This window comes from Polynucleobacter sp. 31A-FELB (assembly GCF_018882405.1).
Classification (GTDB): domain Bacteria; phylum Pseudomonadota; class Gammaproteobacteria; order Burkholderiales; family Burkholderiaceae; genus Polynucleobacter.
Map to the genome: position 1 here is coordinate 1 of NZ_JACVOO010000010.1, position 56,337 is coordinate 56,337.

Annotated in this window: 63 protein-coding genes (1 of these 63 only partly in view); 27 read left to right on the plus strand and 36 right to left on the minus strand. The window is 47.1% G+C overall.

What is annotated here, in order from left to right; genetic code table 11:
* Nucleotides 1-165 precede the first annotated feature (165 nt).
* Entirely contained in the window at nt 166-693 is a 528-nt protein-coding gene (locus tag ICN30_RS07250; RefSeq protein ID WP_216274426.1) for a phasin family protein, read from the minus strand.
* A 116-nt stretch (nt 694-809) separates the two neighbouring features.
* Here ICN30_RS07250 and ICN30_RS07255 point away from each other — a divergent pair, with 116 nt between their 5' ends.
* A complete protein-coding gene (locus ICN30_RS07255; protein WP_216274428.1) occupies nt 810-1,199 on the plus strand; it encodes a group II truncated hemoglobin in 390 nt (129 codons plus the stop codon).
* Between the two features lie 27 nt (nt 1,200-1,226).
* Here ICN30_RS07255 and ICN30_RS07260 read toward each other — a convergent pair whose 3' ends face one another.
* Genes ICN30_RS07260 through ICN30_RS07270 form a run of 3 tightly spaced genes read right to left on the minus strand, consistent with a single transcriptional unit; the run spans nt 1,227 to nt 3,858 of the window.
* Entirely contained in the window at nt 1,227-2,444 is a 1,218-nt protein-coding gene (locus ICN30_RS07260) for an aminoacetone oxidase family FAD-binding enzyme (protein ID WP_216274430.1), read from the minus strand.
* 3 nt (nt 2,445-2,447) lie between these two features.
* Nucleotides 2,448-2,963: a hypothetical protein gene (locus ICN30_RS07265; RefSeq protein WP_216274432.1), complete on the minus strand. Its 516-nt coding sequence runs from the start codon at nt 2,961-2,963 to the stop codon at nt 2,448-2,450.
* Nucleotides 2,964-3,000: 37 nt separating this feature from the next.
* Nucleotides 3,001-3,858, minus strand: a complete 858-nt coding sequence (locus tag ICN30_RS07270; RefSeq protein WP_216274434.1) for an LOG family protein — start codon at nt 3,856-3,858, stop codon at nt 3,001-3,003.
* A gap of 207 nt (nt 3,859-4,065) precedes the next feature.
* On the opposite strand from ICN30_RS07270, the gene ICN30_RS07275 reads away from it, so the two are divergent.
* Together ICN30_RS07275 and ICN30_RS07280 are read left to right on the plus strand one after the other, a co-directional pair.
* A complete protein-coding gene (locus tag ICN30_RS07275) occupies nt 4,066-4,266 on the plus strand; it encodes a hypothetical protein (protein WP_216180804.1) in 201 nt (66 codons plus the stop codon).
* Nucleotides 4,267-4,339: 73 nt separating this feature from the next.
* Entirely contained in the window at nt 4,340-5,071 is a 732-nt protein-coding gene (locus tag ICN30_RS07280) for an ABC transporter substrate-binding protein (protein WP_216274436.1), read from the plus strand.
* A gap of 3 nt (nt 5,072-5,074) precedes the next feature.
* Here the strand turns inward: ICN30_RS07280 and ICN30_RS07285 are convergent, their stop codons facing one another.
* Complete coding sequence (locus ICN30_RS07285) at nt 5,075-6,490, minus strand: MBL fold metallo-hydrolase RNA specificity domain-containing protein (RefSeq protein ID WP_216274437.1); 1,416 nt, start codon at nt 6,488-6,490, stop codon at nt 5,075-5,077.
* A gap of 62 nt (nt 6,491-6,552) precedes the next feature.
* On the opposite strand from ICN30_RS07285, the gene ICN30_RS07290 reads away from it, so the two are divergent.
* The gene (locus ICN30_RS07290) at nt 6,553-7,434 is read left to right on the plus strand and encodes an NAD(P)H-hydrate dehydratase (protein ID WP_216274439.1); all 882 of its coding nucleotides are present in this window, start codon (nt 6,553-6,555) and stop codon (nt 7,432-7,434) included.
* A 6-nt stretch (nt 7,435-7,440) separates the two neighbouring features.
* Complete coding sequence (locus ICN30_RS07295; protein WP_216274440.1) at nt 7,441-8,421, plus strand: DMT family transporter; 981 nt, start codon at nt 7,441-7,443, stop codon at nt 8,419-8,421.
* 11 nt (nt 8,422-8,432) lie between these two features.
* On the opposite strand, the gene ICN30_RS07300 is transcribed toward ICN30_RS07295, so the two are convergent.
* Nucleotides 8,433-8,717 (minus strand): protein tyrosine phosphatase, encoded by a 285-nt coding sequence (locus ICN30_RS07300; RefSeq protein ID WP_216274441.1) that lies wholly within the window; start codon nt 8,715-8,717, stop codon nt 8,433-8,435.
* Nucleotides 8,718-8,798: 81 nt separating this feature from the next.
* On the opposite strand from ICN30_RS07300, the gene ICN30_RS07305 reads away from it, so the two are divergent.
* Nucleotides 8,799-9,449: an FABP family protein gene (locus tag ICN30_RS07305; RefSeq protein WP_216274442.1), complete on the plus strand. Its 651-nt coding sequence runs from the start codon at nt 8,799-8,801 to the stop codon at nt 9,447-9,449.
* A gap of 43 nt (nt 9,450-9,492) precedes the next feature.
* Here ICN30_RS07305 and ICN30_RS07310 read toward each other — a convergent pair whose 3' ends face one another.
* A complete protein-coding gene (locus tag ICN30_RS07310; protein ID WP_216180781.1) occupies nt 9,493-10,641 on the minus strand; it encodes an aminotransferase class V-fold PLP-dependent enzyme in 1,149 nt (382 codons plus the stop codon).
* A gap of 104 nt (nt 10,642-10,745) precedes the next feature.
* Nucleotides 10,746-11,654 (minus strand): DMT family transporter, encoded by a 909-nt coding sequence (locus ICN30_RS07315; RefSeq protein ID WP_216274443.1) that lies wholly within the window; start codon nt 11,652-11,654, stop codon nt 10,746-10,748.
* A gap of 148 nt (nt 11,655-11,802) precedes the next feature.
* Between ICN30_RS07315 and ICN30_RS07320 the strand changes: the two genes are divergently transcribed.
* From ICN30_RS07320 to ICN30_RS07335, 4 genes are all read left to right on the plus strand, one after another.
* Nucleotides 11,803-12,948 (plus strand): L-lactate dehydrogenase, encoded by a 1,146-nt coding sequence (locus ICN30_RS07320; protein WP_216180775.1) that lies wholly within the window; start codon nt 11,803-11,805, stop codon nt 12,946-12,948.
* 88 nt (nt 12,949-13,036) lie between these two features.
* A complete protein-coding gene (locus ICN30_RS07325) occupies nt 13,037-13,750 on the plus strand; it encodes a hypothetical protein (RefSeq protein WP_216863409.1) in 714 nt (237 codons plus the stop codon).
* Complete coding sequence (locus tag ICN30_RS07330) at nt 13,747-13,938, plus strand: hypothetical protein (protein WP_216274444.1); 192 nt, start codon at nt 13,747-13,749, stop codon at nt 13,936-13,938. The genes ICN30_RS07325 and ICN30_RS07330 overlap by 4 nt, the downstream gene beginning before the upstream one ends.
* A 21-nt stretch (nt 13,939-13,959) precedes the next feature.
* Nucleotides 13,960-14,136, plus strand: coding sequence for a hypothetical protein (locus tag ICN30_RS07335; RefSeq protein ID WP_216180771.1), 177 nt, complete (start codon nt 13,960-13,962; stop codon nt 14,134-14,136).
* A 44-nt stretch (nt 14,137-14,180) separates the two neighbouring features.
* Here the strand turns inward: ICN30_RS07335 and ICN30_RS07340 are convergent, their stop codons facing one another.
* Both ICN30_RS07340 and ICN30_RS07345 read right to left on the minus strand, forming a co-directional pair.
* Nucleotides 14,181-15,281 carry an alkene reductase gene (locus tag ICN30_RS07340; protein WP_216274445.1) on the minus strand — a complete coding sequence of 367 codons (1,101 nt, stop codon included), beginning with the start codon at nt 15,279-15,281 and terminating at the stop codon, nt 14,181-14,183.
* 77 nt (nt 15,282-15,358) lie between these two features.
* Nucleotides 15,359-16,306, minus strand: a complete 948-nt coding sequence (locus ICN30_RS07345) for a hydrogen peroxide-inducible genes activator (protein ID WP_216274447.1) — start codon at nt 16,304-16,306, stop codon at nt 15,359-15,361.
* A gap of 167 nt (nt 16,307-16,473) precedes the next feature.
* Between ICN30_RS07345 and ICN30_RS07350 the strand changes: the two genes are divergently transcribed.
* Both ICN30_RS07350 and ICN30_RS07355 read left to right on the plus strand, forming a co-directional pair.
* Complete coding sequence (locus ICN30_RS07350; RefSeq protein WP_216180761.1) at nt 16,474-16,641, plus strand: rubredoxin; 168 nt, start codon at nt 16,474-16,476, stop codon at nt 16,639-16,641.
* A 72-nt stretch (nt 16,642-16,713) separates the two neighbouring features.
* Nucleotides 16,714-17,883, plus strand: coding sequence for an NAD(P)/FAD-dependent oxidoreductase (locus ICN30_RS07355; protein WP_216274449.1), 1,170 nt, complete (start codon nt 16,714-16,716; stop codon nt 17,881-17,883).
* A 102-nt stretch (nt 17,884-17,985) separates the two neighbouring features.
* Here the strand turns inward: ICN30_RS07355 and ICN30_RS07360 are convergent, their stop codons facing one another.
* The 7 genes from ICN30_RS07360 to ICN30_RS07390 all read right to left on the minus strand — a co-directional run bounded on the left by ICN30_RS07360 (nt 17,986) and on the right by ICN30_RS07390 (nt 24,558).
* Nucleotides 17,986-18,576, minus strand: coding sequence for a urate hydroxylase PuuD (locus ICN30_RS07360; protein WP_216274450.1), 591 nt, complete (start codon nt 18,574-18,576; stop codon nt 17,986-17,988).
* A gap of 34 nt (nt 18,577-18,610) precedes the next feature.
* Nucleotides 18,611-19,189 (minus strand): superoxide dismutase, encoded by a 579-nt coding sequence (gene sodB, locus ICN30_RS07365; protein ID WP_216274453.1) that lies wholly within the window; start codon nt 19,187-19,189, stop codon nt 18,611-18,613.
* 128 nt (nt 19,190-19,317) lie between these two features.
* On the minus strand, nt 19,318-20,094 hold the full coding sequence (locus ICN30_RS07370) for a 3-hydroxybutyrate dehydrogenase (RefSeq protein ID WP_216274454.1): 777 nt from the start codon (nt 20,092-20,094) through the stop codon (nt 19,318-19,320).
* A 127-nt stretch (nt 20,095-20,221) separates the two neighbouring features.
* The gene (locus ICN30_RS07375; RefSeq protein ID WP_216274456.1) at nt 20,222-22,618 is read right to left on the minus strand and encodes a xanthine dehydrogenase family protein molybdopterin-binding subunit; all 2,397 of its coding nucleotides are present in this window, start codon (nt 22,616-22,618) and stop codon (nt 20,222-20,224) included.
* A 20-nt stretch (nt 22,619-22,638) separates the two neighbouring features.
* Nucleotides 22,639-23,148 (minus strand): (2Fe-2S)-binding protein, encoded by a 510-nt coding sequence (locus ICN30_RS07380; protein WP_216274458.1) that lies wholly within the window; start codon nt 23,146-23,148, stop codon nt 22,639-22,641.
* A 38-nt stretch (nt 23,149-23,186) separates the two neighbouring features.
* Nucleotides 23,187-24,041, minus strand: coding sequence for a xanthine dehydrogenase family protein subunit M (locus ICN30_RS07385; protein WP_216274460.1), 855 nt, complete (start codon nt 24,039-24,041; stop codon nt 23,187-23,189).
* 40 nt (nt 24,042-24,081) lie between these two features.
* Nucleotides 24,082-24,558, minus strand: a complete 477-nt coding sequence (locus ICN30_RS07390) for a CoxG family protein (RefSeq protein ID WP_216274462.1) — start codon at nt 24,556-24,558, stop codon at nt 24,082-24,084.
* 105 nt (nt 24,559-24,663) lie between these two features.
* Between ICN30_RS07390 and ICN30_RS07395 the strand changes: the two genes are divergently transcribed.
* The 8 genes from ICN30_RS07395 to ICN30_RS07430 all read left to right on the plus strand — a co-directional run bounded on the left by ICN30_RS07395 (nt 24,664) and on the right by ICN30_RS07430 (nt 31,836).
* A complete protein-coding gene (locus ICN30_RS07395) occupies nt 24,664-25,374 on the plus strand; it encodes a TetR/AcrR family transcriptional regulator (RefSeq protein WP_255533158.1) in 711 nt (236 codons plus the stop codon).
* Between the two features lies 1 nt (nt 25,375).
* Nucleotides 25,376-25,837: a VOC family protein gene (locus tag ICN30_RS07400; protein ID WP_015421343.1), complete on the plus strand. Its 462-nt coding sequence runs from the start codon at nt 25,376-25,378 to the stop codon at nt 25,835-25,837.
* Between the two features lie 2 nt (nt 25,838-25,839).
* Nucleotides 25,840-27,078: an FAD binding domain-containing protein gene (locus ICN30_RS07405; RefSeq protein ID WP_216274464.1), complete on the plus strand. Its 1,239-nt coding sequence runs from the start codon at nt 25,840-25,842 to the stop codon at nt 27,076-27,078.
* Nucleotides 27,079-27,179: 101 nt separating this feature from the next.
* A complete protein-coding gene (locus tag ICN30_RS07410; protein WP_255533159.1) occupies nt 27,180-28,415 on the plus strand; it encodes an ABC transporter substrate-binding protein in 1,236 nt (411 codons plus the stop codon).
* Nucleotides 28,416-28,533: 118 nt separating this feature from the next.
* On the plus strand, nt 28,534-29,388 hold the full coding sequence (locus tag ICN30_RS07415) for a branched-chain amino acid ABC transporter permease (RefSeq protein WP_255533160.1): 855 nt from the start codon (nt 28,534-28,536) through the stop codon (nt 29,386-29,388).
* A gap of 15 nt (nt 29,389-29,403) precedes the next feature.
* Entirely contained in the window at nt 29,404-30,363 is a 960-nt protein-coding gene (locus ICN30_RS07420) for a branched-chain amino acid ABC transporter permease (protein ID WP_216274468.1), read from the plus strand.
* Entirely contained in the window at nt 30,363-31,118 is a 756-nt protein-coding gene (locus ICN30_RS07425; protein WP_015421348.1) for an ABC transporter ATP-binding protein, read from the plus strand. Before ICN30_RS07420 ends, ICN30_RS07425 begins: the two co-directional genes overlap by 1 nt.
* A 13-nt stretch (nt 31,119-31,131) precedes the next feature.
* Complete coding sequence (locus ICN30_RS07430; protein WP_216274469.1) at nt 31,132-31,836, plus strand: ABC transporter ATP-binding protein; 705 nt, start codon at nt 31,132-31,134, stop codon at nt 31,834-31,836.
* A 17-nt stretch (nt 31,837-31,853) separates the two neighbouring features.
* Here the strand turns inward: ICN30_RS07430 and ICN30_RS07435 are convergent, their stop codons facing one another.
* On the minus strand, nt 31,854-32,357 hold the full coding sequence (locus ICN30_RS07435; RefSeq protein WP_216274470.1) for a YqaA family protein: 504 nt from the start codon (nt 32,355-32,357) through the stop codon (nt 31,854-31,856).
* A 187-nt stretch (nt 32,358-32,544) separates the two neighbouring features.
* On the opposite strand from ICN30_RS07435, the gene ICN30_RS07440 reads away from it, so the two are divergent.
* Entirely contained in the window at nt 32,545-33,714 is a 1,170-nt protein-coding gene (locus tag ICN30_RS07440; protein WP_216229884.1) for an acyl-CoA dehydrogenase family protein, read from the plus strand.
* 42 nt (nt 33,715-33,756) lie between these two features.
* A complete protein-coding gene (locus tag ICN30_RS07445) occupies nt 33,757-34,941 on the plus strand; it encodes a CaiB/BaiF CoA-transferase family protein (RefSeq protein ID WP_216274471.1) in 1,185 nt (394 codons plus the stop codon).
* Here ICN30_RS07445 and cls read toward each other — a convergent pair.
* From cls to ICN30_RS07460, 3 genes are read right to left on the minus strand one after another with little or no spacing between them, the layout of a single operon-like run.
* Nucleotides 34,938-36,413, minus strand: a complete 1,476-nt coding sequence (cls, locus tag ICN30_RS07450) for a cardiolipin synthase (protein WP_216274472.1) — start codon at nt 36,411-36,413, stop codon at nt 34,938-34,940. The two genes, ICN30_RS07445 and cls, sit on opposite strands and share 4 nt — an antisense overlap.
* Nucleotides 36,410-37,162 (minus strand): endonuclease/exonuclease/phosphatase family protein, encoded by a 753-nt coding sequence (locus ICN30_RS07455; RefSeq protein WP_216274473.1) that lies wholly within the window; start codon nt 37,160-37,162, stop codon nt 36,410-36,412. The genes cls and ICN30_RS07455 overlap by 4 nt, the downstream gene beginning before the upstream one ends.
* Nucleotides 37,162-37,362: a hypothetical protein gene (locus ICN30_RS07460; protein WP_215333433.1), complete on the minus strand. Its 201-nt coding sequence runs from the start codon at nt 37,360-37,362 to the stop codon at nt 37,162-37,164. The genes ICN30_RS07455 and ICN30_RS07460 overlap by 1 nt, the downstream gene beginning before the upstream one ends.
* A 65-nt stretch (nt 37,363-37,427) precedes the next feature.
* On the opposite strand from ICN30_RS07460, the gene ICN30_RS07465 reads away from it, so the two are divergent.
* Entirely contained in the window at nt 37,428-38,123 is a 696-nt protein-coding gene (locus ICN30_RS07465; RefSeq protein WP_216274474.1) for an ABC transporter permease, read from the plus strand.
* Complete coding sequence (locus ICN30_RS07470; RefSeq protein WP_216274476.1) at nt 38,116-38,826, plus strand: ATP-binding cassette domain-containing protein; 711 nt, start codon at nt 38,116-38,118, stop codon at nt 38,824-38,826. Before ICN30_RS07465 ends, ICN30_RS07470 begins: the two co-directional genes overlap by 8 nt.
* On the opposite strand, the gene ICN30_RS07475 is transcribed toward ICN30_RS07470, so the two are convergent.
* The 14 genes from ICN30_RS07475 to ICN30_RS07540 all read right to left on the minus strand — a co-directional run bounded on the left by ICN30_RS07475 (nt 38,827) and on the right by ICN30_RS07540 (nt 51,544).
* Nucleotides 38,827-39,111 carry a hypothetical protein gene (locus ICN30_RS07475; protein WP_216274478.1) on the minus strand — a complete coding sequence of 95 codons (285 nt, stop codon included), beginning with the start codon at nt 39,109-39,111 and terminating at the stop codon, nt 38,827-38,829.
* A 10-nt stretch (nt 39,112-39,121) separates the two neighbouring features.
* Nucleotides 39,122-40,177, minus strand: coding sequence for a formate dehydrogenase subunit gamma (locus ICN30_RS07480; RefSeq protein WP_216274481.1), 1,056 nt, complete (start codon nt 40,175-40,177; stop codon nt 39,122-39,124).
* Nucleotides 40,178-40,224: 47 nt separating this feature from the next.
* The gene (locus ICN30_RS07485) at nt 40,225-40,461 is read right to left on the minus strand and encodes a hypothetical protein (protein ID WP_216274483.1); all 237 of its coding nucleotides are present in this window, start codon (nt 40,459-40,461) and stop codon (nt 40,225-40,227) included.
* Entirely contained in the window at nt 40,458-41,117 is a 660-nt protein-coding gene (gene fdh3B / locus ICN30_RS07490) for a formate dehydrogenase FDH3 subunit beta (protein WP_015421360.1), read from the minus strand. The genes ICN30_RS07485 and fdh3B overlap by 4 nt, the downstream gene beginning before the upstream one ends.
* Nucleotides 41,118-41,144: 27 nt before the next feature.
* Complete coding sequence (locus ICN30_RS07495; RefSeq protein WP_216274485.1) at nt 41,145-44,129, minus strand: formate dehydrogenase subunit alpha; 2,985 nt, start codon at nt 44,127-44,129, stop codon at nt 41,145-41,147.
* A 62-nt stretch (nt 44,130-44,191) separates the two neighbouring features.
* Complete coding sequence (locus ICN30_RS07500) at nt 44,192-44,413, minus strand: formate dehydrogenase (protein ID WP_216274487.1); 222 nt, start codon at nt 44,411-44,413, stop codon at nt 44,192-44,194.
* A 116-nt stretch (nt 44,414-44,529) separates the two neighbouring features.
* Nucleotides 44,530-45,174: a molecular chaperone gene (locus ICN30_RS07505; protein WP_216274488.1), complete on the minus strand. Its 645-nt coding sequence runs from the start codon at nt 45,172-45,174 to the stop codon at nt 44,530-44,532.
* Nucleotides 45,171-47,261: a 4Fe-4S binding protein gene (locus tag ICN30_RS07510; RefSeq protein ID WP_216274491.1), complete on the minus strand. Its 2,091-nt coding sequence runs from the start codon at nt 47,259-47,261 to the stop codon at nt 45,171-45,173. The genes ICN30_RS07505 and ICN30_RS07510 overlap by 4 nt, the downstream gene beginning before the upstream one ends.
* 10 nt (nt 47,262-47,271) lie before the next feature.
* On the minus strand, nt 47,272-47,832 hold the full coding sequence (locus tag ICN30_RS07515) for a DUF3306 domain-containing protein (RefSeq protein ID WP_216274493.1): 561 nt from the start codon (nt 47,830-47,832) through the stop codon (nt 47,272-47,274).
* Nucleotides 47,832-48,353, minus strand: coding sequence for a DUF3305 domain-containing protein (locus tag ICN30_RS07520; RefSeq protein ID WP_370626613.1), 522 nt, complete (start codon nt 48,351-48,353; stop codon nt 47,832-47,834). Before ICN30_RS07520 ends, ICN30_RS07515 begins: the two co-directional genes overlap by 1 nt.
* Nucleotides 48,354-48,377: 24 nt before the next feature.
* Entirely contained in the window at nt 48,378-49,472 is a 1,095-nt protein-coding gene (gene apbC, locus ICN30_RS07525; protein ID WP_216863410.1) for an iron-sulfur cluster carrier protein ApbC, read from the minus strand.
* 140 nt (nt 49,473-49,612) lie between these two features.
* Entirely contained in the window at nt 49,613-50,623 is a 1,011-nt protein-coding gene (locus tag ICN30_RS07530) for an inorganic phosphate transporter (protein ID WP_216274497.1), read from the minus strand.
* Between the two features lie 11 nt (nt 50,624-50,634).
* A complete protein-coding gene (locus ICN30_RS07535; RefSeq protein ID WP_216180691.1) occupies nt 50,635-51,282 on the minus strand; it encodes a DUF47 domain-containing protein in 648 nt (215 codons plus the stop codon).
* 67 nt (nt 51,283-51,349) lie between these two features.
* A complete protein-coding gene (locus ICN30_RS07540; RefSeq protein ID WP_215333449.1) occupies nt 51,350-51,544 on the minus strand; it encodes a heavy-metal-associated domain-containing protein in 195 nt (64 codons plus the stop codon).
* 73 nt (nt 51,545-51,617) lie between these two features.
* Between ICN30_RS07540 and ICN30_RS07545 the strand changes: the two genes are divergently transcribed.
* Entirely contained in the window at nt 51,618-53,906 is a 2,289-nt protein-coding gene (locus ICN30_RS07545) for a cation-translocating P-type ATPase (RefSeq protein ID WP_216274499.1), read from the plus strand.
* A 1-nt stretch (nt 53,907) separates the two neighbouring features.
* Here the strand turns inward: ICN30_RS07545 and ICN30_RS07550 are convergent, their stop codons facing one another.
* Nucleotides 53,908-54,714 carry a DUF3047 domain-containing protein gene (locus ICN30_RS07550; RefSeq protein WP_216274502.1) on the minus strand — a complete coding sequence of 269 codons (807 nt, stop codon included), beginning with the start codon at nt 54,712-54,714 and terminating at the stop codon, nt 53,908-53,910.
* Nucleotides 54,715-54,761: 47 nt separating this feature from the next.
* Between ICN30_RS07550 and ICN30_RS07555 the strand changes: the two genes are divergently transcribed.
* Nucleotides 54,762-56,258 carry a glycosyltransferase family 39 protein gene (locus tag ICN30_RS07555; protein WP_216274504.1) on the plus strand — a complete coding sequence of 499 codons (1,497 nt, stop codon included), beginning with the start codon at nt 54,762-54,764 and terminating at the stop codon, nt 56,256-56,258.
* A gap of 48 nt (nt 56,259-56,306) precedes the next feature.
* A protein-coding gene (locus ICN30_RS07560) for a lysylphosphatidylglycerol synthase transmembrane domain-containing protein (protein WP_216274506.1) crosses the window boundary here: on the plus strand, nt 56,307-56,337 show its 5' portion. 1,013 nt of this gene lie beyond the right edge of the window; only the first 31 of its 1,044 coding nucleotides appear in the window; the start codon lies at nt 56,307-56,309; its stop codon lies beyond the right edge, outside the window.

Sequence of the window (56,337 nt, forward strand, 5' to 3'; positions counted from 1 at the left end):
ACTTGATGCAATGCAAAAGCAATCTGCTCTTCTGTGAACTTTGACCTCTTCATGGCGCACCCCTCCTTAGGGATAATATCGCCGATTTTTTCTAATTTAGGGTGTCCAATTTATTGGGAGGAGGTCAATTGGGGTGGCTTTTTACTGGCTTGGTGAGGAGCCTAATTACTTAGACTTCTTCTTTGTTTCAGATGATTGCCTAAGATGCTCTTCTATGTTTTTCTCAGCAGCATCGGCCACCTGATTAACAATTTTTCGACCCTCTTTAAACATCTTTTGCCCTGCGGTCGACATGTCATGAACTACCTTAGATAACTTATCAGCATGGCCTGGAATTTTGTCTTCAACATCTTCAAGCCAGCTCACTAATGAGCTACGTACTTTTTCTAGATGTTTTTCAGTACCATCAGCTGCATCATCGCCAATATCTTTTAGAACGGACTTCACTTTCTTTTGATATACGGTTGCGCGCTTTGCAGCTTCTTTAGTTGCAGATTCTTGCAACTCTTTAAGCTTAGCAAGATCATTCTTGGCTGCAGACTTAGCGCTCTCCATCGCATTTTTCATGCCCCACTGCATTTCTTCTAGATGGTGTGCGCTCAGATCTTTAGCAGCATCCAGCAATTTATGGGAGTACGCAAATAACTCTTTTGCCTTTTCTTGTTGCCATGCTTGTATATCTTTTTTATCCATTACCACTCTCCTTTAGGTGTATTAGGGGTTTCAGTAACCAGTAAAGCTATTCTTCCACTCTATACCCAAAATCGAGACTTGCCAATTCCCTGCTTTATAGGCATTAAAATTAGGGCATGAGTGAACGAAAAAACCCTTACGAGATTATTGGTGGCGCTGAAAAGGTTGAAGAATTGGTCGACCGTTTCTATGATTTGATGGCGCTAGAAGAGCCCTTCGCAGAATTGCGAGCCATGCATTCGGAAGATCTCACGAGCTCAAGAGATAAGCTCAAACTCTTTTTATCAGGATGGTTGGGAGGCCCAGACGTTTACTCCCCCAAATATGGTCACCCAATGTTGCGGGCCAGACATCTACCATTCAAGATTGGTCTTAAGGAACGAAATCAATGGTTAGCCTGCATGTATCGCGCGATGGAAGATTGCGGTATTGATGGCCAGATCGGCGCTCAGCTAGAAGAGTCTTTCTTCAATACCGCTGACTGGATGAGAAACCAGCCAAACTAATAGATTGCTGGGATTTTTAAGAAATCCTTAAAGGGATTGGGCACAAGCAAAGCCACTAGCCCAGGCCCACTGGAAGTTGTGACCTCCAAGGTGCCCAGTGACATCAAGACACTCACCAATGAAATACAGGCCAGGATGATTTCGAGCCATCATGGTTTGCCCATCTAGATCTTTGGTATCAACTCCACCCAACATCACCTCAGCCTTTTTCCAGCCCAGCGTTCCTGCGGGCTTTACCGACCAATTAGTGATGAGCTCTTTGAGCGCCTGACGATCCTTTTTAGAAACCTCGGCCCACTTTTTGCCTAAGAGATTTTTCTGCTCAGCAAATGCTTTTGCCAAGCGTAGTGGCATCACTGAAGCTAAGATATTTTCAGTGAGTTTGAGGCGGTTATCCTCGTTATCGAATAACTCATCACAGGTGAAGCGCCCATTGGCTTCGACGGCACCAAGCCAATCAATGTGTATTGCCTCACCCTCGGCCCAATAGCTACTCGCCTGCAAGACTGCGGGGCCTGAAAGGCCTTTGTGCGTTAGGAGTAGATCTTCATTAAAGCGACAAGCGCCATAGCGATGCCCCTTTGATCCTGAAGCAATACGAACTGGCAAACTGAGACCCGACAACTCAATCAGATTATCGAACTCACCTGAAGTAAATGACAGCGGCACCAATGCAGGACGTGGATCAACTATCTTCAATCCAAATTGCTTGGCGATATCCAAGGAATAAGCTGTTGCACCAATTGCAGGAACCGGTAAGCCGCCTGTTGCCATCACGATAGACTTGGATCTTTCGATGCCAGTATTGGTCTTCACGATCCATGTGCCAGCTTCATTGGATATCGACTCCACCGTAACCGGATGACGAATATCAACGCGTCCCTTAGCGCACTCCCCCAGTAACATCTCAATGATCTGCTTGGCAGAGTCATCACAAAATAACTGCCCTTGATGTTTCTCGTGATAGGCAATGCGATAAGACTGGACCAGCTTAATGAACTCATTTGCGGGATAGCGAGCTAAAGCACTTTTTACAAAGTTCGGATTTAGGGAGAGAAAATTTGCTGGACTGCTGTGTAGATTGGTGAAGTTACATCGACCTCCGCCACTGATGCGAATTTTTTCACACAAGACGTCGGCATGGTCCAGTACTAATACTTTTTTACCCAACTGGCCAGCAACGCCAGCGCAAAATAGCCCAGCTGCACCGCCACCGATGACGATGGCATCCCAAGATTTAGTCATGACTCACTTGTAGCGTTCAATAACTTCAGATGGCAGCTTGAGTTTTTGCATATGCAAACGGGTGTAGGCTTGACGGAAATTCTTAGTCATGGAGATCATGACGGATGCAGTCCAAGCAAAAGCAAACATTCCGGAGAAGGCAATAATGACTGCCAACATCTTCCAACCATTTGGCAGGAGGTCGTCCATAAAGCCCATCGCCGTATAGGTGCTGCCACTAAACAAAATGCTCTCACCTAAATTAGGCAAGAGATTAAATGCTCTCAATGAGATTCCCCAAAGAACGATCTCAAAGAGATGGATCAAAAATAAACACAGTACGCTGACATAAAAAACGAAAGCCACCGAAGAGTACTTATGCTCTGAAAGATACAGAAATGACTTCACCTCGTAGCGCTTTGCAATTTGAAGCAAGGCAACTCCATGCACTAGCATCACAACTAAAAGCATGGCAATACCGAACAAATAGGCCGGCAGATCCAGTTCGGAGGTCAGGTGTACGGTATTGGAGATAGTCATAGTGTCTGAGTACCTATTTTACAGTTCTCATGCGCATTTAGGCCAACTGATACCAGTCGCGAATCACCGCCCAAGCCTCAGGCGCAGTCTCCACAAAGTGGATTAAATCCATATCCACTTGATCTATTACCCCATACTCCAACATCCGCTTGAAGCTAACAACCTCTTGCCAAAATGTCTTTCCAACCAAAATGATCGGAAAACGCTCTACCTTTTTGGTTTGCATCAAGGTTAAAACCTCAAACAACTCATCAAAAGAGCCAAAGCCCCCTGGATAGGCAACAATCGCCCTCGCCCTGAGCATGAAATGCATTTTGCGAATAGCGAAATAGTGGAAGCGAAAACTCAAACCAGGCGTGAGATAGGGGTTGGGGTGCTGCTCTCGAGGCAAGCTGATATTAAAACCAATACTCTGATCCCCCGCTTCAAACGCACCACGATTTGCAGCCTCCATAATTCCGGGGCCACCGCCCGTAGCAATATGCAATTTATTTCGATCTTCAGATTGGGTGGCGTTATAGCCCGCAACGATTGCCCCGAATTCTCTTGCGGAATCGTAGTACTTGCAGTGAAGCAATGCTTGCTGAGCCTCGGCTATGGCTTCCCCTGTTTTTGCATTCTTTTCTAACTCTTGCGCTTTTTCAGAGCTCACAAAGCGAGTGGACCCAAAGACGGTAATCGTGTGCTCAATGCCACGCTCATGCAAGAGTATTTCTGGCTTCAATAACTCCAGCTGAAAACGCAGACCTAAAGTTTCACGGCGAGCTAAAAAAGCCTGATCATCAAAAGCAAATCGATAGGAGTCTTCAGAAGTATCTTCCGCCAGTTGGCTTTTCTGCAGATTCAGAAAATCAGTAATGGTTTGGGAGTTATTTACGGGGAGTCTTGGACTCATATTTGCGCCTTTATTCCAAGCTTTAAAATGGTCTGCCTTGAATCCTGGTCATTATCACTGAGCCAATGAGGCTGAGGGAGATCACCTCTAAATCAGTATTACTACCTAGAATATTGCATTAATTTGGCATCTAGGGCTTATTCGGATTTACCGCCAGCGCTTCAGGAGTTAATATTAGAGGATATTAACCAAACCGAAGGAAAAGCAATGAGCAACCGTTCAATCATCATCATGGTACTAGTATTAGTTGGTGCCACAGCCTATTTACTCCTCAAAGGCGACGGCGACATTGATATGGGTGGCGAGAAGCATGGTGCTGAAGCAGCACACATGGAAGAAGCTAAGAAAGATGCTCCTGCAGCTCCAGTTGCACCTGCAGCAGCTCCAGCAGCTGACGCTAAGAAATAATCTCTTCTCGAGAAAAATAAGCCGCGGTTCGCCGCGGTTTTTTTATAACTATTTTTAGTCACCCCCCCCTCCAATGAATAAACTCGATCCTTCATTACTCAGCTCTTTTGCCCCAACTGGCAGCTTGCGAGTTGGCATCAATTTAGGCAACCCCCTGTTGGCCAGCTTAGATGGAGATACCCCCAAAGGTATTACTGTCGACATAGCAAATCACATTGCTAGCAAATTAGAGCTCCCAATTACTTTTACCTGCTATCAAATGGCGGGCGCCACGGTTGATGCCGTTAAGGCAGGAGATGTGGATTTGGTATTTGTGGCAATTGACCCCGTTCGTGGAGCAGACATCAGTTACACCCCTGCATATATCCAGATTGAAGGCGCCTATATGGTGAAAGACTCTTCTCCGCTGACCAAGAATGAAGATGTTGATGTTGCTGGTAATGAGATTGTTGTTGGCAAAGGCAGCGCTTACGATCTTTACCTTACTCGTGAAATCAAACAAGCCAGCCTGCTACGTTCCGCCAATTCCCAAGCAGTGGTGGATGACTTTATGTCCGGGTCTGGAAACGTTGCCGCCGGAGTGAAGCAGCAATTAGAGAGTGATGCGCAACGTTATGAAGGCTTACGTATGCTTCCAGGTAGATTTATGGTGATCAATCAGGCCATTGGCACGCCTAAGGCGCGGGTCGATTTTGAAAAAATAACCGCCTACCTCAGTAGCGTGATTCAGGAGCTAAAAAATTCTGGGCTTATTGCCGAGGCAATGCTCCGTCACAAGGTTCAGGGCGCTAAAGTAGCTGATTAAATATCAGCAAGTGTAAGAATGTAAGCGCTCTGGAATAATGACATTCTTCCACTCCAACTCTTCCCGGATTGATTGGGCTAAAACGGCAGAAGCCTCGGGCTCTCCATGAACTACAAACACGGATTGCGGTGCTGATTTAAAACCTCGCAACCAATCCAATAGTCCAGCCTGATCAGCATGGGCGGATAAGCCACCAATTGTATGAATCGAAGCGCGAACCGCAACCTCTTCACCAAAGAGGCGCACCTTAGCCGCCTTATCCACCAAGCGACGACCTAAGCTGCCATAGGCCTGAAATCCAGTAATCACAATTGCATTTTGCGCGTGCGGCAAATTATTCTGCAAATGATGAACAATGCGGCCTGCGTCACACATACCGCTCGCTGAAATAATAATTGCCCCGCCCTTGATCTTGTTCAAGGCCTTAGATTCTTCTACGTCTGCTATGAACCTCAGATCTACTGCACCTGGGTTCTTTTTAAACCATTCAAAGGTTGACTGTGACTCTTTATCCAACTGCGAAAAGAAATGCTGAGTCAAATGAGTAGCGGCGGTCGCCATTGGAGAGTCAACCCAAATACTGAGATGAGGCAATAAATTGCGCCTCACCAAATCAATCAGTAGAAACAAAATCTCTTGAGTACGACCCACAGCAAATGCGGGGATCACAATATTGCCATGTGCACTCAAGGTGCTAGTGATGACATCAATGAATTCAGACTCGGTATCTGCCAAAGTTTTATGCAGCCGATCACCATAGGTTGACTCCACTACTACTACATCAGCCTGCTCGATCCTAGTGGGATCGGGCATCAATAGCTTCCCCTTCATGCCAATATCCCCAGAAAAAACACAGCGCTTTGTCTTGGCATGATCTTCGGTAACATCGATCACGGCAATTGCTGATCCCAGAATATGCCCCGCATTCTGAAACTCGAGATTAATGCCTCGGCTCAGTTCTAGCGTTTTTCCATAAGGAAGTATTTCGCATTGCCCAAGAGCAAGCTCCGCCTCCTCCATAGAGTACAAAGCCACCGGTAGCTCACCGCGCCACTTACCAGCCTTTTGTCTACGCTCTGCCCGCTCTACATCAGAGCGCTGCAAATGCGCGCTGTCGGGGAGCATAATTTTTAGCAGCTCAAATGTCGCATCAGTGCAATAAATGGGGCCCGTAAAACCTTGAGCACAGAGTCTGGGTAATAAGCCGCTGTGATCAATGTGTGCATGCGTTAGCACGACGAAATCAATTTCTTTAGGGGAAAACGGTAAAGGCTCGAGATTCTTTGCGGTTGCCTCGCGCCCACCCTGAAACATGCCAAAGTCCACCATGAAGCGAATTTCACGCCCACCCACAAGAGCCTCAACAGAATGCCTTGAACCGGTAACCTCGCCTGCTGCACCAAGAAATTGTATTTTCATTGTTAAAGGATACTCCCGATAAAATCCATTGTTAAGCCACTCATTAGAGCGATACTATTCAAATGAATCCCCCTACCGAACTGAGATCTCTCGAGCTGATCACTCGTCTTAAACGAGCACCCTCAGAACATAAAGGGAATGCTGGCAAGGTGCTACTGATTGGCGGTGCACCTGGCATGGCTGGCGCCCTGATGTTGTCTGGCAGCGCTGCACTTCACTTAGGAGCCGGCTGGACTATTCTGGAAATGCTCGACCCTACAGCCGCTCATGCTATGCCAGAACAGGCCGAGCTCATGGTTCGCTTGGCCAGCTTTAATGCCCAAGAACAATTAGAAGCTACCGCACCCGATGTAATTGCAATTGGACCTGGCTTAGGTTTTTCTGCGCTGGCTCGGGATTGGTTGATAGCTTCTTTACGCTACCCAAAAGTTCCGCTAGTCATCGATGCTGATGCGCTCAATCTCATTGCCGATACCCCCGAGTATCTGGATCTACTGAAAGAACGCAATCAGGCGCTTCCGGGCATGAGTATTTTGACTCCACATCCTGGTGAAGCCGCACATCTTCTGAATACGACAGCTTCGGATATCCAGGCAAACCGACTTGGAGCCCTATCTGAATTAGTCAGACTCACCAACTCCATTGTGGTTCTCAAAGGCCAACATACGCTGATTGCCTCTCCTACTCATTTAGCAGTGCAATGCGCGGAAGGTAATCCCGGTATGGCCGTCGGTGGAATGGGCGATGTGTTAACCGGCACGATTGCAGCGATCGCCGCCCAAGGGCTGCATCACAATCTCAATCTGTGGGAGGCTGGCTGCATTGGGGTTCAACTCCATGCATCAGCAGCGGATAGTTTGGTAGCTAAGGACATTGGTCCGATTGGACTTACTCCATCAGAGGTCATTTTGGAAATGCGGAGTCTTCTGAATAAGCTGTTATAAAACAGCATGCAATCAGCCAGCGGAATTCTGCAACATCGTCGTTATGTCTACGGTCTCTTTATGGCCGGCTTGGGCTCAGTTCTATTTTCCGGAAAAGCGATTCTGATCAAGCTCGCATTTGGCTATGGCGCAAATGCGGAGACCTTAATTGCCTTGCGGATGCTGATGGCCCTCCCTCTTTTCTGGGGAATTTATTGGTGGCAAGCACGCAGACAAGCCATGAGTCCGCTAACTTGGCGAGATCAGGTGAAGATATTTGCCTTGGGATTTATGGGCTACTTTCTTTCCAGTTACCTAGACTTTCTGGGGCTGCAATATATTTCCGTTGGCTTAGAACGCATTGTTCTTTATCTCACTCCAACTATCGTCTTGTTGATTTCTTATTTTGTATTAAATAAATCTATTAGTCGCTTGCAATGGTATGCGCTTGTTGTTGGATATCTTGGTGTGATTGTGGTCTTCATTCAGGATGCCAGCTCGACGGGTTCTTTGGCTGTGCTCGGCATGTTGCTGGTCTTTGCCAGCGCATGTTCATATGCAATCTACATGATTGGTTCCGGAGAAATGGTGAAGCGCGTAGGTAGCGTGCGCTTAGTGGTCTACGCTAGTTCCGCATCTGCGCTTCTGAGCGTCATTCAAATTCTGATTTACGATCCCGCGGCTGTATTTGTACAGGTACATCAGATCTATTGGCTCAGCCTACTCAATGCCAGTCTGTGCACCGTCATTCCGATGCTGTTAATCATGATTGCGATCAATCGCATCGGCTCACCCCTCGTTGCGCAAGCCGGAATACTGGGCCCCGTCTCAACGCTATTTATGGGCTGGATTGTGTTGTCCGAACCAATCACCTGGATTCAGGTGGGCGGGATGAGTTTGGTGATGGGGGCGATGTGGCTGCTGGTACGCAACAATGCGCCAGAAAAGCAAAAGGGGCTGAATTCCACAAAGCCCTTAGACCTTGAGGGATCCGACCCCCTAACTTAATTACCGCGAATTTATTGTTGCGGAGCTGCTGCAGGCTCTTGTGCGGCTTTAGTTTTTTTCTTTGATTTTTTCTTAGCCTTCTTCTCTGCTTTTTTATCTTTCTTAGTCTGCTTCTTAGACTTCTTAGCAGCCTTCTCTGGCTGGGCAGCAGGTGCTGGAGTAGTAGGCGCCACTGCTGGAGCTGCCGCTGGCGCAGGAGCTGGTGCTGGATCAGCCGCCATCACTGTCAACGGTGATAAACCAATAGAGGCGGAAATGAGTGTGGCCAAAGTAAGTTTTGCAAAGCGAGTATTCATTTGAGACTCCATAAGGTTTGTGGATAATTTGATAATACTCAATTATTTGCCATTAATGCTTCATTTAACCAAGGCTTCCTCATGAACTCTTTTCCCGCCGATATCTATACAGAGCCCCAGGGATACTCAATCAATACCCTAGAAAACCTAGGACCCCTTACCCGCCTTGCTGGGATCTGGGAAGGTCAACGGGGCTTGGACATTAAGCCTAAGGCTGAAGGTCCAAAGAAGCAGGTTTATACCGAGCGTATTGAGATGCAGCCAATTGATCCGCAAACCAATGGGCCGCAGTTGTTTTATGGCTTGCGCTATCACCTCCACATCACCAAGCCTGATCAAGTCAAAACCTATCATGATCAAGTTGGCTATTGGCTTTGGGAGCCTGCGACTGGATCCATAGTTCACACCCTCACGATTCCTCGCGGCATGATCACGATGGCAACAGGCAAAGCCTCTACCAGCGCAACCCAGTTTGAGTGCGTTGCCAAAATTGATGATCCAACTGCCGGGATCTCTTCAAGCCCATTTTTGGACTACGCATTTAAAACCATTGAGTACCGCATCATGGTGACCATTTTGGAAGATGGCACTTGGTCTTACGAGCAAGACACGGTCATGATGATCAAAGGTCAGGATGAGCCCTTCCATCATCTGGATACGAATGTACTTACTAAGGTTGGTGAAGCCACTCCCAACCCTTTGGCGCTAGAGGCAATGAAAAAGCCGTCCTAAGACGGCTTTCTTATTACTCTTTTTTCTTACTCTTTTTTGCCACTTAAGCTGGCTGCGCTTCAGTCTCAGTAATCTTTTCTAGAGCTGCTGCAAGATGACCAACAGTACGGTCAACATGAGCCAACTTCTCTAGACCAAATAAACCAATTCGGAAAGTGCGGAAGTCTGGGCGCTCGTCACACTGCAATGGCACACCAGCAGCAGTCTGCAAACCCAGCGCAATAAATTTCTTGCCTGATTGAATTTCTGGATCCTTGGTATAGCTCACTACTACGCCAGGAGACTGAAAGCCTTTTGCTGAAACTGAGTGATAGCCATTCGATACCAATAAGGCGCGAACCTTGTCACCCAACTCTTGTTGCTTCGCTTTCAGTGCGGCAAAACCCAAAGCCTGAGTTTCTTTCATTACATTGCGCAAGATTTTGAGTGCGTCTGTTGGCATGGTGGTGTGATACACGTGACCACCCTTTTCATACGCTTCCATAATTTGGAGCCACTTCTTAAGGTCCATTGAGAAGCTGCTGCTTTGTGTAGACTCAATACGCTCGCGTGCTCTGTCGCCCATGGCAATCAAGGCACAGCAAGGTGAGCTACTCCAGCCTTTTTGAGGCGCCGTAATCACCACGTCAACATTGCAAGCCTTCATATCTACCCACATTGCACCTGAAGCGATGCAATCCAGGACAAACAAACCATTGACTGAACGAACTGCTTCGCCAACCGCTTTGAGATAGTCATCCGGCAAAATAATTCCGGCAGACGTTTCTACGTGAGGAGCGAAAACAACTGCTGGCTTTTCTTTCTTAATGAAGGCTACCACTTCTTCAATCGGCGCCGGAGCAAAAACACCCTGCGCAGTATCTTCCAATTGCTTCCCTTTGAGAACAGTAATGTCCTGGGTAATATTGGCTAGATCAAAAATCTGAGTCCAACGATAGCTAAACCAACCGTTGCGCAATACAAGGCACTTTTCATTATTGGCAAATTGGCGGGCAACTGCTTCCATACCGAAAGTGCCGCTTCCCGGAACGATGACTGCCGAGCTAGCGTTATAAGCATCCTTCAGGACACTAGAGATATCCACCATGACTTTTTTGAATTCTTCAGACATATGGTTGAGCGAGCGGTCTGTATAAACAACCGAAAACTCTAATAAACCGTCTGGATCAACATTCGGGAGTAAGCCTGGCATAGTAATTTCCTAGTAAATCGAGTGATTAGCCCTAAATGATACTGATTTAGCGCTGTTTGGGTACTCACCCTCTGAAAACGGGCTTTTTGAGCAAATGAGATGGGTTAGCTACTTCTTTTAGCCGTAGAGGAGACCAGTATTCCGATAACAATCAGGGCAAAAGCCAGGCCATGAAAAAGCTGGGGTGGATCACCCAAAATAGCTGCCGAGAGTAATGCGGTGAACAAAGGAATGAGATTGGCAAAGAATGCCGCTACGGTTGGACCTGCACCATTAACCCCCAAGCCCCAGCATCGATAAGCAATTAATGATGGTCCGATTGCTACAAAAACAATCAATGCCCCAGTCCAGTAATTGAGATCAATAAAGGCATGTCCCGTGGCAATCTCAGCACCTTCAAATAACATCGTCCACATAAAACCAATTAAGACCTGAGCCATCAAAAACTCAGCCCATGGCCATTGACGTTCAGTACTCTCCCCTGGGCGACTAATCATCCAGCTATAGAAAGCCCAAAGAATTGTGGCCAACATAATGAGTAAATCACCCATCACCACCTCCATGCTCAGCAGGCTAGTTGGCTCACCACGCGTCAGAACTACCGTAACCCCAACCAAAGAAACAACTGCACCCACCATCTGCAAGAGCGTTGGCCTCACCTTATAAAAGACGGCGCCGATAAAAAGCATCCAAATCGGCATGCTGGCACCGATGAGCGTGACATTAATTGCAGTTGAAGTTTGCAGGGCAAGATAGAGCAGCACGTTATAGCTACCCACACCCAAAAGCCCCAAGACTAAGAAGCGGCCTTTGTTTTGCCAGAGGGCACTGCTCGGCTTGAACACTTTCCAGCCTAAAGGGAGCAATATGAGAGCTGCCAGCCCCCACCGAACTGCACTTAGGCTTATTGGCGAAATACTCCCCACTAACACTCGCCCAGCTATCGCATTACCCGCCCAAAGAATGGTGGCTAGCGTTAAATAAAAGACGGTCGACAGGGGTAATTGAGGCATTCAGGAGGATTTAGGTGAATAAATGGGTATTTTGAGCCCCAAGAAGGGCCTTGCCTACGCATTGTAGAAACAAATTGCCTGGTATTGCTAAGATAGAGCTTAAATTAGCGCCAGACATCTGGCATTGGCAATATACAAAGGGGTTTTAGTGGCAATCATCACCAATATTGAAGATTTACGAGTTCTGCATCAAAAACGCACCCCTAAGATGTTCTATGACTATGCAGACTCCGGGTCATGGACTGAATCTACCTACCGAGCCAACGAATCCGATTTTCAGAAGATCAAACTGCGCCAGCGCGTTGCTGTAGATATGACTAATCGCACCACCAAAACAACCATGGTGGGTCAAGAGGTTGCAATGCCTGTAGCGCTTGCACCAACTGGTTTAACCGGCATGCAACACGCTGATGGTGAAATTTTGGCTGCCCGTGCCGCTGAAAAGTTTGGCGTTCCTTTCTGCTTATCCACCATGAGTATTTGCTCAATTGAGGATGTGGCAGAGCGAACCACTAAACCGTTTTGGTTTCAGCTCTATGTCATGAAAGACCGTGGCTTTATTGAGCGCCTCATTGAACGCGCCAAAGCTGCCAAATGCTCTGCCCTTGTACTAACTTTGGATTTACAGATTTTGGGACAACGCCATAAAGATTTAAAAAATGGTTTGTCTGCACCTCCAAAGCTGACTATTGCCAACATGATCAACATGATGACCAAGCCACGCTGGTGTATGGGTATGGCAATGACTCCTCGCAGAACCTTTCGCAATATTGTTGGTCATGCTACCGGCGTTGGCAACATGTCTTCCCTCTCCTCTTGGACTGCTGAACAGTTTGATCCAGGCCTGAGCTGGGATGATGTGGAGTGGATCAAAAAACTCTGGGGCGGCAAGCTAATCATTAAAGGCATCTTGGATGAAGAGGATGCGCGTTTTGCTGCCAACTCCGGCGCCGATGCTTTGATTGTTTCCAATCATGGTGGCCGTCAGTTAGATGGCGCCATCTCCAGCATTAAAGCTTTGCCTGGCATCGTCAATGCAGTTGGCAAAGATATTGAAGTGTGGATGGATGGCGGCATTCGGTCTGGCCAAGACGTATTGAAAGCTTGGGCACTTGGTGCACGCGGTACGATGATTGGCCGCCCCTTCCTTTATGGCTTGGGTGCGATGGGCGAAGCTGGTGTTACCAAATGCCTCGACATTATTCACAATGAATTGGATATCACAATGGCGTTTACAGGACACCGTGATATTCAGAATGTGACTAAAGATATTTTGTATCCAGGGACTTTTTAATATTTCATACTTAGCCAATTCCCCCGAATTAGTTTTTGCTATTTCCGCTGTAGCCCTCTCGGGCTCAGTGTGGTTTGGTAATGCCGTATTGAGCAAGTACCGTACAAAGGATACTGAGACCTCGACGGATTTAGGGATCATTCAAACTGCCACATTGACCCTACTTGGCCTGATCATCGGCTTTACCTTCTCCATGGCCATTGCGCGATATGACTTAAGGCAGACTTATGAAGAGGCTGAGGCAAATGCCATTGGCACAGAGTTTTTAAGAGCGGACCTTCTGCCCAGTAAAACTGCTGAGACCATTAAAGGCTTGCTGAACGAATATTTAGATCAGCGTATCTTGTTCTACTCCAAGCAAGATCAAGAGACTGCTAGGCAAATTACACAGCGTACGATTGCGCTAGAGAACGCCATGTGGAATGAGCTACTCCCTGTTGCACGAACACAATCAACTCCCACTACTGCGCTAGTCATTTCCGGAATGAATGATGTGATTAATTCCCATGGCTACACTCAGGCTGCCTGGTGGAATCGCATCCCGACCGCTGCCTGGTGGTTAATGGGCGCAATCGCGATTGGCGCCAATATGCTGGTAGGCTTTGGCGCAAGAAACTTCAAGCGCAATGTCGGCCTCTTTATGATTTTTCCAATGATGATTGCCATCTCCTTCTTTTTGATCGCAGACATCGATAGCCCTCGCGGTGGCGTGATTCGCATTGATCCGCGAAATTTGAATGATTTAAAACACAATATGAACGTCGTACATAGCACGGCACCCACTCTAGGCGGTAAAAAATGAAGCGTGTTGTAGATGTATATAAAGATAGAGGCCGTGAACTGGTATGGACTTACGTTATTCACCTGGGCAATATTGAATTTCATCCAGCTCAAATTGATTTTGAGCAAGAGGCTCTTAGACTTTCTCAGATCGATAAGCGCGGAGCCCCAAATGAGCTGAGTGCCAAAGCCAGGCTTTCCGTTAGATAATTTTTACTTGAATTCCGATATATGAAACCCTTAACTAAAAAAGCTAAGATGGCAGTTGGTTGGACTATCTTGATGACAGTAATCGGAACTGCCATGTTGCATCAATGGCAATTCTTTGCCATGGGTTGCGCATCAATTGCACTCCTACTCGTTGCGAACCACTACGATCTATTGAAAGATCCTGAGGACAAAAAATAAGACCCCTATCTTTCGATAGAGGCCTTATTAAATAGTTACTTAGATTAGAGCGTTGGGTAGTCGGTGTACCCTGCTTCTGCTCCACCATAGAACGTTGCGCGGTTGTAAGCATTAAGTGCGGCACCTTGCTCAAATCGCTCAGCCAAATCCGGGTTGGCAATATACAAACGACCATAAGCCACTGCATCGGCTAAGCCAGCCTCCAAAACAACCTCCCCCATAGCCTGGTCATATCCACCAGCACTAATGAATTTACCTTTGTAGGCATTTCGGAAAATCTCTGAAGTAATTGGGGCACCTGCATCAATCTGATCATTACCACCCGCAGTCGTTGAGCGCGGCTCAATCATGTGCACATAGGACAACTGGTAGCCATTGAGCTTTTGAATGACGGCATTAAACAAAGCTATAGGATCGCTATCTGCCATATCGTTAAAACTACCGTAAGGTGAGAGACGCACACCAATACGATCGCTTGGGAATACCTTGGCAACCGACTCAATCACCTCACCTAATAGGCGCACACGGTTTTCGATAGAGCCACCATACTCATCGGTACGTTGATTAGTTTTATCTTGTAAAAATTGATCAAGTAGATAACCATTTGCGGAGTGAATTTCTACACCGTCAAAACCTGCCGCTTTTGCATTAGCCGCAGCAAATTCAAAATCCTTTAACAAGCGCGCAATATCTTCAGTCGTCATTGCTTTAGGAGTTTCATAGTCATGCAACTTCCAATCGGCGCCGTAGGTTTGACCAGCAGGTGCAATCGCTGAAGGCGCTTCAGGGGCACCCTGCCCAGGATGCAAAGATAAGTGAGAAATACGACCTACATGCCAGAGTTGAGCAACCATCTTGCCGCCCTTGGCGTGAACAGCATTCACGATTTCTTTCCATGCAGCAGTTTGCTCGGCAGAATAAATTCCGGGGGTTGAAGGATAGCCTTTTCCAATTGGGGAAATTTGTGTTGCTTCACTGATGATGAGGCCAGCGCTTGCTCTTTGCTCATAGTATGTTTTTGCCAAAGGATTTGGCACATCCCCATCGATGGCGCGCATTCTTGTTAGCGGTGCCATCACCAGACGATTCTTTAACTCAATGGAGCCAAGCTTGACGGAGGTAAACATGATTTCTTTTCCGGACATGAGACTCTTTCTTTTTTACTGATAAATGATTCGATCATGGACTGTAGCAAGAATGGTGCATTCTTGCTGAGTACAGCCTAATCCTTGCGTAAGCCCTTCACCGCACCACGACTACTCTTGGCGCCCTTCTTGAATCTCTCCTGAATGCAATCAGAAAACGCCTGGAACTCCGCTATGTGCGCCGTGGAGGAACGGGCTACCAAGGCAATCACTCGCTTAGGTGCAGGTGGCGCTAATGGGCGAGCTTCTAGGCTGGTGCCATTCAACAGGCCACCTCTCACTGCCATCTCTGGCAACAATGCAATTCCCATTCCAGAGTCCACCATCTGTAGCAGTGTTAGCAAGCTCGTGGCCTCCATGCCGTCCGCTTTGCGAATATCTGAGCGCTTGCAAGCTTGCAATGTATGTTCGCGCAAACAATGCCCCTCTTCTAAAAGCAGCAGTCTTTCCGCCATTTTTGCTGGCAGATGAATCTCCTTACCTTTGAGGGCTGGATCATCTTCCCTAGCAACCAACCAAAACTCGTCATCAAATAATTCTTTAACCAATAAACCTGAAGTCTCATATGGCAAAGCAATCAAAATGAAATCCAATTGATGCTCGGCCAATCTAGTTAAAAGATTAGCTGTCAGATCCTCGCGCAAGGCAATCTTCAGACTCGGAAAACGGGTCCGAATATCCGGCATCACATTTGGAAGTAAGAAAGGTGCAATAGTTGGGATCACACCAAGGCGAATAGTCCCAGCCATAGGCTTACCTGCAGCATCTGCGTATTCCACCAAATCTTGGGACGAAGCTAAGATCGTCTTCGCCCTCTCCAGAATCTCGAGGCCAATTGGGGTAATTGCTACATTTTGACGGTCACGCTCCACCAAGCGGATACCCAAGCCGTCCTCAAGCTCTTTTAAGCCTGCACTCAAAGTAGATTGACCCACAAAGCAAACTTCTGCAGCCCGGGTGAAATTAAGCTCTTGAGCAATTGCCACAAAGTAGCGAAGCTGACGTAATGAAGGTAGAGCAGCCATAATCTGTAGATGTCCCTATAATCAATTTATTAGATAAATAATAGCATTGCTATTCATCATATAAATCATTATTTAGCGACTTCATCCAATATGGTTTGAATCTGACTTACAACAGAATTTGAAATTAAATTTAAACTGCTTGTAATCTCTTTTAGCAAGGAATCCCTATGAAAACTTGGCAATGTATCGTGTGCGGCTTTAACTATGACGAAGCAAAAGGCTTGCCCGAAGAAGGCATTCCCCCTGGTACTGCTTGGGCTGATATTCCGGATGACTGGGAGTGTCCGGACTGTGGCGTGGCAAAGTCTGATTTTGAAATGGTTCAAACATCGTAATTCACTCAAAGCATTAATGACTTTGAAGTACATCAACTAACGTAATACAGCACATCAACAGGAAACTCCGCTTTGGATCATCAGAACGATTTAACTCAATCAGGCATTGTCATTATCGGCAGTGGCTTAGCCGGCTTTACCGTTATTCGCGAGCTTCGCAAGCTAGATAAAACTATCCCCGTGACTTTAGTAACTCGGGAGCCAGGCTACTTCTATTCAAAGCCGATGCTCTCTACCGCCCTCGCCAGCAATAAGTCCGCAGAGCAATTGGTTTCTACAAATGCTGAAGGAATGGCAGCCCAACTAGAGATTGCAATCGTGAGTGATGCTGATGTCACAGCAATTGATACAGTCGCCCAGACAATTACCACTTCCAAAGGAAACATTCCCTATGGAAAGCTAGTGTTGGGCTTAGGTGCAGATCAAATTCGTCTACCTTTACAAGGCAACGCGGCCAATGAAGTAATCACTGTTAACGATCTAGAGGAATACGCCCAGTTTCGTAAAACGATTGAAGGCAAAAAACGTATTGCCATTCTTGGGGCTGGCCTGATTGGCTGTGAGTTTGCAAATGATTTAGTTTTGGGCTCTTACGAAGTTGATGTGATTGATTTGGCACCACAGGCCCTAGGTCGACTACTTCCAGAAGCAGCTGCACAAGCTCTGCAAGAAAAACTTAGCGATGTGGGCGTGCGTTGGCACCTTGGAACTACCGTGCAATCGATTGATCGCAATGCCGACTCCCTCACAATCACCCTTGCCAATGGATCTACCATTACTAGCGATGTATTTCTATCGGCCGTTGGCCTGAAGCCTAGACTTGAGCTGGCGAAGGCTGCTGGAATCGCCACGGGTACAGGTATTACCGTTAATCGCCAATTAGAAACTAGCGCAAAGAATGTATTTGCTATTGGCGACTGCGCTGAAGTAGATGGCTTGGTCCTGCCTTATGTCATGCCCATCATGCAGGCAGCGCGAGCTTTGGCACCAAGCTTGCTTGGACAGGCAGCAGTTCTGTCCTACCCTGCTATGCCAGTGATGGTGAAGACACCCTCACTGCCAACCATTGTTTCCCCACCTGCAAAGGGAGCAGTTGGCGATTGGAAGATTATTCCAGTAGAAGGCGGCCTCGAGGCCCGCTTTGTATCAAGTGATGGGAAATTGCTTGGCTTTGCTTTACTTGGATCTGCAACAGCGCAACGTGGCGCCCTTACAAAAGAATTGCCACCAATACTGCAATAGAAGCAAGTCTTTGCAACCGCTCTCCTACTTACTCAAACAGACTTAGGAATAAGAAAAGGCCCGCATCTGCGGGCCTTTTAATGATCTACAGCGGTCTATTTATCAAACGACAACAAACCATGTGCTGTTGTGTGACTGAGCAACCATCAAAAACAACATTGGTATGGAAAGCATCGTGTTGAAGCGTGAAGTCAACATTGCAATACGTGCTGACTTTGCTTTAACGTCGGGCTCAACTGCAACGATGCCTAAGGCACGTTTTTGATTTGGCCAAATAATGAACCAAACGTTGAAGGCCATTACCAAGGCAATCCACATACCTAAACCAATAGCGCGGAATGGTGCTTGCAAGGTAAATGCTTGATGGGCATAACCATTCACTACAGCCAAGATTAAACCGCTAACAACGGTGAATAAGGCTGCCCAGCGGAACCAAAACAATGCTGTTGGAGTAATTACTTTTCCAATAGCAGGCTTTTGCTCATCCGGAATTTTAGGCATCGAAGGAATCTGCACAAAATTGAAATACCAAAGCAAACCAACCCACATCACGCCAACCATGACGTGAATCCAGCGGAATAGAAATGGCAATTCAATAGAGCTGAGGTTTGCACCTAAAGCTAAAACAATTAAAGCAAGGAGTACAAACCCAGCTAAAACTGTGCGCCCCAATGAGGTAAAAATAGATGCCATGGAAACCTTTTCAGTCAAAAATAGTTAAGCGAGATTAAGCAAAATTCTTGCTAGCAAAATCCCAGTTCACTACATTCCAGAAGTTTTCTAAGTACTTTGGACGAGCATTGCGAGTATCAATGTAATACGCGTGCTCCCAAACGTCGCAAGTCATCAAAGGTTTTGCATCAGTAGTGATTGGTGTAGCTGCATTGCTGGATGAAACCAAATCAAGTGAGCCATCAGCCTTCTTAACCAACCAAGCCCAACCAGATCCAAAAGTACCTACTGCGCACTTTGTGAACTCTTCTTTGAACTTATCAAAAGAGCCCCACTTAGCATTGATAGCATCAGCCAATGGGCCAGTTGGAGCGCCACCGCCATTTGGCTTCATGCTATTCCAGTAAAAAGTATGGTTCCATACTTGAGCGGCGTTATTAAAAACACCACCAGCAGATTTTTTAACGATATCTTCTAGGGAAGCATTTTCAAACTCAGTACCCTTAATCAAATTATTTAAATTGGTTACGTACGTTTGATGATGTTTGCCATAGTGAAACTCGAGAGTTTCTTTTGAGATGAATGGTGAAAGCGCATCTAATGCGTAAGGCAACTGAGGTAATGTATGTTCCATCATTTTTTCCTTGTAAATCGAGTTAACAAATAGCTATAGCAGCCATATTTGCACTAACTATAGACGATTCTGGCGATTTTGTTTGGGCGCGTAACGGGGGATTAGATTGAATCACCCCGCCCCTAGGATTACTGGGCTGTCCAGCCACCATCCATGTTCCAGGCCACTCCGCGTACTTCGGAGGCATCGGGGCCGCAAAGGAAAATAGCTAATGCAGCCAATTGCTCTGGAGCAACGAATTCGCCTGAAGGCTGCTTCTCTGAAACCAAGGCTTTTTTGGCCTCTTCATTAGAAATCCCATCGCGTTCTGCGCGTGCATCAACCTGCTTTTGAACCAGTGGAGTGAGAACCCATCCCGGACAAATTGCGTTGCAGGTAATTCCAGTTTTGGCATTCTCGAGTGCAGTCACTTTAGTTAAACCAACAATGCCATGCTTGGCAGCAACATAAGCGGATTTTTGGACAGAGCCAACTAAACCATGAACCGATGCAATATTAATAATGCGACCCCAATTACGCTTCTTCATTCCAGGCAAAGCATGGTGTGATGTATAGAAGGCTGAACTTAAGTTAATCGCAATGATCGATTCCCACTTGTCAGCAGGGAAGTCTTCAACGTTAGCTGTGTACTGAATGCCTGCGTTGTTCACCAATATATCGAGTGAACCAAAGCGTTTTTCAGTCTGCTTAATCAAGTCTTCAATCTCAGCAGGTTTGCTCATGTCGGCACCGTGATAGTCAACCTCAACACCACAAGCTTTGATAGCAGCAATAGCAGCGTCTTTCTCGCCAAAGCCATTCACCATAATATTGACGCCCTGCTTTGCCAATCCAATGGCCATTGCCAAGCCAATGCCACTGGTGGAGCCGGTGACGAGAGCTGTTTTACCTTTTAAATGGGACATATTCTTTCGCTATAACAAGTTAATGGCAAATCCCCTGGCGGGGATTTGCGGGTGATCAAAACTTGATGTTACAGGATGCGACATCCCCTTAGATAGGGGGAATGCACCAATACAAAAGAGCTCTCAATTAGACCTTGCCAAGGGCCTTCAAAATCTTTTCGCAGGTAATGGGCTGATCAAACACGGCAGTATTAAATGGCGCCAGAGCATCGTTAATCGCGTTTTGGACGGCTCCAGGGGCCCCCGCAGTTCCAGCCTCGCCCGCACCTTTAGCCCCCAACTTGGATGACTGGGTAGGTGTCTCCACGTGAGCCACTTCAATATCCGGCATCTCATTGGCCATTGGGACCAAATAATCCGCCATACTGCCGTTCCTCAGCAAGCCACTATCGTCATATAGACACTCTTCGAAAAGAACGCCTCCAATACCCTGAACAATAGCGCCACGCACTTGCTCATCGACCAACATAGGATTTAAAACGCGACCGCAATCCTCAACCGCCCAATGCTTCAGGAGTTTTACAAACCCTGTATCCGGATCCACTTCCACATAAGACGCCTGAACACCATTGGTGAAGATGAATGGATATTCTTTTTGCGTGTAATGACGTGTCACCATCAAATCCGCAGAGAATCCCACAGGCAAGGTATCGGTGCGGAAATAACCAATACGGCCAATCTCACTAAATGGCAGCAACTGTTCGCCGCTGGCTTTATCCAAAACATGCCCACGTCGTACTGACAACTCCTCAGGCGATCTATTCAAAATAGCACCAGCAAGCTTTAAGATATTTTCCTGGAGCGCCTGACAGGCTAATAACACTGCTTCACCACCAACACCAGCGCCACGAGAAGCCCATGTGCCACCACCGTAAGGTGTGACATCGGTATCGCCAGTAATGATACGAACATCTTTAATGGAGAGTCCAACAGCATCGGCGGCAATTTGAGCATAGATACCTTCAGTACCCTGACCCTGCTCACCAACGCCAATCAGTATTGAAACCACGCCGCTAGGATCTAATCGCGCAGAGGCGCCATCCTGAGATGCGATGCGAGCACCACCCACACCATAGAAGGCTGGACTTGGGTTTGTTAACTCAATTAATGTGGCGAAACCAATTCCGCGATAAATACCCTTTTTACGCAACTCAGCCTGCTCTTTGCGCAAAGCAGAATAGTCCATCATCTTTTCAATGGTTCGCAAGCATTGTTCATGCGATAACACTTCCAGCTTAATTCCTGAAATACCAGAGCAAGGATAAGCATCATCAGGAATCACATTGCGCTTACGGAATTCCAGAGGATCCATCTTTAACTTTTGCGCAGCCAAATCCACTAGACCTTCAGTTACAGCGCAGGCAATCGGATGCCCCACCCCACGATATTGGCAAGTAGGTGTTTTATTCTGAAACACCACATTCAATTTGGCTCTGTAATTTTGATGCTTGTAAGGACCGCCGACCAAGTTAACCACTTGATTGCCTTCAATCGCACTAGTTCTTGGGAACATGGAATATGGGCCAATAGCAGTGAGATCATCGATCTCAAAGGCCAGGATGTCGCCCTCCTTGTTGGCTGCAATACGACCCTTAATTCGATGCTCACGCGCATGAATATCACTCGTAAATGATTCGAGTCGGTCCGCAACAAATTTGACTGGGCGCTCCAACATCATAGCCAAACCCACTGTTGCAAAATCATCGGGATATGCGTGAACCTTAATACCAAAAGATCCACCCACATCTTTACAGATAACGTGAACATCAGACTCAGACAAACCAAATTGACGGCAATATAAGTCTTGCATCATATGCGGCGCTTGCTGCGAGTGATAAACCGTCAGGCGACGATCTCCAGGGTTGTAATCAGCAATTTGGCAACGAGGCTCCAGAGTCACACCAGTATGGCGGCCAAAACCAAAAGTGGCCTCCGCAACCACATCCGCAGTTGCAAATACTTCATCAACCTGACCAACATCCAAGCTACGCGTAAAGCAGAGGTTATCGCCAAGCTCAGGATGGATTACTGGGGTCTCTGCATCCAATGCTGTTTCCATTGAGACTACTGCGGGCAACTCCTCCCATTCAACGTCAATCAATTGCAAAGCATCTTCTGCTTGGGCACGCGTTTCGGCAACTACAGCGACTACAGGCTCACCTTGCCAGCAAGCCCTATCAATTGCCAATGCATATTGAGGGGCAGACTTCATGCCGGCTAGATGACCTAAAGTGGCAACCCATGGCTTGCAAAGCTCTGCCATCTTGACGCCATCAACTATGGCAAGCACACCCGGCATCTTGCTTGCTTGTTCCGTATGAATTTTTCCAATTTTCATATGGGCCACTGGAGAGCGCCAATAGACCACATGTCCCATTCTGGGCAATTGAATATCGTCGACATAAGTGCCTTGACCCTCGATGAGTCGACGCGCCTTATGTCTAGGTTCGCTATTGCCAATATAGCGTTGATCATTGGTTACCGGATCAAGCATCAATCCTTTGAGGTCAGCTGGTTTATTCATATTCAGTTTTCCCAGTCTTCTTAAGCGAGAGCAACAACAGGTTTAATTTTTTCACCTTTAGCGCGAGCTTCAAGCACCGCCATGATGGCATCTACGATGGAGTGATAACCGGTACAACGGCAGTAATTTCCAGAGATCCATTCACGCACTTCTTCACGCGTAGCTTTGGGCTGTTTTTCAATCAACTCCGCAGCGGCAAGCAACATGCCAGAGGAGCAGAATCCGCATTGCATCGCGTTGTGGCGCATAAAGGCTTCTTGTAGGTCTGCTAATGCACCACTTTTCGTTAGCCCCTCAATCGTCTCGACAACACACCCATCAGCTTGCACAGCTAAGAATAAGCAGCCACGAATAATTTGGCCATCCACCTTAACAGTACAGGCACCACAAGCGCCCTGCTCACAACCTAAGTGCGGACCCTTCAAATGAAGATCTTCACGCAAAAAATCCACCAAGTGGCGACGCGGTTCAATCTCAGCATTTACTACCGAGCCATTGACGGTCATCGTAATTTTTTTCTTTAAGCTCATTTCAATCTCCGAACTTGATTTATTTTTCTAGTAGTTAGTTAAGCAATTAAATGCTTTAAGCCACGCTCTAACAAAACACCAATTAAATGTTGTTTTGTCTCTGCACTATTGGTGATATCAGCAATCGCCTCAATCTCCGACCTTGCGGCATCAACTGCTTTGCCAATCAACTCATCACTAAGAGGTTTACCGTTGACTAGTGATTGAGCCTTGGTTGCCATGACAGGCGTAGCGCCAACAGAAAAGAAGGTGAAAGTGCAATCACTCAGAACATTGCCAGCTTTATTTGCAACTAAGGCAACTCCCGCAACTGCATAGTCGCCATGACGACGTGCTAGCTCATGGAAATAAAAAACTTGGCTGGGGTTTGCAACGGGGATTTCAGTCGCGATCAGAATTTCATTGGGCTCTAAAGAGGTTGTATACAAATCAATGAAAAAGTCTTGCGCTGAAATACGACGCTCACCATCTGGGCCCGCAATCAACATAGTTGCATTAAGCGCCAGACTACAAGCAGGCCACTCAGCCGCAGGATCTCCGTAAGCCAGGGAACCACCCCAAGTCCCCAGATTGCGGATCGCTCTATGGGCGATATGCGGGACAGCAGCCTTCAGGAGTGGCGCATGCTGTGCAACCAACTTGGAGTCCTCAATCTCGGTGTGGGTGACTAAAGCCCCAATCCGCAATTGGTCCCCTATGACAGCAATCCCTTTGAGCTCATCCAGACTGGTGATGTCAATCAGAATACTCGGCTCAGAGAGGCGTAGGTTGAGTGTCGCCAAAAGCGTCTGACCACCGGCAATCAAACGGGCATCTTCACCAGCCTCGGCCAGCAGAGATAAAGCTTCGCTGAGAACCTTTGGTTTTGCATAATCAAATGCTGCTGCTTTCATTCCGTCTCCTCCACTACTTTTATATTTATGTCGCCAGACCTTATTCGGTCTGTGCGCCTGACTCCAGCGGCACCACCTCGCCACCCAATTCTTTTGCAAAGCGTTGAAAAAAATCATCTGCAATTTTTTTGGCAGAAGCACTAATTAAGCGTCCACCAATTTGCCCTAACTTGCCCCCGATAGAGGCCTCTGTCGTATAGGAAATTAGGGTGCCGCCTTCGGCAACCTTTAATTCAACTCGTGAACGGCCTTTTGCGAAGCCGGCGGCGCCGCCTGACCCCTCAAATGCCATTGAACAAGACTGATCGGGAATGACATCGCTCAATAGCAGCTTTCCCGCAAATCTGGCCCTCACAGGACCAATTTTGAACATCACCTTGGCATGAATCTCTTCTGGGGAGACCCGACTAATTTCTTCGCAACCAGGAATGGACTTTGCGAGGACGTCAATATCGTTCAATCCCTTCCATACATCGGGGATTGGAGCCGCGATGAGTTGCTCGCCATTTAATTCCATTACATCTCCTTGGGGTTTGTACGAATAGAGTCTTATCTACCAATTGTTCAACAATGTACCATTATTTAACTTTTGGTCAATAAGGCCAAATTCGGATAAACCCTGATGACAATGAGTTTTACTCTAGACCGGAGCACCAGCAACAGCATCGCTACAGAAGTAGCTGCAACTGGCGCGCCTGCTCGTCGCAGAATGAGTACGGCAGATCGTAAGCGTCAGATACTGGATCGCGCAATTCAGTACTTTGCAAAACATGGGATTGATGGGCAACTCAGAAATCTCACAAAAGGACTGGGCGTCACCCACACCCTGCTCTATCACTACTTCCCTACAAAGGACGCTTTAATTAAGGCGGTCTATGAGGATGTCTTTGAGTCACGCTGGAAGCCCGAATGGGAGCAGCTATTGGACGATAAGCATCTTTCACCAGAAGAAAAATTTAATGTGTTTTATACCGACTACTCGAATACGGTGCTCACCTACGATTTCGTTCGCATCTTGATTTTCTCGGGCTTAAGCGACCACTCCATCAGCGACCGATTCTTTGAGTTATTGCGTGATCGCCTGTTACCTAGACTGATTCGCGAAACTCGTAAACACTGCGGTCGCAGCACCCGCGGCAAGCCCTCGCAGCGAGAATTAGAGTTTTTAATGGGTCTGCATGGCGGTATTTTTTACATCGGAATGCGCCGGTGGATTTACGGTCAAGCCATCTACGACTCAGGCAATCCCAACACAGAGCAAGAAATCATTCAAGATCGAATTCGCTCTTACCTTATCTCAGCAAAAAACTTGTTTACTACCGGTAAAAAATAACATGACAAACCTCAGCCTAAATCATTTTTCCATCCGCAGCCTAGAGATTGAAAAAACTACTCAGTTTTACAGCGAAGTGCTTGGGTTAACGGTTGGGCCACGCCCAGAATTTCCTTTTCCGGGGGTCTGGCTTTATAACGGTGATGAGAACGATTGGGCCAATGCAGTACTGCATCTAATTGCGATTGATAAGAATGATCCCAATGGTCTAAAACAATACCTTGGTGAGCGTGATCCCAGCTCGCTATATGGCTCTGGAGCGGTAGATCACATCGCGTTTTTTGCTAAAGGCTTGGAAGCCAAGCTTGCACAGCTTGATAAATTGGGAGTGCCCTGCAGGCAGCGAACAGTGCCCGTCTTGCAGCTTCACCAACTCTTTTTGGATGATCCCAACGGCATCGTGATTGAATTAAATTACCCTGCAGCAGAAAAAGCAGCACTTGATGCCAAGGCTGCACAGTAAAGATGGCAAAAATTCTCGTCATCGGCGGATCTCTTGGAGGCTTATTTGCTGCCAATATACTGCTCCGCCAAGGTCACGATGTCACCTTACTAGAAAAGGCGATTGGCTCCTTAGATGGTCGAGGCGCTGGAATCGTAACGCATGATGCGCTTGCAGATGCCTTACGCGAAGCTGGCATTGCCGTTGATGACAGCTTAGGGGTTGCTGTATCTAAAAGAGTTACATTGGGTATTGACGGTGAGAGCTTGGGTGAAATGCCACTCCCCCAAATCCTAACTTCGTGGAGTCGCCTCTATCACCTGTTGAAAGAGAATTTTCCAGCTGAGCGTTACTTACAAGGTAAAAATGTAAAAGCGGTATCTCAAGATTCGAGCAGCGTTCAAGTAACTTGCGAGGATGGCAGCACCTATCAGGCTGAATTGCTGATTGCATCAGATGGTATTCGCTCAGCAATAAGAGCCCAAGTGGCACCAGATATTCAGCCCGAATATGCTGGATACATTGCATGGCGCGGCGTCTGCGATGAAAGCCATCTCTCCAATTACACGCTGAATACGCTCTTCAATTATTTTGGGTTCTGCCTACCCAACGGCGAACAAATGCTCGGATACCCAGTTGCAGGGCCAGGTAATGACACTAGGCCAGGTAAACGCCGTTATAACTTTGTTTGGTATCGCCCCGCGTCCGAGGATAGCGAACTAGTCAAGCTTCTAACAGATGCAGATGGTCACTACTATCCAACCGGAATCCCACCGCTAAAAGTTTCATGGAAACATATAGCCGAAATGCGTACAGTTGCTCGCAATATTCTAGCTCCGCAATATGCAGAAATTCTTGAGAAAACTGCTTCACCATTTTTGCAAGCCATTTACGATGTTCGATCAGAGCAAATTGTTTTTGGCAGAATTGCCCTGATGGGTGACGCAGCCTTCGTTGGTCGTCCGCATGTCGGCATGGGAGTTACAAAGGCGGGTGATGAAGCCATGGTGATAGCTCGCCACATTGCCATGTTGGGCGCAACCCCTGCTGCCCTGGAGGCATATGGCAAGGAACGGCTTAAGCTTGGACAACAAGTTGTTGCAAGAGCGCAATATCTTGGACGTTATATGCAAGCCCAAGGTAGCAAAGGCACAAGGGATGGCAATAGCCTTCGCAGAAATGCAGATACGGTAATGGCTGAGACGGCAATTGATATCAGCACCTTACTAGCAGAAGGGAAGGCAGTTCCAGAGTCACATTAAAAACTTGATGTAGTTTTTCGTATTACCAGAAGCATTCAGTTAAGATTTATGTAATAAAAAGTAGTCCTATTAATAAACTGTTTTAAATGGAGGAGACAACCATGAAACAAAAAGTAACGAATCAAACTAGAAGAAAAATGTTGATCGGCGGAGCAGCAGCAGCAAGCACTCCACTTTGGATGAACATGGCAAGCGCTCAATCTGACACTATTAAGATTGGTTTTCCAACCCCATTAACAGGACCCTTCTCTGCAGAGGCGCAAGATCAGGTGAAGGCTGCTGAGTTAGCCATTAAAGAATTTAACGATGCTGGTGGTTTTAACGGTAGAAAAGCTGAACTCTTGGTTCGCGATGACAAGCTCAATCCGGGTGAGGCAGCCACCCGCACCCTTGAGTTGATTGAAAAAGATAAGGTCAATTTTGTTGTTGGCTCTTTATCAGCTGCAACCCAACTGTCTATTAATGCTGTATGTAAAGAGCGTAAAGTGCTCTTCAACTCCATCAGCCAGTCTGATGCAATCAATGAAGCTAAAGATTGGAGTGTGTACACATTCCATGAGGCATTAAATCCGACCATGACAGCCGGCGCAGTAGCTCGCTACTCTATCCCTCGCTTTGGCAAGAAGATCGTATTCCTAACAGCTGACTACGCTTATGGCCATGAAATGGTGCGCGCTTTTGAGCGTGCCGGCAAAGAGATGGGTGCCACTACTCTGGCAGATATTCGCCATCCACTAGGTGCATCCGATTACTCTGCGTTTTTGCCACGCATCAAGGCATTAAATCCTGACATCTTAGTGCTCTGCAACTTTGGCCGCGACTTAGTGAATGCCGCCAAACAATGTACCGACTTTGGCTTGAAATCCAGTATGAAAATTGTGACGCCAGTTTTACTCTACACATCACGTCTTGCTGGTGGCCCAGAAGCATTCGAAGGAATTATTGGCGGCACTTCCTACTACTGGGGACTCGAGGATCGTATTCCAACAGCAAAAGCATTTAATGATGCATTCCGCAAAATGTATAACGGGTCAGTTCCATCTGACTACGGTGCATTAGGTTACGCTGGCGTGAAGAGTGTGCTGGCATCCATTAAGGTTGCCAAATCTACTGAAACCATGAAAGTGGTTGGCGCAATGGAGAACCTAAAGTACGACTGGTACAAAGGTCCTGAGTACTATCGCAAGTGTGACCACCAAGCCGTTCAAACAGTCATCATTGTTGAGTCTAAGTCAAAGAATATGAAGGATAAGTACGATGTCTTTAATATTCTGACGATTGAACCAACTACCGAGAAGAATATGCGTAGTTGCGCGGAGCTAGGCCATAAGGCTTAAATCTGAAATTTCAGGGTAGATCATCTGATTTGCCCTGAACCCCTCCCCCGATGCCTCTGGCTGAAGGGGAGTTTTTCTGAGTACATATATGACCGGTCTTACATTCGAACTTCTCTGCATGCAACTGCTCACAGGAATTGCCCTGGGTAGTATTTATGCACTCCTAGCCTTGGGCTTGTGCCTTATTTTTGGCATGCTCAATGTTGTGAATTTTGCCCACGGCGCCTTCTTTATGGTTGGCGCTTTCATGGGCGTCTATTTCCTTGGTGTAACAGGTAACTTTTGGTTCAGCTTGGTTCTAACACCAATTGCTACTGGAGCGCTTGGGTTGCTGACTGAGCGATTTCTAGTCCGCCCTCTTTATGGTCGCGGCATTGACTATCCACTCCTCCTAACTTTTGGACTGTCTTACGTGTTGATTGAGGCGATGCGCGTCACCTTTGGAATTGAAGGTCTACCATCCGTTACCCCTGATGGACTTAAAGGCACGCTAGATGTCGGCATTGGTTTCTTTCCTAAATATCGACTCTTTCTGATTGCTGCCACAGCTGTCATTATTTTCGCAGTTTGGTTCTTCATTCAAAAGACCCGCTACGGGCTCATTATTAAAGCCGGAGCCGCAGATCAAGAGATTGTCAAAGTACTGGGCGTAGATATTGCCAAAGTATGGCTGATGGTATTTGGCCTTGGTTGTGCGATTGCCGGACTCTCTGGAATATTGGCCTCGCCTACCCGATCCGTTAACCCAGAAATGGGTATTCCGATTTTGGCAGAATCATTTGTTGTCACGGTAGTTGGTGGTATGGGCTCACCGGTGGGCGCAGTTGTTGCGGGCCTATTGGTTGGCGTGGTCTACAGCATGACCTCCCTATTCTTCCCTGACCTCTCTGAACTTTCTATTTTTGTATTGATGGCAGTAGTGCTCTTAATTCGACCACAGGGTTTATTTGGCAAAGCGGGGGCAATGGGTTAATACCCCTAAATATTTATGAAATCATTCTTCCAACTCATTGCACGTCATCGCGTACTAGCAAGCAGTCTCTTCTTGATGGTCTTTCCTTTCATCATGCCGTACGAGGCGCTTGCTATCAATATTTTGATCTTTGGCTTATTCGCCATGGGATTCAATCTCTTGTTTGGCTATATGGGCCTCCTCTCCTTTGGTCATGCGGCCTTTCTTGGTATTGGTAGCTATCTCACCGGCATCGGTATCGTCCACTATGCAATGCCTTGGGGCGCTGCAATTCTTGTAGGCGTAATTGGCGCTGCTATCGGTGGATTAGTGATGGGCTTCCTGGCGATTCGCACCAGAGGCATCTACTTCTCTATGGTCACACTAGCGCTCGGTCAAATTGTTTTTTACGGCTTCTATAAGGCCGAGAGTTTAACTGGCGGAGAAAATGGTTTGCGAGGCGTCCGCGTTGACTCATTCAACATCTTAGGCATCCCAGTAGACTTCCTTAATCCTCTGGTGAAGTACTACATCATTCTCTTTTTTGTAGTTATTGCCATATGGCTCATCTCTCGAATCTTAAACTCACCTCTTGGTGCTGTGATGGAAGCGATTCGTGAGAATGAAAAGCGTGCTGCAGCCTGCGGCTTTGATGTATCCCGCACAAAACTGCTGGTGTTTGTACTGTCAGCGGCGATCTGCGGCTTAGCAGGCTCATTGCGCGCTCTACACCTCTCTATTGTTCCCATAGATTCACTCCACTACCTCCAATCCGGCCAGGCAGTCATGATGAGCATCTTGGGAGGTATGGGCACTTTCTTTGGACCGTTTGTTGGTGCTGCCGTCATGCTCTATTTAGAGGATGTAGTCACAACTTTCACCAAACACTGGATGGCTGTCATTGGACTGGTATTCATGTTCTTTGTATTGTTCTTCCCCAAAGGAATCTGGGGAACCATCTTGAGCAAGCTAAACCTCAATCAGGATTCGAAATAATGAGTAGCTCAAACCAAACCCCTATCCTTGAGGCTCGCAATGTCAGTAAGAGTTTTGGGAAATTCAAGGCCCTGCAGAATGTATCGACTACATTTATGCCCGGATCCCTTACGGCCATCATTGGCCCTAATGGCGCAGGAAAAAGTACATTCTTTAACGTGCTTAGTGGTGCCTTCCCACCCTCGAGCGGTCAAATCTTATTCAACGGCAAAGATATTACCGGCATGCAGCAATACGAATTTGCTCGTATAGGCATTTCCAAAAGCTTCCAAATTACCAATGTATTTAAACAATTAACCGTTCATGAAAATGTGCGGGTTGCTGCACAAATGGAAACAGCGCGCTATAACTTTTTGCGTAATGCACAAAGCTATCCAGGGCCCATTGAGCTTGCGGACCAACTTTTACGTCGCGTGAACTTAGAGCACTTAAGAAATAAAAAAACCGGTGACTTGGCTCATGGTCAACAGCGTGCACTAGAAATTGCTATGGCCCTTGCCTGCAACCCAAGCCTTCTGCTGTTAGATGAGCCAACCGCAGGCATGTCTCCTGAAGAGACGCTCGTAATGATGGATCTTATTCGCACACTAGCAAATGAAAGAACGGTTATTTTGGTTGAACATAAGATGAAGCTCATCATGGGCTTATGTAAGCGCATCATCGTTCTACATCATGGCGAGTTTTTGGCCGAGGGAACTCCAGAAGAAATTCAAAATAATGCAGAGGTACGACGTGTGTACCTAGGCCAAGGTTAACGAAGGTTTATATATGTTGCGTGTTGAAAATTTAAATGCTTGGTACGACCGTAGCCATGTTTTGCAAGGCGTCTCTTTGCAAGTAAACAAAGGTGAAATCGTTACCTTGATGGGGCGTAATGGCGCCGGCAAGACTACTACCCTGCGCTCTTTAATGGGTCTACTCTCCAAGAGAGAGGGTAAAGCCTCTATTGATGGCATCTCCTTCTTGGATCTTGCGGCGCATGAACGCTACCACCTTGGCTTGGCTTACGTTCCCGAGGATCGACGCATTGTTCCAGGCTTAACCGTTAAAGAAAATTTAGAGCTAGGTGTTATTGCCAAGAAGAGTCATGGTGATATGAGCGCTATGGTAGACGAGATTGCAGAAACCTTTCCTCGTCTCAAGGAGAGATTGAATCAAGACGGGACATCCATGTCGGGTGGTGAGCAGCAGATGCTAGCAATCGCACGCGCTATGATTGCCAAGCCTAAAGTCATACTTTTGGATGAGCCATCCGAAGGCATCATGCCAGTATTGGTGGAAGAAATGTTTGAGCTCTTTGCAAAACTAAAGCAACAAGGTCTAACAATTCTTTTGGTTGAACAAAATGTCCAGCAAGCGCTTAAGATTTCTGACCGAGCCTACATTCTTGACCAAGGGGAAATTGTTTTTCATGACACAGCCCAGAATCTCTTAAATAACGATGAGATTCAGCAAAAGTATTGCGCTGTTTAATGGCTTTGGTGCTTCCTCTAGATGATGTGAAGCCAATGCCCCAATTGATGCCAAAAACTGCTGGGCACCAGGGTTAAAAGCCAGGTCATCGTGAGATAACGTAGCAGTTTGCCAATAAACATATAAATTAGACAAGGTAACCAAGGCAACCTGAGCCATCCAGCAGCCAAACACAGAGGATCGCCAAAACCAGGTAGCCATGACAACAGGAGCATCTTAGGGCCCCGCTCTTCTAGCCAGCGTTGCATTCTGCCATTAGCAGGCCCCTTTAAGGATTCAAAGCTATTTCGACTCAGTAGCCCAAGCCACCAGTCGAACATACCACCCAATGTATTGCCTATCGTAGCCACGCCTATAGCAACCCAATATAAATGGGGGTTTACCGAAACATACCCAAAAAGTATCGGCTCAGATCCCACAGGCAGCAAGGTTGCAGAAATAAAGGCACTAATAAATACTGCCGGCAAACCAACCGATGGCATCCCAAAGAAGTCGAAAAACTGACTCAGCATTTGCTCCATTAAGCAAAGACTCCAAGCGGGGTAGAAAGTAAGGATGCGACCATTCCTCAAGTATGCCCCAATAGGCATTTAGATCAGCCATATAGGCGAAGCTGAGGTCCTTTTTGAGTTGCCCACACTTTTAGATTCTTGCTTAAACTGTAGGGATTCGCATATTCCTTAACCCCTTTTATTGATAGACCACCAAATGAATCACCCCATCCCCAAGCCAGACCAATACCAAGATATGCGTGAAGCCTTGCGCGATCTTTGCGGCAGTTTTGACTCCGCTTATTGGCAAAAGGTGGATCATGAAAGGGCCTACCCAGAGGCTTTTGTTGATGCTATGGCACAGGCTGGTTGGCTAGCAGCCTTAATCCCAGAAGAATTCGGTGGCTCTGGTCTAGGTCTTGCTGAAGCCTCGGTCATCATGGAAGAGATTAATTTCTCGGGTGGCAATGCAGGCTCTTGTCATGGCCAAATGTACAACATGGGCACCTTATTACGTCATGGCTCTGATGCCCAAAAGAAACTCTATCTCCCTAAAATCGCTACCGGTGAATTACGCCTCCAAACAATGGCAGTCACAGAGCCTACTACTGGTACCGATACCACCAAACTCAAAACTACTGCAGTCAAAAAAGGCGATAAGTATGTCGTGAATGGCCAGAAGGTTTGGATCTCCCGCATTCAGCATTCTGATTTGATGATTTTGCTAGCGCGCACTACTCCACTAGCTGAGGTAAAGAAAAAATCAGAGGGCATGTCGATCTTTATCGTTGACCTTAAAGAAGCGATTGGCAAAGGTATGGCGATCCAGCCGATTGCCAATATGGTGAATCACGAAACCAATGAAGTCTTCTTTGACAACCTAGAAATTCCTGCCGAGAATTTGATCGGCGAAGAAGGTCAAGGATTTAAATACATTCTTGACGGGCTCAATGCTGAGCGCACGCTCATTGCTGCGGAGTGTATTGGCGATGCTTACTGGTTTGTGGATAAAGCTCGTCGCTACGCGAATGAGCGCGTGGTATTTGATCGGCCGATCGGTAAGAACCAAGGCATTCAGTTTCCGATTGCGGATTCTTATATCGAAACAGAAGCGGCTAACCTGATGCGCTTTAAAGCCTGCGAGCTTTTTGATGCCAAGCAAGCCTGTGGCGCTGAATCCAATATGGCCAAGTACCTAGCAGCAAAAGCATCATGGGAGGCTGCTAACGTATGCCTGCAAACCCACGGTGGTTTTGGTTTCGCTAATGAATATGATGTTGAACGCAAATTCCGAGAAACCCGCCTCTACCAAGTGGCGCCAATTTCAACTAACTTAATTTATTCCTACGTAGCCGAGCATGTCCTAGGACTCCCCCGCTCCTTCTAATTCTTTGGGCCTTTTCATTTATTCAGTTGGGTAAGTAATTACATGAGCATTCGTCCTTTAGATGGTATTACCGTAGTTTCTCTAGAGCATGCCATCGCTGCTCCTTTTTGTACGCGTCAGTTAGCAGATTTAGGTGCTCGCGTCATTAAGGTTGAACGGCCTGGCGCTGGCGACTTTGCCCGTGCTTATGATGAGCGTGTTAATGGCATGTCATCGCACTTCACTTGGGTAAATCGCTCTAAAGAAAGCTTGACCTTAGATCTCAAACAAGAATCTGCACTAACGGCACTCAAGGCACTGCTAAAAACAGCTGACGTCCTAGTGCAAAACTTGGCGCCTGGTGCAGCGGCGCGCATGGGACTGACCGCAGAACTCCTGCAAAAGGACAACCCAGGTTTGATTTTGTGCGACATCTCAGGCTATGGAAATAATGGCCCTTATCGCGATAAGAAAGCCTATGACCTATTGATCCAGAGTGAAGCTGGCTTCTTATCCGTTACCGGGACCCCAGAAACTCCCAGCAAAGCAGGAAACTCCATTGCCGATATTGCCGCAGGCATGTATGCCTATACAAACGTTCTGGCAGCTCTTTTACAAAGAGGCAAGACTGGTAAGGGATCAACGATCGACGTATCCATGCTTGAATCACTCGGGGAATGGATGAGCTACCCGCTCTACTATGCCTATGAAGGTGCCGCCCCTCCCCCTCGCAATGGCGCATCTCATGCCACGATCTATCCCTATGGACCGTTTAAGGCGGGTGATGGCGGCACCGTCATGTTGGGCCTACAAAACGATCGTGAATGGGTTTTATTCTGCGAGGTGGTGCTCGGGAATCAGGCGCTTGCCAAGGATGAACGTTTTGATAAAAACTTCAAGCGCAATGAGAAGCGAGATGAATTGCTCTCAATCATTGATGCCTGTTTTAGCAAACTGACAACCGAACAAGTTATTGCAAAATTAGATGAAGCCCAAATTGCTAACGCTCGTCTCAATGATATGCAGGGCTTATGGAATCACGAACAACTCAAAGCGCGGGATCGTTGGGTGCAAGTCGATTCGCCTGTAGGCTCTATTCCAGCAATGCTACCCCCAGGAAGCAACAGTAGCTTCAACTACCGCATGGATGAAATCCCATCAGTAGGTCAGCACACCAATGCAATCCTAGATGAGCTTGGTATCACTGCAAGTGAGATTGAGGCTATGCGCGCTCAAGGGGCAATTTAAAGTAAGGGTGAAGCTAAGTGGGCTGCGTTCTCTAGCAAGACACGCCACCGTGGTCGCTTAGCCCAACTTACTGGGTTCACCATATCTGATTGAGCCAGGTAGGAGTCAATCAAAGTTTCAAGTTTGGCGCAAAACTCATCGTTGTATACGATTAAGCTAATTTCAAAATTGAGACGCAAGCTGCGTTGATCAAAATTGACCGAACCGAATATCGCTACACGCTTATCTATTAATAAGCTCTTCGTATGCAATAGTCCGCCATGAAATTCAGCGATATTGACGCCAGCATTCATGAGATCGGCATAGAAGCTACGGCTGCTCCAAGCGACTAATGTGGAATCATTTAATTTAGGGACAATGAGCGTTACATTCACACCCCGACCCGCTGCTGCCATCAATGCCTGAATCAAACCATCATCTGGACCGAAGTAAGGCGTAGTAATCGTCAGCTCCTTACGTGCATCCATGATGGCGGATAGCAATACCTGATACAAGATATCGTCGCGGTATACCGGGCCAGAGGAAAACTCTTGGGCTAGCACCCGACCTTCTGTCGGAGTTGCAGCAGGCGCCACATCATTGAAGTGCGTAATCTTCGGATTGTCCACGCTCCAGTCAAATGAAAAGGTCAGCTCAAACTGGGATGCCACCGGCCCTTCAATTCGAACCATCGCATCAACCCATTCACCGACCCCCGAGTCTTGCTTGAAGCTGCGTGGATCGACCATGTTCATACTGCCAGTCCAAACAATGGCGTTATCAATTACAAATATTTTTCGATGCAACCGAAGATCAGCGCGACGGAATTGGAAGCGGCCAATCTGAATTGGCAAGGCCTCAGTCACTTCAATTCCAGCGTCCCTGAAACGCTTCGGCCAAGTCGATTTAAACCAATCCTTACTACCCAAGGAATCTAGTAACACCTTACAAACTACGCCACGCTTAGCTGCTGCAATTAAGGCCTCGCCAACACGATCAGCATCACCCCCGAGAGCCCATATATAGAATTCCAAATGCAGTGTATTTTTCGCTTGATTTATCTCATCGATAAATAACTGCAAGATCTTCAGAGAACTCGTAAACAATTCAATCTTATTGCCAGCAATTACTGGCGAGCCATTATTCGACTCCGCTAATAAGCTTAACGCTCTGCCCTCAATTGGCAGCAACTGCTTATCAGTCTGATAGCGCTGACGCATATTTTCAGTGATTGCTGCATATTCCTTATCCATGCGAATAATTTTTCGGGTTAGTTTGCGACCCACAGGACGCTCACCAATCAAAATATACAAACCAATTCCAATTAAGGGAACGAGAACCACAATCAGAAACCATGCGAGGACAACACCAACCGGTCTTCTTACTGAGATCAATCTGAATCCAAATAGAAGCACGATAGCTATGTGCAGAAGTGGAACCCAGATTAATGAGAAGCCAAAGATAGTTCCCAGTAAATAATTTAAAAAGCTCATTCGATTTCCAGTTCCGCCGTAATACCTAGGTGATCAGATAATTTAAGCCATTCATACATCACCTCTGCAGAATGGATTTTTAGACCCCGAACATAAATCCGATCCATCGGAAGCATCGGCTTCACGCTGGGAAAGGTTTTTGCAGGAGAGCCGGTAAGAACCTCAAATACTTCATTAAAGCCGGCCGCTTGCATTGGAGCGCTCACGCGATTGCGCCAATCATTAAAGTCGCCCGCCACAATGGTTGGACCGCCACCCGCAAGAGTGTCAATGTAACGAATGATCTCATCCAATTGACGCTCCCGCCCTCTTTCAAATAATGCCAGGTGCACACAAAAACAATGGATGGGTGTTGGCGCGCCCTCTAATTGAGTAATGCTGTGAAGTAAACCACGCCGCTCAAATCGATAAGCAGAAATATCGTAGTTTTCACCCTTGTGCAGTGGTCTTTTAGAAAGAATGGCATTGCCATGGTGACCATCGGGATACTCGACATTTTTACCGTAGTGCCAATCATGCCAAAAATCTTCAGACAAAAAATGGGTCAACTCCATCAAAGGCCATTGACCAAATCGCCTGATTCGACCCCGATGCTCTTGTTGGAGCTCTTGTAGGAAAAGCAAGTCAGGATGATGGCTACGCATTTTTTGACGTAGCTCGTAGATGGTAGATTTTCTATGCAAAGGAGATAAGCCCTTATGCACATTCATCGTCATGACGCTAAAGCGACCTAAATGGATCTGGGTCATTAAAACTGTCCCGCAGCGCGTTGTCGTCTTACACGCGCCAAATAGATTTCACCTTCAACCAAATCCTGGCACTGCATGCACTTATTGCAAATGGAGGCCTGCTCACGCAACTCATCAATGGAGTCGATCGGATGCTCATCGAGATATTCACGAAGATCGACGTCGAGGACCTCATTACAGAGGCAAATGACTTCAGCCATGAGTTAAAAAAGGGAAATTGTTTGCATTTATGCCATTTTGCCACCGCCTTGCTAGAATCGAGCCCATGTTTACGACCTTCCAGGATGCCTTTGGACTGCTTGCGCATTTAGATGCGGGGGTAATGGGTATTGTCCTCGTCTCGCTTCAGGTCAGCCTGACTGCGCTTCTTCTGGGCACCCTCATCGGACTCCCCCTAGGCGCACTGTTAGCAACAGAAGAATTTAATGGCAAAAAGACAATTACGGTCACCTTAAATACCTTAATGGGCGTACCAACAGTTATCGTTGGCGTAGTAGTCTACCTTTTGCTCTCCCGCACAGGGCCCCTAGGAGTCTGGGGATGGCTTTTTACGCCCAAGGGCATGATCCTAGCCCAAACACTGCTGACAACCCCTCTCATTGCCGCCCTAAGCCGACAAATCCTTGAGGATTCCTGGAGAATTCATCGGGATTCGTTTAGAGCGCTTCGACTGCCCAGGCTTTCTGCCCTGAAATGGCTTATTTGGGACTGCCGCTTCTCCCTAACGATTGCCGTCCTAGCGGGATTAGCCAGAGCGATATCTGAGGTGGGTGCCGTCATGATTGTGGGCGGCAATATTGACCACTCCACTCGCACCATGACCACAGCAATTGCCCTGGAAACTAGCAAAGGGGATTTGCCCCTAGCCCTAGCCTTAGGGATTATTTTGCTCGGCATTGTATTGCTAGCAAACCTATTTACATTTGTAGTTCGCCAAATTGCAGAGCGTCGCTATGGTTAATGGTTTGGAACAATTTCAGCAGTTCATTGAGCTCAAAGGCGTCATTGTCAAAAGTGATGGGCGGATCATCTTAGATATTCCTCATGCAGTCATTCCAGCCGATCGAATTTGCGCCTGTATTGGCCCTAATGGCGCTGGAAAGACAACACTGCTGAAGCTACTGGATGGCTTAATTAAGCCGGATTTAGGAATGGTAACTTATTCAACCGTAGGCATCCGGTCTGCCCTGGTGCTCCACCACACGCCAATGATCAAAGCTTCAGCAAGAACCAATCTTGCTATGGTCAAGGACTCAGATCCCTCAATTGATTCAATCCAAATTGATGAAGTCATTGAGCAGATTGGCTTAAGCCATCTTGCGAATAGTCCCGCCCACAAACTCTCAGCAGGTGAAAGACAAAAGCTTTGTCTAGGGAGAGCCATTTTGCAAAAGCCGAATTTGGTTTTACTGGATGAGCCTACGGCCAATCTCGATCCCAATACGACTGAGCAGGTTGAAGAAATTATTCGTCAATTTAAGCTTCAAGACTCAGATGTGATCTTCACATCCCATCAGCTTGCACAAGTCCAAAGGCTTGCGGAGTACATCATCTTTATTGATCAGGGCCAAATAAAAGAAAAAGGACCCGTAGGTCCTTTCTTTGCTGATCCTCAGACTCAAGCAGCTAAGCGCTACTTACATCAAGAGTTACTTTCAGACTAATTACTTTGCTGCTGTTGGTGCTGGAGCTGCCGCTGCAGCGCCTGGTGCAACAAATGGAGGCGGTGCAACACAGGCTGCTGGTGCCGGAGTACCAGAAACCCTAAATTGATCAGCCACTTTGTTTTGCGCCTGGCATAACTTGAATGCCCCAACCTTGTCTCCATATGCAGTCTTTGCTTTAGCCAAGGTTGCAGCCTCTTGAGCTTCAGGCGTTAATGGCGGCAAGGCGGCAAATGCAGCCGCAGTTGCAAATGAACAGAGTGTGAAAGCAATGATTTTTTTCATGGCTTTGTCCTTATTTATTAATCTTGTTGTACCAAATTTCATGGTGTTCTTTAGCCCAAGTTGCATCAACGTAGCCAGTCTTCATGCCATCGATTGAACCCTGCATACCAACTGTACCGATGTAGATGTGACCCATTGCCATCGCCGTCATCAAGATAGCAGCAGAGCTATGAATGATGTTGGCCAACTGCATAGTGCCGCGCAAGTATTGGATATCCATGAATGGAACGATCATGTCGAGCACAAATCCTGAGGCAGAAATGATCAAGCCTAGGAATACCATGCCAAACCAGAACCAGAACTTCTCACCGAAGTTAAAGAAACCAGCTGGTACATGCTTACCAGAGAAGATTCCACCGAAAGACATTAACCAAGCCATATCGCCTTCTCCAAAAATGTTCTTACGAACAAAGAGGAAGAAGAAAATCACAATACTTAATGTAAACAATGGGCCTGTGAAGTTATGGATGTTTTTGCAAAGCATCAAGAATGAGCCATAAGCTGCACCACCCATCAACGGCATTGCAAAGAACTTGCCGTACAAAATCAAAAGACCGGTAAATGCAAGAGCAATAAAGCTAAATGCCATAGTCCAGTGAGTTAAGCGATCAAAGCCATTAAAACGCTTAATCTTTGTACCAGACAAAGGCTCGTGCAACTTGATTGGGCCTTTAAACATATACATTGCAATCACGCCAAAGAATGCGAGAGCCAGTAACCAGCCGCCATAAACAGTAATTACACCATTACGAATCAAGCGCCATTGCTGACCAGAGCGCTGAATCAACACACTCGCCTCTTTGTCTGGAATACTGACGTAGTTATAAGGATCGCTGTTAGCCGTATCCCAAATAGCACCTTCTTTAGGCGCTGTATTAGCTGGCTGCGATTGAGCTTGAGTTCCGTTAGGAATTGCATTGAGATTCTTAGGAATATCAATGCCGCTCGGGCTTGGTAGCGGTGGCATTGGCGAGCGTTCGGCCAAACTCACACCGCTCAATAAGCTAAGTGATACACCCAGGGCAAGCACCCATGAGCGACTAACACTTGAAAATGATCGATTCATACAAATATCCTTAAACGTTTTCGTTTTATTTATTGTTGTTTAACTGATCACTTAACGCGTAAATACTCAGATTGATTCTGATTGCGCTTGTTAATCGCCTCCGTCCAACTAGCCTGATCACCCGGAGTCCAACCCTTCGTCATAAATCCATTGTCAGCTCCCATATAAGGAGCCACATCAGGACGCTTTGCAGCTTTCGCCGCAATTTCAGGAGGCTCTGAGCAGGCAACCAAGAAAGCACCGGCTACTAAACATAAGCCGAGAGTTTTGAAATTTAATTTCATGACTTTGCTCCTGGAATTTTGTCAGCAGGCGTTGGTTTAGGCGCAGGGGAACCTGAAGGACCATAAGCGGTAGACCAACCAAATATTTCATTGCTTGGATATCTACCATTTGCTTCGCGTACTGATACACGTTTAGCGTAAATAGAAGAAATCACTTCATCATCGCCGCCAATCAATGCTTTGGTTGAACACATCTCGGCACATAAAGGCAACTTACCTTCAGCCAAGCGGTTACGGCCATATTTCTCAAACTCAGCAACGCTACCATTTGCTTCTGGACCACCGCTACAGAATGTGCACTTATCCATTTTGCTGCGGGAACCAAAGGCACCTTGACTCAGGAACTGAGGAGCGCCGAATGGGCAAGCAAAAGAGCAGTAGCCACAACCGATACAGATATCTTTGTCGTGCAATACCACGCCTTCGTCGGTGCGGTAAAAGCAATCCACTGGACAAACAGCCATACAAGGCGCATCTGAGCAATGCATACAAGCAACTGAGACAGACTTCTCTTGGCCAATCACGCCGTCATTCACCGTTACAACGCGGCGGCGAGTAATGCCCCAAGGTACCTCGTTATCGTTTTTACAAGCTGTGACACAGCCGTTGCACTCAATGCATCGCTCTGTATCGCAAATAAATTTCATTCTTGCCATGATGTTCTCCTGACTGTATTTTTTAACTTAGGCAAATTTTTCGATTTGGCACATGGTGGTTTTGGTTTCTTGCATCATTGTTACCTGGTCGTAGCCGTAGGTTGTTGCAGTATTAACCGCTTCACCAAGAACTACTGGGGCAGCGCCCTCTGGGTAATATTTGCGCAAGTCGTTGCCTTGCCACCAGCCAGCAAAGTGGAATGGTACGAATGCAGTGCCTTGATCAACACGTGGGGTTACCAATGCACGCACTTTGATCTTGGCGCCTGTTGGTGACTTAACCCATACGTAATCCCAATTCTTAATGCCACGGTCTTCAGCGGCCTTTGGATTGATCTCCACAAAGTTTTCTTGTTGCAACTCAGCCAACCATGGGTTGGAACGGGTTTCGTCTCCTCCACCTTCGTACTCAACCAATCGACCGGAAGTCAGAATGATTGGGAACTTCTCATAGAGCTTCTCATTCAAGTTCTTATCCTGAACTGTTTTGAAGAGAGTTGGCAAGCGCCAGAAATTCTTCTTATCCGCAGATGTTGGGTACTTACGCATCATTGGCTCATTGGTACTGTAGAGCGCTTCACGGTGAGTTGGAATAGCATCTGGGAAGTTCCACACCACTGCGCGTGCTTTTGCATTACCAAATGGATGGCAACCGTTTTTCATTACTACGCGCTGGATACCACCAGATAAGTCGGTCTTCCAGTTCTTACCTTCTGCAAGCTTTTGCTCTTCCTCGGTCAACTGATTCCACCAGCCGAGTTTTTTCACGAATACGTGATCAAATTCAGGATAGCCTGTGGTGATTGCTGAACCCTTAGAGTAAGAGCCATCTTCAGCCAACAAATTCTTACCGTCTTTTTCCACGCCGAAGTTCGCGCGGAAATTTCCGCCACCTTCCATGACGCTCTTGCTAGTGTCATAGAGGTTTGGTGAACCTGGGTGCTTAATAGCGGCAGTACCGTAGCAAGGCCAAGGCAAGCCGTAGTAATCGCCCGTTGTGTCGTAACCAGTTACTGGATCAACGCCACCGCGTGACTTCAATGTCTTCGGATCAAATACGCCCGCCATTCTCATGTGAGCCTTCAAACGCTCAGGGGTTTGACCGGTATAACCAATTGTCCATACCGAACGATTAATCTCGCGCAAGATGGATTCAATTTCAGGCTCCCTCCATTGCTTACCAGCAAATTTGGAATTGAGCATCTTGTAGTTCTTAGAAAGCTCTTCACCGAAACCAAGGCGATCAGCAAATGCCTGCATGATCACATGGTCAGGTACAGACTCAAACAATGGATCAATCACTTTCTCGCGCCACTGCAATGAGCGGTTTGAGGCAGTAGCTGAACCTGTTGTTTCAAATTGAGTTGTAGCTGGCAATAAGTAAACATTACGATTTTTGTTTACTGTCTGACCTTCAGCAGGTGGCATTGCTGCCATTGCGGCAGTAGCACTTGGGTAAGGATCAACAACAACCAATAAATCCAACTTATCCATCGCGCGCTTCATATCCAAGCCGCGAGTTTGTGAGTTTGGAGCATGACCCCAGAAGAACAAACCTTTGACATTGGTTTGTTGATCAATCATGTCATTCTTTTCAAGCACTGCATCAACCCAACGAGAAACCGTTGTGCCAGACTTCTCCATCATGTCTGGTGCGTAGCGACCTTTGATCCACTCGTAGTCAACACCCCATACTGTTGCAAAGTGTTTCCATGAACCTGCTGCAAGGCCATAGTAGCCAGGCAATGAGTCTGGGTTAGGACCAACGTCAGTTGCACCTTGAACGTTATCGTGACCACGGAAAATGTTTGCGCCACCACCGGACTTGCCGATGTTGCCTAAAGCCAATTGCAGGATGCAAGATGCACGAACCATGGCATTACCAATGGTGTGCTGTGTTTGACCCATACACCAGACCAAAGTGCTTGGGCGATTCTTCGCCATGGTTTCAGCAACTTTGTACATCTGCGCTTCTGGAACACCACAAGCCTCTTCTACATTCTTAGGAGTCCACTTCTCCATGACTTCTTTGCGGATCTCATCCATGCCGTATACACGGTCGTTGATGTACTTCTTATCTTCCCAACCATTGTTGAAGATGTGATACAGAACACCAAACAAGAAAGGAATATCAGTACCAGAACGGATACGAACATACTGATCAGACTTGGCTGCAGTACGGGTGTAGCGTGGGTCGACCACGATCACCTTGCAACCATTTTCTTTTGCATGCAACAAGCTGAGCATAGACACTGGGTGCGCTTCTGCAGCGTTAGATCCAATGTACAAAGCCGCTTTGGCGTTCATCATGTCGTTGTAGCTATTGGTCATCGCACCATAGCCCCAAGTGTTTGCAACACCGGCAACTGTTGTGGAGTGACAGATACGTGCTTGATGGTCTGTGTTGTTGGTTCCAAAGAAAGAAACCCACTTACGCATTAAATAAGCTTGCTCATTATTGTGCTTAGAAGAGCCAATAAAGAAAAGTGAATCTGGGCTGTACTTGCTACGCAAATCTTTCATCTGCGCTGTGATTTCAGTTAAAGCTTGGTCCCAAGAAATTCTTTGGTACTTGCCATCAACCAATTTCATTGGGTAACGAAGACGAAAATCCCCATGTCCATGCTCACGCAGAGATGCGCCCTTAGCACAGTAAGCACCCAAGTTAATCGGGGAATCAAACGCTGAATCTTGACGAACCCAAACACCGTTCTCAACAGTAGCGTCAGTTGCGCAACCTACAGAGCAATGAGTACAAATTGTTCTCTTAACTTCAATCTTACCCTTGCCATCCAACATTGCCTTGCTTTGTTCTGCTGAGGCCTTTTGGACTAAGCTCAATTGGCTTGCTGCGATACCAGCACCAACGCCTACGCCAGAGCGCTTGAGGAAGGTACGACGATCCATCGTTGGCACAGCAGACTGAAGTCCACGTGACAAGCTACCGATGAGGCGTGATGCAGGTGTAGAGCGGCCGCTCTGTGGGGTATTGGATTTACGAGTCAGACTCATATGTTGTCCCTGAAAAATATTTTTATTTAATTATTTGGAAACGACTTCATTCACAACTGGGTTTAAAGCATGGTGGTTTCGTAGTACTTACGAATATGCGCAGATAACTGATAACCGTCATCCTTGCCTTGAACAGTGCTACCGATTTCCTGAATCACTGCCTTACCAATGGATGTTTGCGAAGCAACAGCAACAGCACCGACAGTGGCGCCCGCTCCGATGAAGAACTTTCTACGAGAAGGTTGGTTTTCTTCGTTTACTGTAGTTACGGATTTAGTGCTCATCGCATGCTCCTATTTAGTGCAAATTTGATATAGGTCAAAGTGTAATTGGTAATTGTATTTTTTGCATATTTGGAATTTTTATTTTTCTAGGGGTTTTCATCTTGTGCAATGCAACATCAAATCATGTCAAAACTCTGACCTTCAATAGCAAGGAACTCTCTAGTTAATGCAGCAATCGGATGGTAAAGATGCATATCTGGAATGCCTTCTATTGCATCGCACAATTCGTCATACCAAGGACGGATATGGTCGTTGAAGAAAATCCTTTGATTGGTCAAGTTTGAGATTTCAACGTCGTCCCCTGCTATGAGGTAACGCATCACTTCACATAGCGCCGATAAATGATCCTCAGTTTCCGTAACCTCCTCGGCCGACTCCAAGCCAAAGGTGTCTAAGGCACGACGAATTTCAACTAACGGCTTTTCATTTAAATGACCTGCCATATAAAAAGAGCCATTCAGAATGACATTGGGGCGCCCTACGCTGATGAAGTTGCGGTCAAATTCCTCATGCCATGCTTTGGCAGGGTTGTTCTTGGCAACTTCGACCACGCTATTCCAAACCTTAGCTAGCGGTGCATCATCAGGCTGACTCTCCTGCCCATCTGGAATAGAGGCGGCTATTTGATCCAATAACTCCTGATCTGGCGGTTGATGAAAAAACCTAGCAATCAAGCCGTATAGATCGGCTCTAGCCAAATCTTCTGGCAGCCCTACATCACCGACCTCAGTTGAGGTGCTCTCTTTTATCTGCTCGCTCATATTTCTTTTTTCACCATATCGACAACGCGACAATCGCCACACATCTTGAGTCTATCTAAAGCTGCTCCAGCAAAGGCGCCATGGGCACCCAGCTTTACCAACATCAAATCCACCATCTTCGCCGTTCCAAAGACCTTGCCACAGCTGATGCAATGGAAAGGCTTAGTCTCGTTGAGCTCTACCTTCTGCTTACGCTCTTCAACAGTCTGTAAACGCGGTGCCAATGACAGGGCTTGCTCTGGGCAAGTTTGAACGCAGATACCGCACTGAACGCATTGCTTCTCAATAAAGGAAAGCTTCGGCTCGTCTAAGTTATCGAGCAAAGCACCTTCTGGACAGCTGCCTACGCAAGACATGCACAGGGTGCAGGCATCTTTGTTGATATTGAGGCCACCTAAGAATGAGGATTTTGGCAATGCAGCGCCACCTGCTGGAAGCGGTGCTTTAGCTTGCTTTTGGAAGTGCTCTAAAACCATTTCAATGGTTTCGCGTTTTTGATTACCAAGACCAAAACTGGCGGGCGAACAAATTGCCTGCAGAGCGCCACGCTGACGCAGCTTACCCATTGCTGCGGATACGGGCTGCAGATCATCGGCGGAAGTGAGATGTATTAGTGAAAGTCTGGCATCAAATCCATACGCCACCAAAATTGCATTACCCAAATCAACTTGCGTTTCTAATGCGGCGCGATAAGCGGGATCTTCATCGCCAGTGAGCAACAAAATGACCTCACCAAAACCATAGGCGATTGCACCAAGCCATAAATCCAGGCCAGTGGAAGCAATGTGCTCGATTCCATAAGGCAATACGAAAGATGGCAATCCCTCAAACTGCTTTGGTCTTAAATGGGCCAAGCGCCCTAGAGAATCTATAGCTTGAGTACCAGCCTTAAGCGTATGCAACAGCAAGGCAGGCGCTTGCACCTGTTTGATCTTAGTGCTCTCGGCAGCAAATACATTCGCGAGAGTTTTAATCTCTTTGCCTTGGTGACTGACGCTTGGATAGTTGTAGCGCATCGCACCTGATGGACAAACCGTTGAGCAAGCTCCACAGCCCATACATAAATTAGGATTAACTTCTACAGTACCCTGTCCATTCTTAAACAAGGAGGAGATGGCGCCTGTAGAGCAGACATCGATACAAGCACTGCACCCTACTTTGCCATTACGGCCATGCGCGCAAATCTTTTCGGTATAGGAAAAGTATTTAGGCTTTTCAAATTCACCAACTAAGCCCAATAATTCATTTGCAACCAAGGCTTGCTCAAGCGGATCTTTCCCGGGAGCAAAATAACCTTGTGGTGTTTGACTCATGCGCATCTTCGGATCAGCTCGCAAATCCATAATCAAATCAAACTCAGCATTACGCTGACGCTCTACTCGATCAAAATTAATAGCGCCAATACCAGCGCAGGCTGTGACACAAGCGCGGTGGGATTTACATTTATCCAGGTCAATCTGGAATGAATCATCAATTGCACCTTCTGGGCAAACCTCAACACAGGCGCCACAACGAGTGCACATCTCAGGATCGATCGGGTTTTGCAAATTCCAGTCGACAGAAAATTTACCCAGATAACCATCTAACTTAAGCACTTCGCCCGAATAGATCGGGAAGTTTCTTGCAATCGGCAATGCGCCCGGTTCTGTACATAAAACAGATACGTCGAGAGAGTCGCTGAGCTTGTCAGCCCAAGGCAAAGCTTGGTCTCCAGGGCCAACAATCAGTAAGCGACCTTGGCTTTCATAATTCACTACGGGTACCGGCTCTGCCTCTGGCATATCAGCCAAGGCAAGCAATGCTGCGATCTTCGGTGTAGAGGCTTTAGCCTCTTGCGTCCAACCAGCTACTTCACGAATATTGACGAAGCGTAATGGCGCTACCAAAGGCTTTTCTGATTGCTCGGCCAACTCACCAAATAAAGCGCGCTCTTGAGTGCAGGCGATCACGATAGAGTCACTGCCATCAAATGCCTTAATGACTGAGCCAATTTCCTGCCTACATAAGGAGGTGTGCATGGTGACGCCCAGGGCCTTTGAATCCAAAGGCATGGTTCCGTTGCAATTACAGACTAATTTTTGACTCATTGATTTCTTCTTAACTGGTTTTCTTATCCACGGGTACGGGGTCTTTATCTCCCGTTTCCTGAATAGCTGCTGGTGTGGATGTTAAATCAGTCTGTGGACTTAGGGGTAAAGCCTGCTCTTCCGATTCAGATTCTTTATTAGCGGTAGTTTGGGCGACCGGGGTTTCATCGTCGCTATCTTTACGGAAAATGTTGAGCATGTCCGATTGCACCATGCGCTTGAGCATTTCCAGAGGAATTGGATCCGGCTTAGAGTAATCATCAATATAGATATCCAGGCCATCCATTACATTGAAGTGCGGATCGGAGAACATCTTTTTCATGGCGGCTTGCTGAACTGCAGGATCCACATCTGGCTTCATAAAAGCAGAGAAGTCAGGAGCAAATCGATCGATCTTTTCTACGTCCTCTAATGTTGCCGAAGGCGTAAGTTCTTTAGTGTCAGCAGGCTCCTGCTTTAATTCAGGAGAGCTTGTTAACTCAGGCTTGGTCTGCTCGACTACTTTTTTCTCAGGCTCTAGGTTCTCCCCAGACTTCAGACGCGACCAACGATTTAGAAATCCGCCAGCCATCAATCCTCCGTCCCACGATTAGCACCCTTGAATGATTCAGGGCGATGACGCTTCTTAGGTTCAGGGCGGTAATTTTCATTCACAAACTCTTGCAGCCAAGAAGCGTGTTCCGCAGACAAGGGAACGCTATCAACCGATTCGCCACCATCCAACAAGCGCGCTGCTTCGTTATAGCTTACGCAAATGCGATGTGGAACTGCAATGGTTGCTTCAGATTTAGCCAACTCAATAGATTGAGCGTCCACGTAGCGCTCAATATCCTCTTCTAGGCGCCACATCACAAACCAACAAGGCTGAACAGCAGAGAGGTTAAGGTAGTAGCCCTCGGCCTCATCTGGGAAAAGATTGAGCTCGTAGCCAGTAAACAACCAAGACTCACCTTGATCATCGCGCCCTAAAAACTGCCCAATAATTTTGTTCTCTGCGCTGACTGCGTTGGTAAATTGCCCGAAGTCTGGCATCACCTCTTGAGGCGCCCAACGAAAGGAAACCCAGGGGTTATCAACAGACTGCTTACGCATGAGCACTGCAAAACGCATAAGGCCTCAGGTATTTTGAACCACGATGTTAGGAAATTTACTGCTCATGTCTTTTGAAAGCGCTGCAACCTTAATGGCCACTCGCCTTGCAATCGTTTTATAAATTGCACTGATAGCGCCATCAGGGTCAGCTACTACTGTTGGACGACCCGCATCTGCTTGCTCACGAATCGATAAATTCAGAGGTAAGTCACCCAAGAAATCAACGCCATATTCTTTGCACATCTTTTGGCCACCGCCGGTACCGAACACATGCTCCTCATGACCGCAACTTGGGCAGACGTAGGTGCTCATATTTTCGATGATGCCCACGATCGGTACACCAACCTTCTCAAACATTTTTAAGCCCTTACGCGCATCGAGCAAAGCAATGTCTTGAGGGGTGGTCACAATGACTGCGCCGGTCACAGGCACCTTTTGAGCCAGCGTTAACTGAATATCACCGGTACCAGGAGGCATATCCACAATCAGGTAATCAAGATCACGCCAACGGGTTTGACGCAGTAATTGCTCTAAAGCAGACGTCACCATCGGACCACGCCACACCATTGGCGCATCATCATCGATCAAGAAACCAATTGAGCTTGCCTGAAGGCCGTGACCTTCCATTGGCTCCATCGTGTTTTCTTCAATGGATTCTGGTCTGCCAGTGATACCCAGCATCATTGGCTGACTAGGTCCGTAAATATCCGCATCCAACATACCGACCTGCGCACCTTCAGCCGCTAAAGCTAAAGCCAGGTTAACTGCGGTAGTGGACTTTCCGACCCCGCCCTTACCGCTGGCAACAGCGATGATATTTTTTACATTCGGTAATAGCTTGACGCCGCGCTGAACAGCATGCGCAACGATTTGACTGCTGACATTGACGCTAACATTTTTCACATCAGGCAATTCACGCAGCACTGCAATCACGGATTTACGAATAACATCAAACTGACTTTTTGCTGGATAGCCCAAAACGATATCTAGACTAATATCGCCGCCATCTACTTTTAGATTTTTGACGCTCTTTGCCGACACAAAGTCGATTTGTGTATTTGGGTCAATTAAACCCTTTAATGCTGCTTGCACAGCCTCTACAGTAAGCGCCACCGACATCTCCTAGAAAAAGAACAATCCCGCAAGGGAATCCCAATAAAGTCAATTGGGAGGTATTACAAAGAATGGAATAGTGGGTAGATTAACCGCACATGCAAAAAATTGCTTAAAACGAGATTGGGAAATCTCGTTGGACCGACTTAAAAAATAAGGAGGCTCAGGTAGTAAACCGCCATAGACATCAAGGCAGTAGCAGGAATAGTAAAGATCCAGGCCCAAACGATATTGCCAGCAACCCCCCAACGAACTGCGCTAGCGCGTTGAGTTGAGCCAACACCAACAATAGCCCCAGTGATTGTGTGGGTAGTAGATACCGGAACCCCAAGAGCCGTTGCCATGAATAAGGTGATTGCCCCACCTGTCTCGGCACAGAAACCACCGACAGGTTTGAGCTTAGTCAACTTCTGACCCATAGTTTTAACAATGCGCCAACCACCAAACATCGTACCCATCGCAATTGCGATGTAGCAAGAAATAATCGTCCAAGTAGGCGGCATACTGGCGCCCGCTTCCGCATAACCGGTGATGATCAGCAAGAGCCAAATAATGCCGATAGTCTTCTGGGCATCGTTACCGCCATGACCCAAGCTGTATGCGCTTGCGGAAACTAACTGTAAGCGTCTAAACCAGCGATCTGTTTTTGAAAGGTTGGCGTTGCGACAAACCCAAGCCACCAACAACATCATTAGTGAACCCAATAAGAAGCCCACCAAAGGCGAGATAAAGATAAAGGATACGGTCTTGATGATTCCTGACCACACCAAACCATCAACGCCAGCCTTAGGCAAAGCCGCCCCAACGAGACCACCAATCAGCGCATGGGAAGAGCTTGAAGGAATGCCGTAATACCAAGTAATCACATTCCAGATGATGGCGCCCACCAGAGCCCCAAAGATCACATGCAAATCTACTGCGGCAGGATGAACAATCCCCTTACCTACCGTAGCGGCAACGCTGAGATGGAAAATGAAGATTGCCAGGAAGTTAAAGAAAGCGGCGAATACCACTGCCTGCTGAGGCTTAAGCACCCCAGTAGATACAACGGTAGCAATCGAGTTGGCGGCATCATGAAATCCATTCATGAAATCGAATGCCAAGGCTAGCGCTACTAAAAGCGCTACTACCCAAAATGCGACTTCTATTGAGGCCAACTTATTTAACCTTAAGAATTTTCAAGAACGATGCCTTCAACCAAATTGGCAACGTCTTCACATTTATCGGTAACTTCTTCGAGTAACTCATAAATACGCTGCAACTTGATCAGCTCGCGCACTTCGATATCTTCGCGGAATAATTTAGTAATTGCGGTTGAGAGTAAGCGGTCTGCGCCAGACTCCAAATGATCAATCTCATCACAAGTCTTTAAAGCTGCCTTAGCAACTTCAGGGTCCGAAATATCTTTGAGCATGCCTACAGCGTTTTTCATACCAATACAGCATTGGTTGCAGAGCTCCGCCATATGCAGCATCTCATCGGTCATTTGTTTGACGTTATAGAGATGCATTGCTTCGGTGCCGTTCTGAATCAAATCAGCAACGTCATCCATGGTGTTGATTAGGTCAAAAATCTGATCGCGATCAATCGGGGTAATAAAAGTCTTGTGGAGGCGGCGGTGCACCTCTTTCACCACATCATCGCAAGCATGTTCAGCGCTATCAACCTCTTGCGTATATTTCGCACGCAATGCTTCATCGTTGTAATGCTCGATGAATTTGAGGAAAGATTCGGATGCTGAGACGATATGCGCAGCATGTTCGTTAAACAATTCAAAGAAATTGCCATCGTGAGGCATTAACTTACTGAAGAACATAATTCACGATCCTTTAGAAACGAAAAGCTGCGAGATTTAATAAGGCAGCCTCATTCTAAACAATGCCTTAATTCGATACTGGAAATCCGGCTTCTGTTATAAGCCCAGCGGCCAATTCAGGGGAAAGAGTTGTTTCAAGCGTCACTAGCTGGGTCGCCAAGTCCGCCTGAACCTGAGCCTGGGGGTCTTGGGCCTGAACGGCTCGCGTTACGGCATTAATACAGCCACCACAAGTCATTCCTGATACCTTAAGCGTAAACATAGTTACTCCTTAAAAATTGTCAAAATACGGTTGTTGATGGCTTTTTTTCATCTTGAAGTAGATTATCTTCTACATGACCCCCACAGAATCCAGTAATTCAGAGTTTTTTAGCCTCGATATCGGCGGAATGACTTGCGCCTCGTGCGTCAGTCGGGTTGAAAAAGCTTTGGATAAGATTCCTGGGGTTGAGGCAGCCACCGTCAATTTAGCCACTGAGCAGGCGAGGGTTCGGGTAAAACGTGGCTCCTCTAGCCTAGCTGAGATCATCGCGCTAGTTAAAAAGACGGGCTACGAGGCCAAAGAGAGTTCAGCTCGAGGCAATTTGGATCAGAAAAATGCCAAGTCATTTTGGGCTGCTGACGGCTTGGGTCGCGTCATCCTAAGCTTCTTGCTTTCCGCCCCCCTCTTTTTACCGATGTTCTTAATGCCTTTTGGCATTCATTGGTCTTTATCGGGCTGGTGGCAGCTGGCTTTGGCTACTCCAGTGCAATTTATCTTGGGATGGCGCTTTTATAGGGCGGGCTTCAAATCTTTGATGGCTGGCGCCGGCAATATGGATCTACTGGTAGCAATCGGTACCAGTGCCGCCTTCGGACTCAGTCTATATATATTGCTCACTTCGAGTCACGCACATGAACTCTACTTTGAGGGATCAGCTGTCATTATTTGCATGGTCTTATTAGGCAAATGGTTAGAGTCACGCGCCAAGCAACAAACCAGCGAAGCTATTCGCGCCCTACAAAAGCTTTGGCCAGAACATGCCAAAGTTTTAAGTGCTGGTGTTGATCTACAAATAAATAGCGGTATCGGCACAGATCAATACCGCGACTTACCTTTAGATCAAGTGCTTCCAGGCGATCGGGTTTTGGTGCTGCCCGGTGAACGCATTCCGGTTGATGGCGTCATTGTGTTTGGCGCTAGTCATGTAGATGAATCTCTTCTTACTGGTGAGAGTGAGCCCGTTAAGAAAGCATTGGACTCCAAAGTCATTGGGGGCGCTTTAAATGGTGAAGGCGCACTGGTGATATTGGCTCAAGCTGTTGGTGTTGAAAGCGTACTCTCACAAATTATTAACTTAGTAGAAGAGGCGCAAACTCAAAAGGCGCCGATTCAAAAGTTAGTGGATCGAGTGAGCGCCATCTTCGTTCCAACCGTGATTATTCTTGCACTCATCACTGGCATCGGTAACTGGCTTTACTTGGACTCCGTATCCATTGCGATCTTGCGTGCCGTATCTGTTCTAGTGATTGCCTGCCCTTGCGCACTTGGCCTAGCTACTCCAGCTGCAATCATGGCGGGTACTGGCATAGCTGCACGCTTTGGCATTCTGATTAAAGATCCGCAGGTATTAGAGTTGGCACACCGACTCGATATCGTTGCTTTTGATAAGACCGGGACATTAACCATTGGTAAGCCACGCATGCTTGCTTTACTTCCTTTCAATCAATCATTTGCCAACGTGGAGCAAATTCTCGCCACTGCTGCGGGCTTGCAATTGGGGAGTGAACATCCTTTAGCTAAAGCCTTGCTTGATGCTGCAAAAGCAAAAGGTGTCATACCCATTGCGACTTCATCGAGCAAAGGATTGCCTGGTATTGGCATTGAAGGTATACCAAGTACCGGCCTCTTTGCCGGTAAGACGCTGCGCTTGCAGAGCGTAGCTTCTCTCGAGGGAAGCTCTCAGCACGAGATTGCTTTGCAAAAAGCACAGGCTTGTTTTGAGCAAGGGCAGACTGTTTCCGTTTTGATTGATGCAAGTGGCGAAGGAAGTGAAGTGCCATCCCCAATTGCTGTGATTGCATTTGGGGATGAGCTTAAGTCAAATGCTCAATCAGCAGTCGATGCACTTCATACATTACATATTCGGACAGTGATGTTATCCGGCGATAATTTGGCTGCAGCTACCCGAGTAGGAAAAACAATCGGCATTGATGAAGTCTTTGCTCAAGTCATGCCAAGCAATAAAGCGGAGCTTATTCAGAAGTTGCAGACCGACTCCGAAGGTCGAAAACATTTCGTGGCAATGGTTGGTGATGGAGTCAACGATGCTCCTGCTCTAGCAATGGCAGATGTTGGCATGGCAATGTCTACCGGTACGGATGTAGCAATGCAAGCTGCTGGCATTACCCTAATGCGTGGCGATCCCACTTTAGTTGCAGATGCAATTGATATCTCCAAAAAGACTTGGGACAAGATTCGTCAAAACTTATTTTGGGCGTTTGCATTTAATACGATTGGTATTCCGATGGCAGCTCTGGGCTACTTATCACCCATGCTAGCTGGCAGTGCCATGGCGCTATCTAGCTTCTGTGTCTTGAGTAACGCCCTACTTCTCAAGCGTTGGCGCCCTAAGCACGCTTAAGTTATTTGGGGTTCTTGCGCACCAACTCAATGTCGCCATAGAGAGCGCGGGTTTCTGATTTGGTGTTGTCAGTATCAGTCAATAATGCAATACCAATAATATTGCCTGGCGCCTCTCCATAAGCCAACTTGTAGTCTGCAGCTAAATCTCGCTCGTGCTTTCGCCACTCACCTAAGCTATCCCAACCTGAGTCAACCACAATCATTTTTACGCGAGAGGTGTGCGCATTGTTTAAAACAGTGTTGACTGAATTTTTACCGGACCAGATATACATCACTGTGGCATATGGCATCTCTTGGCCACTAATCAAACTGGCCATCTCAAAAGTAAGTTTTTCTTTTAAAGGAAGTTTGGATTTATTGCCATCAAATGCCACCAAGATACGAAGCGGTGCATCGTCACTTTGGCTATCTGCATTGTCCGCCTGCGGCATTGCACCTACCGCCTTCCATTCCCACTGAAGCCATAAGTTTTGTGCAGAGCGCGGTCGAAGCTTTACTGCAAGACCCGATGCCGAGGTTTTAGAATTGGCCGCTAGTACCGTACGGCCTTGGTATTTTTCAAGGCGGTAAATCGTGTTCTTTTTGTAGGGCGCTATGCGATAGAAATGCCAGCCCTCTGGCATGCCATCTCGTGGCTTCTCCGCAGAGAATTTTGGCAAGTCCTCTTGTGCGGGTAACTGGTCAGCATTAAATGCTTGACCTGCCTCATTCTCGATCGAGTTCCCGGTAAAGCCAGCGCAGCCTACCAATAAGGTGGCTACGGCAGTCAAAAGCAGCAGGGATCGCAAACGGTTTTTTGTAAACATCTCTTGAATTGTCCCAAAGAATGAGGTGCTAAGTCTAAAATCGGGTGATGCGCCATCAATCACCCTCTAGCTGGGCCGCTATCAGCATCTGCATTGCTGCAGTGGTGCATTTTGCCCTCGGCTTCTCAATTGAGTTTTCTGTCGATGAAGCCCATTACGCTCTATATGCCAAACATCTTGCTTGGAGTTACTTTGATCACCCACCACTAGTGGGTTGGATACAGTGGCCACTAGTTGCCATAACCTCATCCGAGGGGATCATTCGTCTTATTCCGGAACTGCTATGGGTGCTTTCTGCTTTCTTGGTATACCAAGTCACGCTAGAAATTCATCGCCTCATTCAGGGGCGTAATGCAGGCTACTTAACTACCACTCTTCCATCAGCCAACCTGTGTGGGCTCATGGCTGTTTTAGCAATCATTGCAGCGCCACTACCCCATGTTTTAGCAATTGGTCTTTTACCCGACACCCTTCTTACCCCCTTAAGCCTTGGCTTAATGTTGATGGCTTTGCGTTGGACCCGAAAAGATCACTTCTCCATCGCAGACTGGATCATCACCGGTTTGTTGCTGGGCTTAGCGGGGCTGAGCAAATACACCGCTGCATTTACTGCATTTGCCTTACTCTTTGTTTTCCTAGCTTCACCCAAAAAAGCCTGGATTACCAAAGCTGGTTTCTGGATAGCTGCAGTCATTGCCTTGCTCGTGATTAGTCCAGTACTGTATTGGAACTGGGTGAATGATTGGGTCTCATTCAAATATCAAATTGCTCATGGCAGCGGTGGCACTTGGGTATGGCGCAGAGTTGCCGCTTTTATGGGTGTTCAGATTGCCTGCTTTGGCCCTCTATTGCTTATAGGTAGCTATACATTTCTCAAGAATTGTCTCCACTCTCAGAAGCCCGTTCTCATTGCCTTACTCAGCTTCTTTGCGATCCCCTTCATCATTTTTGCTGCACTATCTGGGGGTGGTAGCCTGCCCCACTGGACTACACCAGCTTGGTTTTGTCTGGCGCCATTTGCTGGCATTGGTCTAGCCAAGGCCTGGGCTATGCAACAACGTATGGCAATTCGCATTTTGTTTTTTGGGCAGTTACTGATTTGCTTGCTAGGCTTTGGGTATGTTTTGGCAGGAGGAGTTAATACGGCCGCCATCAAATCCAACCCGATTGCCGATCTCTATGGATGGAAGCTTGCTGGTCAAAAAGCATCTGAATTGGCAGTGGCAACTAAAGCAAACGGAATCGCAGTACAAAACTGGACTTTGGGTAGTCGTGCCGCTTGGTATACACAACCACTCCCAGTCTTTGTACTGGATCAACGACAGGATCAATTTGACCTTTGGTTTGGGCAATTACCAGCTGGTGCAAGCGTCTTGCTAATCAACTGGTCAGGAATGGCATTTAAGCCCCCAATTGGAGGCAATCAGGCCTTTGAAGCATGCGAGCCCTTAGATAACCTAGAAATCATCCGCTTTGGGCAGGTTTTGTCCAAATTTGACTATAGCCTTTGCCGTAACTGGCAGGATGCTGGGGTAGCGCGTTAATTCCCCAAATTCAAGACCTTAGGGTCTCAAGGCATTATCCTTACGCCTATGAGTTCACAACCCCAAACCACCCCAAAAG

Coding starts and splice junctions, on each gene's coding strand:
- ICN30_RS07275 (WP_216180804.1), top strand. CDS start 4,066: ATGAGCAACCGTTCAATCATCATCATGGTACTAGTATTAGTTGGTGCC.
- ICN30_RS07555 (WP_216274504.1), top strand. CDS start 54,762: ATGCGCCATCAATCACCCTCTAGCTGGGCCGCTATCAGCATCTGCATT.
- ICN30_RS07300 (WP_216274441.1), bottom strand. CDS start 8,717: ATGAATACTCGCTTTGCAAAACTTACTTTGGCCACACTCATTTCCGCC.
- ICN30_RS07465 (WP_216274474.1), top strand. CDS start 37,428: ATGTTTACGACCTTCCAGGATGCCTTTGGACTGCTTGCGCATTTAGAT.
- ICN30_RS07420 (WP_216274468.1), top strand. CDS start 29,404: ATGAAATCATTCTTCCAACTCATTGCACGTCATCGCGTACTAGCAAGC.
- cls (WP_216274472.1), bottom strand. CDS start 36,413: ATGAGCTTTTTAAATTATTTACTGGGAACTATCTTTGGCTTCTCATTA.
- ICN30_RS07400 (WP_015421343.1), top strand. CDS start 25,376: ATGACAAACCTCAGCCTAAATCATTTTTCCATCCGCAGCCTAGAGATT.
- ICN30_RS07315 (WP_216274443.1), bottom strand. CDS start 11,654: ATGCCTCAATTACCCCTGTCGACCGTCTTTTATTTAACGCTAGCCACC.
- ICN30_RS07475 (WP_216274478.1), bottom strand. CDS start 39,111: ATGAAAAAAATCATTGCTTTCACACTCTGTTCATTTGCAACTGCGGCT.
- ICN30_RS07455 (WP_216274473.1), bottom strand. CDS start 37,162: ATGACCCAGATCCATTTAGGTCGCTTTAGCGTCATGACGATGAATGTG.
- ICN30_RS07330 (WP_216274444.1), top strand. CDS start 13,747: ATGAAGCGTGTTGTAGATGTATATAAAGATAGAGGCCGTGAACTGGTA.
- ICN30_RS07345 (WP_216274447.1), bottom strand. CDS start 16,306: ATGGCTGCTCTACCTTCATTACGTCAGCTTCGCTACTTTGTGGCAATT.
- ICN30_RS07285 (WP_216274437.1), bottom strand. CDS start 6,490: ATGAAAATACAATTTCTTGGTGCAGCAGGCGAGGTTACCGGTTCAAGG.
- ICN30_RS07495 (WP_216274485.1), bottom strand. CDS start 44,129: ATGAGTCTGACTCGTAAATCCAATACCCCACAGAGCGGCCGCTCTACA.
- fdh3B (WP_015421360.1), bottom strand. CDS start 41,117: ATGGCAAGAATGAAATTTATTTGCGATACAGAGCGATGCATTGAGTGC.
- ICN30_RS07305 (WP_216274442.1), top strand. CDS start 8,799: ATGAACTCTTTTCCCGCCGATATCTATACAGAGCCCCAGGGATACTCA.
- ICN30_RS07540 (WP_215333449.1), bottom strand. CDS start 51,544: ATGTTTACGCTTAAGGTATCAGGAATGACTTGTGGTGGCTGTATTAAT.
- ICN30_RS07270 (WP_216274434.1), bottom strand. CDS start 3,858: ATGAGTCCAAGACTCCCCGTAAATAACTCCCAAACCATTACTGATTTT.
- ICN30_RS07395 (WP_255533158.1), top strand. CDS start 24,664: ATGACAATGAGTTTTACTCTAGACCGGAGCACCAGCAACAGCATCGCT.
- ICN30_RS07295 (WP_216274440.1), top strand. CDS start 7,441: ATGCAATCAGCCAGCGGAATTCTGCAACATCGTCGTTATGTCTACGGT.
- ICN30_RS07250 (WP_216274426.1), bottom strand. CDS start 693: ATGGATAAAAAAGATATACAAGCATGGCAACAAGAAAAGGCAAAAGAG.
- ICN30_RS07360 (WP_216274450.1), bottom strand. CDS start 18,576: ATGGCATCTATTTTTACCTCATTGGGGCGCACAGTTTTAGCTGGGTTT.
- ICN30_RS07460 (WP_215333433.1), bottom strand. CDS start 37,362: ATGGCTGAAGTCATTTGCCTCTGTAATGAGGTCCTCGACGTCGATCTT.
- ICN30_RS07535 (WP_216180691.1), bottom strand. CDS start 51,282: ATGTTCTTCAGTAAGTTAATGCCTCACGATGGCAATTTCTTTGAATTG.
- ICN30_RS07280 (WP_216274436.1), top strand. CDS start 4,340: ATGAATAAACTCGATCCTTCATTACTCAGCTCTTTTGCCCCAACTGGC.
- ICN30_RS07260 (WP_216274430.1), bottom strand. CDS start 2,444: ATGACTAAATCTTGGGATGCCATCGTCATCGGTGGCGGTGCAGCTGGG.
- ICN30_RS07485 (WP_216274483.1), bottom strand. CDS start 40,461: ATGAAATTAAATTTCAAAACTCTCGGCTTATGTTTAGTAGCCGGTGCT.
- ICN30_RS07370 (WP_216274454.1), bottom strand. CDS start 20,094: ATGTCCCATTTAAAAGGTAAAACAGCTCTCGTCACCGGCTCCACCAGT.
- ICN30_RS07520 (WP_370626613.1), bottom strand. CDS start 48,353: ATGCGTAAGCAGTCTGTTGATAACCCCTGGGTTTCCTTTCGTTGGGCG.
- ICN30_RS07255 (WP_216274428.1), top strand. CDS start 810: ATGAGTGAACGAAAAAACCCTTACGAGATTATTGGTGGCGCTGAAAAG.
- ICN30_RS07380 (WP_216274458.1), bottom strand. CDS start 23,148: ATGAGCTTAAAGAAAAAAATTACGATGACCGTCAATGGCTCGGTAGTA.
- ICN30_RS07435 (WP_216274470.1), bottom strand. CDS start 32,357: ATGGAGCAAATGCTGAGTCAGTTTTTCGACTTCTTTGGGATGCCATCG.
- ICN30_RS07510 (WP_216274491.1), bottom strand. CDS start 47,261: ATGAGTCAAAAATTAGTCTGTAATTGCAACGGAACCATGCCTTTGGAT.
- ICN30_RS07310 (WP_216180781.1), bottom strand. CDS start 10,641: ATGCCAGGCTTACTCCCGAATGTTGATCCAGACGGTTTATTAGAGTTT.
- ICN30_RS07515 (WP_216274493.1), bottom strand. CDS start 47,832: ATGGCTGGCGGATTTCTAAATCGTTGGTCGCGTCTGAAGTCTGGGGAG.
- ICN30_RS07375 (WP_216274456.1), bottom strand. CDS start 22,618: ATGAATAAACCAGCTGACCTCAAAGGATTGATGCTTGATCCGGTAACC.
- ICN30_RS07425 (WP_015421348.1), top strand. CDS start 30,363: ATGAGTAGCTCAAACCAAACCCCTATCCTTGAGGCTCGCAATGTCAGT.
- ICN30_RS07470 (WP_216274476.1), top strand. CDS start 38,116: ATGGTTAATGGTTTGGAACAATTTCAGCAGTTCATTGAGCTCAAAGGC.
- ICN30_RS07290 (WP_216274439.1), top strand. CDS start 6,553: ATGAATCCCCCTACCGAACTGAGATCTCTCGAGCTGATCACTCGTCTT.
- ICN30_RS07350 (WP_216180761.1), top strand. CDS start 16,474: ATGAAAACTTGGCAATGTATCGTGTGCGGCTTTAACTATGACGAAGCA.
- ICN30_RS07410 (WP_255533159.1), top strand. CDS start 27,180: ATGAAACAAAAAGTAACGAATCAAACTAGAAGAAAAATGTTGATCGGC.
- ICN30_RS07335 (WP_216180771.1), top strand. CDS start 13,960: ATGAAACCCTTAACTAAAAAAGCTAAGATGGCAGTTGGTTGGACTATC.
- apbC (WP_216863410.1), bottom strand. CDS start 49,472: ATGTCGGTGGCGCTTACTGTAGAGGCTGTGCAAGCAGCATTAAAGGGT.
- ICN30_RS07385 (WP_216274460.1), bottom strand. CDS start 24,041: ATGAAAGCAGCAGCATTTGATTATGCAAAACCAAAGGTTCTCAGCGAA.
- sodB (WP_216274453.1), bottom strand. CDS start 19,189: ATGGAACATACATTACCTCAGTTGCCTTACGCATTAGATGCGCTTTCA.
- ICN30_RS07440 (WP_216229884.1), top strand. CDS start 32,545: ATGAATCACCCCATCCCCAAGCCAGACCAATACCAAGATATGCGTGAA.
- ICN30_RS07480 (WP_216274481.1), bottom strand. CDS start 40,177: ATGAATCGATCATTTTCAAGTGTTAGTCGCTCATGGGTGCTTGCCCTG.
- ICN30_RS07405 (WP_216274464.1), top strand. CDS start 25,840: ATGGCAAAAATTCTCGTCATCGGCGGATCTCTTGGAGGCTTATTTGCT.
- ICN30_RS07340 (WP_216274445.1), bottom strand. CDS start 15,281: ATGTCCGGAAAAGAAATCATGTTTACCTCCGTCAAGCTTGGCTCCATT.
- ICN30_RS07430 (WP_216274469.1), top strand. CDS start 31,132: ATGTTGCGTGTTGAAAATTTAAATGCTTGGTACGACCGTAGCCATGTT.
- ICN30_RS07545 (WP_216274499.1), top strand. CDS start 51,618: ATGACCCCCACAGAATCCAGTAATTCAGAGTTTTTTAGCCTCGATATC.
- ICN30_RS07265 (WP_216274432.1), bottom strand. CDS start 2,963: ATGACTATCTCCAATACCGTACACCTGACCTCCGAACTGGATCTGCCG.
- ICN30_RS07415 (WP_255533160.1), top strand. CDS start 28,534: ATGCAACTGCTCACAGGAATTGCCCTGGGTAGTATTTATGCACTCCTA.
- ICN30_RS07500 (WP_216274487.1), bottom strand. CDS start 44,413: ATGAGCACTAAATCCGTAACTACAGTAAACGAAGAAAACCAACCTTCT.
- ICN30_RS07550 (WP_216274502.1), bottom strand. CDS start 54,714: ATGTTTACAAAAAACCGTTTGCGATCCCTGCTGCTTTTGACTGCCGTA.
- ICN30_RS07445 (WP_216274471.1), top strand. CDS start 33,757: ATGAGCATTCGTCCTTTAGATGGTATTACCGTAGTTTCTCTAGAGCAT.
- ICN30_RS07390 (WP_216274462.1), bottom strand. CDS start 24,558: ATGGAATTAAATGGCGAGCAACTCATCGCGGCTCCAATCCCCGATGTA.
- ICN30_RS07505 (WP_216274488.1), bottom strand. CDS start 45,174: ATGAGCGAGCAGATAAAAGAGAGCACCTCAACTGAGGTCGGTGATGTA.